Raw genomic sequence first — 55,999 nt, 5'->3', positions numbered from 1 at the left:
TTAAATGTTTCATCATATGTTCTTCTAATTTTCCCCATAAAAAAATCCCCCTTATAGTAGACAGGATATAAAGCTTTCTTTTTTCTGTCTACTATAGGGGGAGCATATCATTTGTGCGGCTTCTTTTTTCTGTATAATTACTTTTTAGACATCTGAGCAGCTCTCATTTACAATAATGAGAGAGCTTTTTAGTTCATATAGAGTTAGGAGATTGTTAATGTCCGAAAATATTCGAAAAGATATTCAAGATAAAATACAAAATGGTAATTTTAATTGTGAAAAGGAATTGACGCTTTCTATTATTAGTGGAAAGTGGAAAGTTGTGATACTGTGGCATCTTGGTGTGGAAGGGCCGCATCGTTTCAGTGAATTACAACGGTTATTCCCAAGCATTTCTCATAAAGTTTTGTCGAACCAATTAAAAGAGTTAATGGAAGATGGGATTGTTGATCGGACAGTATATCCCGAAATTCCTCCTCGCGTTGAGTATTATATGACGGAACTAGGCATGTCACTTTTACCGATCGTTGAAATGATGTATGATTGGGGAAAAATGCGAATGGAACAAATTCGTAATACGTTAGAGAAGTAGAGAACCCTCCGGAGTGCGGAGGTTTTCTTTTTAGAAAGGTAGGAGTTATATTTGGTACAAGCTGCATACATTCATATTCCGTTTTGTCAGCACATTTGTCACTATTGTGATTTTAATAAAGTGTTTATTGAACGCCAACCGGTTGATCAATATTTAGATTATTTAGAGAAGGAAATAATAAATACGGTTCAAAAAGTTCCATTTGATAGTATGAAAACGATTTTTGTGGGTGGGGGAACTCCGACAGCGTTAAATATGGAACAGACAAAAAAATTACTCGAGATTATTAATCGTCATTTGCGTCCGTTCGCCCCGAATTGTGAATTAACATTTGAAGCGAATCCAGGAGATCTACCGAAAGAGAAGCTAAATGTACTGCTAGAAGGTGGAGTAAATCGAATTAGTTTTGGTGTGCAAACGTTCCGTGATGAACTTCTTGAGAAGATCGGGCGCAAGCATACGAGGGAAGATGCATTCCTCGCGATTCGAGAGGCACAGGAAGTAGGCTTTAAAAATATTAATGTAGATATTATTTATGCTTTGCCAGGACAGACGATAGAAGATGTAAAAGAAACATTAGATATTGCTTTTACGCTTGGTGTACAACATTTCTCGGCATATTCATTAATTGTGGAGCCAAAAACAGTGTTTTATAACTTAATGAACAAAGGGAAATTACGTCTTCCGGGTGAAGACCATGAAGCGAAAATGTATGAAATAGTAATGGATGAAATGGAGAAACACGGTTATAACCAGTATGAAATTAGTAATTTCTCAAAAGGTGACAATAAAAGTAGACATAATCTCACATACTGGAATAATGAAGAGTATTATGGATTTGGAGCTGGAGCTCATAGTTATGTGAACGGAGAACGTATTCAAAATGTTGGTCCCCTGAAGCAATATTTTAATAAAATTGATGAAACAGGATTTCCGTATTTAGATGTTCACAAAGTGACGGAGAAAGAAAGAATGGAAGAAGAGCTGTTCTTAGGGCTTCGAAAAACAAAAGGTGTTTCTAAAACGGCGTTCCGCAATAAATTTAATGTAGAGATGGATCAAGTTTTCGCGAAGCAGTTACAAAGCAACCAAGAGCAGGGATTGCTTGAAGAGGAAGATGGACATGTGCGTTTAACGCGAAAAGGAAAATTATTAGGGAATGAAGTATTCCAATCATTTTTGATTGACTAATTAAATGTTCTATAGGCGTGAAAAAGTTTCATTATTTCGTGACGTTTCCGTTGACAATTGAATGTCAATTTTGGTAAGTTATTAATAGATTTAGCACTCAAAGACAAAGAGTGCTAACAGAGGTGATGATGAGATGCTTACGGAACGTCAGCTCTTAATTTTACAAACAATTATTGATGACTTTATTGGATCAGCGCAGCCTGTTGGGTCTAGAACGTTGGCTAAAAAAGATGAAATCACATTTAGTTCAGCTACTATTCGAAATGAAATGGCAGACTTAGAAGAATTAGGCTTTATTGAAAAAACGCACAGTTCTTCTGGACGTGTTCCTTCTGAGAAAGGCTACCGATTTTATGTAGACCATCTTTTAGCGCCGCAAAACTTACCGAACGCTGAAATTGTACAAATTAAAGATTTATTTGCTGAAAGAATTTTTGAAGCGGAAAAAATTGCACAGCAATCTGCTCAAATTTTATCAGAACTTACGAATTATACGGCAATTGTTCTTGGACCGAAGTTAAGTACAAATAAACTTAAAAATGTACAAATTGTGCCGCTTGATCGTCAAACTGCAGTCGCTATTATTGTAACCGATACAGGGCATGTACAAAGTAAAACGATTACCGTTCCGGAATCTGTTGATTTATCAGATTTAGAAAAAATGGTTAATATTTTAAATGAAAAGCTATCTGGCGTACCGATGGAAGAACTTCATAATAAAATCTTTAAGGAAATTGTTACAGTTTTACGTGGGTATGTTCATAATTACGATAGTGCAATAAAAATGTTGGATGGTACATTTCAAGTTCCGTTATCGGAAAAGATATACTTTGGAGGAAAAGCAAATATGCTTTCGCAGCCAGAGTTCCATGACATTCAAAAGGTTAGATCTTTACTTACCATGATTGATAATGAAGCCGAATTTTATGACATTTTGCGTCATAAACAAGTCGGGATTCAAGTGAAAATTGGTAGGGAAAACTCTTCGACGGCTATGGAGGATTGTAGTTTAATTTCTGCAACATATTCGATCGGCGAAGAGCAACTTGGAACAATTGCTATTTTAGGTCCTACGAGAATGCAATACTCTCGTGTAATTAGTTTGTTACAGTTATTTACGGGACAATTTACTGATGGGCTTAAAAAGTAAATGAGAGTAATACATTCGCTCAAGTGATGAAATTTTCATTGCTGTGTGTAATATATAATGCTTAGGTAATCATGCTATGCATGATACCTAATACCTTTTAAGGAGGTGAATATTGTGGAAGAGCGTAACGAACAAGTGGTAGAAGAAGTAAAAGAAGCGCAAGTTGAAGAAGCTGTCACGCCAGAAAACAGTGAAGAAACTGTAGAAGAAAAAAGTGAGGCTGCTCTTTTACAAGAAAAAGTAGATGAGTTACAAGCGAAACTAACGGAAACGGAAGGTCGCACATTACGTCTACAAGCTGATTTTGAAAATTATAAGCGCCGTGTCCAAATGGATAAACAGGCTGCTGAAAAATATAGAGCACAAAGTCTAGTTTCAGACATCTTGCCAGCTCTTGATAATTTTGAAAGAGCAATGCAAGTGGAAGCGACTGATGAGCAAACGAAATCCTTGTTACAAGGTATGGAAATGGTGCATCGTCAATTGTTAGAAGCGCTGACTAAAGAAGGTGTGGAAGTGATTGAAGCTGTTGGTAAACAGTTTGATCCTAATGAACACCAAGCTATTATGCAAGTGGAAGATAGTGAATTTGAATCAAACGCGGTTGTGGAAGAATTCCAAAAAGGTTATAAATTAAAAGACCGTGTGATTCGCCCATCAATGGTAAAAGTAAATCAATAATTTACATAAAACTAGGAGGATTCGCCATGAGTAAAATTATCGGTATTGACTTAGGTACAACAAACTCTTGTGTAGCTGTTATGGAAGGTGGAGAACCAAAGGTTATCCCAAATCCAGAAGGGAACCGTACAACACCTTCTGTTGTAGCTTTCAAAAATGAAGAACGTCAAGTTGGGGAAGTTGCAAAGCGCCAAGCAATTACAAACCCAAATACAATCATGTCTGTTAAACGTCATATGGGTACAGACTACAAAGTAGAAGTTGAAGGTAAAGATTATACACCTCAAGAAATTTCTGCCATCATTTTACAAAACTTAAAAGCTTCTGCTGAAGCATACTTAGGTGAAACAGTAACGAAAGCTGTTATTACAGTACCTGCATACTTCAACGATGCAGAGCGTCAAGCAACGAAAGATGCTGGTCGTATCGCTGGTTTAGAAGTTGAGCGTATCATTAACGAGCCAACAGCAGCAGCACTTGCTTACGGTTTAGAAAAACAAGACGAAGAACAAAAAATCTTAGTATATGACTTAGGTGGCGGTACATTTGACGTATCTATCCTTGAGTTAGCAGACGGCACATTCGAAGTTATTTCAACTGCTGGTGACAACCGTCTTGGTGGCGATGACTTTGACCAAGTTATCATCGATCACTTAGTAGCTGAGTTCAAAAAAGAAAATAACATTGATTTAAGCCAAGATAAAATGGCGCTTCAACGCTTGAAAGATGCAGCTGAAAAAGCGAAAAAAGATCTTTCTGGTGTAACACAAACTCAAATTTCATTACCATTCATTAGTGCTGGAGCTGCTGGTCCATTACACTTAGAATTAACGTTAACAAGAGCGAAATTCGAAGAGCTTTCAGCAGGTCTTGTTGAAAGAACATTAGAGCCAACTCGTCGTGCATTAAAAGACGCTGGTTTTGCTCCAAGCGAATTAGATAAAGTTATTCTTGTTGGTGGATCTACTCGTATCCCAGCTGTACAAGAAGCTATTAAACGTGAAACTGGTAAAGAGCCATATAAAGGTGTAAACCCTGATGAAGTTGTAGCATTAGGTGCTGCAGTTCAAGGTGGCGTACTTACTGGAGATGTAGAAGGCGTTCTATTATTAGACGTAACTCCACTTTCTTTAGGTATTGAAACTATGGGTGGCGTGTTCACGAAATTAATTGAGCGTAACACTACAATTCCAACAAGTAAGTCACAAGTATTCTCGACAGCTGCTGATAATCAACCAGCAGTAGACATTCACGTATTACAAGGTGAGCGTCCAATGTCAGCTGACAACAAAACGTTAGGTCGTTTCCAATTAACTGACCTTCCACCAGCACCACGTGGTATTCCACAAATCGAAGTAACATTCGATATTGATGCGAACGGTATCGTTAACGTACGTGCGAAAGACTTAGGAACAAGCAAAGAGCAAGCTATTACAATCCAATCTTCTTCAGGTCTTTCTGATGAAGAAGTAGAACGTATGGTACAAGAAGCGGAAGCAAATGCTGACGCTGACCAAAAACGTAAGGAAGAAGTTGAACTTCGTAACGAAGCTGACCAACTTGTATTCCAAACAGACAAAGTTGTAAAAGATTTAGAAGGTAAAGTAGATGCAGCTGAAGTTGCAAAAGCAACAGAAGCGAAAGAAGCATTACAAGCTGCAATTGAGAAAAACGAGCTTGAAGAAATTCGTGCGAAAAAAGATGCTTTACAAGAAATCGTACAACAATTAACTGTTAAATTATACGAGCAAGCTCAAGCAGCTGCTGGTCAAGCAGAAGGTGCGCAAGGTGCACAAGACGCTGGCGCGAAGAAAGACAATGTAGTTGACGCTGAGTTTGAAGAAGTAAAAGAAGACAAGTAATTCAACTGTAAACATAATAAGTAAGATGACAAAAAGTCAAAGTCAAGCGTGCCTTGACTTTGGCTTTTTTCACGAATGAGAAGCGATGTGTGAGGATCTTAAGTTTTTCGCTTTGCATACTGTAAGTGAGGAAACTTTGTTGCAAAGCACTTTCTTTCGGTGTTAAAATTACGTTTATGTGAAAGATTCGGGGGTTGTAAATTTATGAGTAAACGAGACTATTATGAGGTCCTTGGACTTAGCAAGGGCGCTTCAACAGATGAAATAAAAAAAGCGTATCGTCGTTTGGCTAAAAAATACCATCCAGACGTAAGCAAAGAAGAAAATGCAATTGAAAAGTTTAAAGAAGTACAAGAAGCATATGAAGTGTTAAGTGATGATCAAAAGCGTGCGCAGTACGATCAATTTGGTCATGCTGGTGCAAATCAAGGATTCGGTGGATTTGGCGGCGGAGGAGACTTCGGCGGTGGCTTCGGTTTTGAAGATATATTTAGTTCTTTCTTTGGCGGTGGTGGCGGCAGACGTCGTGATCCAAATGCTCCGCGCCAAGGTGCTGACTTACAATATCAAGTCACTTTAGATTTTGAAGAAGCTATTTTTGGTAAGGAATTAAATGTGGAAATTCCAGTAGAAGATCCATGTGATACTTGTAAAGGTAGTGGAGCAAAACCAGGAACTTCAAAAGAAACATGTAAACATTGTTCAGGTTCTGGTCAAGTGAGTGTTGAACAAAACACACCGTTTGGTCGTATCGTAAACCGTCAAGCTTGTGGTCATTGTTCAGGAACTGGACAAATTATTAAAGAAAAATGTACGACATGTCACGGTTCAGGTAAAGTTCGTAAACGTAAAAAAATCAATGTTAAAATTCCAGCGGGTATCGATAATGGTCAACAAATTCGAGTGTCTGGAAAAGGTGAAGCCGGCGTAAATGGCGGACCAGCAGGAGACTTATATGTTGTCGTTCATGTAAGAAATCATGAATTCTTCGAGCGTGAAGGAGATCACATTATTTGCGAAATGCCATTAACATTTGCGCAAATGGCGCTTGGTGATGAAGTGGAAGTTCCTACTGTTCATGGTAAAGTGAAGCTGAAAATTCCAGCAGGAACACAAACTGGAACAGAATTCCGCTTAAAAGGAAAAGGTGCTCCGAATGTACGTGGATACGGCCAAGGAGATCAATATGTAGTCGTTCGTGTTGTTGTACCGACGAAATTGACTTCACAGCAAAAAGATTTATTACGTGAATTTGCAGGACAAGAAGAGCAGGATGATAGTTTATTCGGAAAGCTTAAACGTGCTTTCAAAGGGGAATAATGGAAATAAAAAATGGAGTTGGTAAATTGTGAAATGGTCAGAAATTAGTATTCATACAACAGAAGAAGCAGTAGAAGCTGTCTCTCATATTTTACATGAAGCTGGTGCTAGTGGAGTTGCGATTGAGGATCCAGCGGAGTTAACGAAAGAGCGCGAGCAACAATATGGTGAAATTTATGCATTGAACCCAGATGAATATCCGGCGGAAGGTGTATTAATAAAAGCGTATTTCCCGCAAACGGATTCTTTACATGAAACGATTGCAGGTGTAAAATCATCTATTGATGTGCTTCCATCTTACGACATCGAAATTGGTACTGGAAATATTACCGTTAACGAAGTCAATGAAGAAGATTGGGCTACTGCTTGGAAAAAATATTACCATCCAGTACAAATTTCTGATACATTCACAATCGTACCGACTTGGGAAGAATATACACCATCTTCTCCTGATGAAAAAATCATTGAATTAGACCCGGGTATGGCGTTTGGTACAGGAACTCATCCAACAACAACGATGTGTATCCGTGCTTTAGAAAAAACAGTACAGCCAGGTGACAATATTATTGATGTAGGAACAGGTTCTGGTGTACTTAGTATTGCAGCAGCAAAATTAGGTGCGTCTTCTGTTCAAGCGTATGATTTAGATCCGGTTGCGGTTGAAAGTGCAGAAATGAATGTACGTTTAAATAAAACAGATGATATCGTGTCTGTTGGACAAAATAGTCTTTTAGAAGGTATTGAAGGTCCAGTTGATTTAATCGTAGCTAACTTATTAGCAGAAATTATTCTATTATTCCCTGAAGATGCAGCAAGAGTTGTGAAGTCAGGTGGATTATTTATTACATCGGGCATTATTGCTGCGAAGGAAAAAGTAATTTCTGAGGCGCTAGAAAAAGCTGGATTTACAATTGAAGAAGTGTTACGAATGGAAGATTGGGTAGCAATTATTGCACGAAATGCGTAATATAGATTTTAGTCTATAATGAAAAGGGGAGTCTCTCACTATAAGGTGAGGGACTTGCCGTTTGTTATATGAAAAATGATAACGTTTCGTTCTTTTCGTAAGTGTTGACTTACGAAAGGAACGAAACTCTACTAAGGTGATTATATGCAACGTTATTTTGTAGAAGAGAAATATGTAAATGAGACAAGTATTCGCATTGTAGGTGATGACGTACATCATATCGCAAGAGTGATGCGTATGTCAGCTGGTGATCATATTTATTGCTGTGTAAATGGAAAAACAGCAGTATGTTCAATTGATGAAATTACCAGTGAATTTATTAATACGGCTATTGTAGAATGGGTAGAGGCGTCAAGTGAACTTCCTGTTTTCGTGACGATTGCAAGTGGACTGCCAAAAGGAGACAAGCTAGAGTTAATTTTTCAAAAAGGAACTGAGCTTGGGGCAGCTGCATTCTTACCATTTCAAGCATCTCGCTCTATCGTAAAATGGGATGCGAAAAAAGCTGATAAAAAAGTTGAGCGTTTAAGAAAAATTGTGAAAGAAGCTGCGGAACAATCACATAGAAGTGAAATTCCAGAAGTACATGCTCCGGCATCATTTAAGCAATTGCTTTCAATGAGTGGTGAGTATGATACTTGTCTTGTTGCTTACGAAGAGGAAGCAAAACAAGGCGAGAAATCTAATTTTGCGAAAGCTTTAACGACAATGAAACCAGGTCAAAAGCTATTGATTGTATTTGGCCCAGAAGGCGGTTTAGCTGAGGAAGAGATTACAGCGCTTCGTGAACATAAATTTGTACCATGTAGTTTAGGACCAAGAATTTTAAGAACAGAAACGGCGCCGTTATACGCGTTAAGTGCTGCTTCGTATCATTTTGAATTGATGGGGTGATGATCAATGTCAACTGTTGCGTTCCATACGTTAGGTTGTAAAGTAAACCACTATGAAACAGAAGCCATTTGGCAATTGTTTAAACAAGGTGGTTATGAAAGAACAGAATATGAAAAGAAAGCTGATGTATATGTTATTAACACATGTACAGTAACGAATACTGGGGACAAAAAAAGCCGTCAAGTAATCAGACGTGCTGTGCGTCAAAATCCAGATGCAGTTATTTGCGTAACGGGATGTTATGCACAAACATCTCCAGCTGAAATTATGGCGATTCCAGGTGTAGATATTGTAGTTGGTACACAGGATCGTGAAAAGATGTTAGGTTACATCGAAGAATTCCGTAAAGAGCGTCAACCAATTAATGCTGTCCGCAATATTATGAAAACACGTGTGTACGAAGAACTTGATGTACCTTATTTCACGGATCGTACACGTGCGTCTTTAAAAATACAAGAGGGTTGCAATAACTTCTGTACATTCTGTATCATTCCTTGGGCGCGCGGTTTAATGCGTTCTCGTGATGGAAAAGAAGTTATTAAACAAGCGCAACAATTAGTGGATGCAGGCTATAAAGAAATCGTATTAACGGGTATTCATACAGGTGGATACGGCGAAGACATAAAAGATTATAACTTAGCTGGATTACTTCGTGATATGGAAGCGGAAGTAGGCGGATTAAAACGTCTTCGTATTTCTTCTATTGAAGCGAGTCAAATTTCAGATGAAGTAATTGAAGTGTTAGATAAATCTGAAGTAGTTGTACGTCACTTGCATATTCCGTTGCAATCTGGTTCTAATACTGTATTAAAACGTATGCGTCGTAAATATACGATGGAATTCTTCCAAGAGCGTTTAGATCGTTTGAAAGAAGCGTTACCAGGCCTTGCGATTACATCTGACGTAATCGTTGGTTTCCCAGGTGAAACAGAAGAAGAATTCATGGAAACATACAATTTCATTAAAGAGAACCGCTTCTCTGAGTTACATGTGTTCCCTTACTCAAAACGTACAGGAACACCTGCAGCACGCATGGAAGATCAAGTTCCTGAAGATGTGAAGAATGATCGTGTTCATCGTTTAATTGAGCTATCTAATCAATTAGCGAAAGAATATGCATCAGCGTTTGAAGGTGAAGTGCTTGAAATCATTCCAGAAGAGCAATTTAAAGACGGCGACCGTGAAGGGTTATATGTAGGGTATACAGATAACTACTTGAAAATTGTATTTGAAGGATCAGAAGAATTAATTGGTAAGCTAGTGAAAGTGAAAATTACGAAAGCTGGTTATCCATATAACGAAGCGCAATTTGTTCGTGTTCTTGAAGATGATGTGAAAAAAGAATCAGCAAGCGCATAAAAAAGAGCGTGCAACCGGAAACGGTTTGCATGCTTTCTTTATTTGAAGCGGTTAAGTACTAGAAGGTGGAGAGGCATTTCGTGCATCCCTGTATGAAAAAAGTTGAAATGATAAAAATATAGTTGTCTTCATGAAAGAAGGATACTAGCTATTTGTATAACTTTTGAAAAGGAAATGCTTCTATTCTTCTTTTATTCTGCCAAATAGTTGACCTGAAGTGATAAAATGTATTATAATCGTAAAAGACATGCTGAAGAAGTGTTTCTTTTTGCATGCTGAAGTTAGTATGTAAGTGTGATGTTTCGGAGGGAGGGAAAGAGAATGTCAAAAACAGTCGTTCGTAAAAACGAGTCTTTGGAGGATGCACTTCGCCGTTTTAAAAGATCGGTTTCTAAAACTGGTACACTTGCTGAAGCAAGAAAGCGCGAGTTTTATGAAAAACCAAGTGTAAAACGTAAGAAGAAATCTGAAGCGGCAAGAAAGCGTAAATTCTAAGAGAGGGTGTAAGTTATGAGTCTTCTCGGTCGTTTAAACGATGATATGAAACAAGCGATGAAGAATAAACAAAAAGAAAAATTAACCGTTATTCGTATGGTTAAGGCTGCTTTACAAAATGAAGGTATTAAACTGCAACATACTCTTACTGAAGAAGAGGAAATAACAGTTTTAGCTCGTGAAGTAAAACAGTATAAGGACTCCCTCCTTGAATTTAAAAAAGCTGGTCGTGAAGACCTTGTTAATAAACTGCAAAGTGAAATTCAGATTTTAAGCGCATATTTGCCAGAGCAATTAACTGAAGAAGAACTAGTTGATGTAATCAAGCAAGTTATTTCTGAAGTTGGTGCGACTTCTAAAGCAGATATGGGTAAGGTGATGACTGCTGTTATGCCGAAAGTAAAAGGTAAAACAGACGGATCACTTGTGAATAAGCTGGTTATCCAGCTATTAGCATAAAAAAACGTCTCATTTCGTATGAGACGTTTTTTTATTGTTCTTATTAAGGAAAAACGCTATATTGCTTAAAAAGCGTTTCTGTAAGTGATAGAAACGCCTCTGGTATGTAAAAAAAGGTAACGGCCTTAGTTATGATTAATCCCACCATAAAAAAAGCTTTTTCGTTTTCTTAATTTCTTCGACTAACTCCTCAATGCTTTCTGTTCCTTGTTCCACTATATCTGGACAAAATTCATACATTTCTTGCGCGAAAGATTGCATTTCTTCGTCTGTAGGTAACGCGCTAAAAATGGCATCAACCCAGTCATGATCTGCACCGATTATGATAAAAGGATAGCGATCATTCCATTTTCTTAGTTTAAAAATAACATCTATATTGCTAACTTCGTAATTAACGCCATTTGTTTGTTGGATTGTAAGGATATCAAATTGGTCATTTCCTTGTGTAATTGCAATTCTACACTCACTCTTACTTCCTTGACTAAAACTTCTTTCGCAAATAAAAGCTAAGTATCCAAGTTTCTGAACCTCAGATTGAAGTTTTATAACTTGCTGTTCAGCAGAATCCTCAAAGGTAACGAAAGAGACTCCGGCTATTTTAGATTTTGAATCAGTTGCATAAAAGGGCTGGATGCTGCTGTTAGTAACTTGTTTTATAACATTCAAAATTTCTTGACTAAATCCAATTTCCTTTCGTATTTCCTCGCTTATTAATTCATTTTTTTGTTTTTTAATGAATCCTAATATTTTTTTGAAATTCATATAACAACCACCTATAAAATATTCTTACTTACACCGCAAAATTCAGAGTGGAGCAATTTCCTTTTTCGGATTTTATCTCATTTGTCTAATGAATGACAACTACTTATTCTATGGTCAGTATGTCACGTCCAGAACGAATTGTAACAGGTTTTTTCAAGTTTCCAACTTCTTGCTAGGCTCAATTTCTTAATGTAACTTGTACTGATATCCTGTAGGGGCGCATATTCTTGTATTAATACTTCTATTATTAAAGGTAACATCCTCTGATCCATCATTGTCCTGACAAATATGATTTCATATAGCGACTGTTTTAATTAACATGATATGAACTCTTGCAGAATATAGTTATGTTAGTGAAGTCGTTATAACACGATAGGCACTTGTGAAGAAATACATATATGGGATGAGAGGGGGTCTTTCGAGATGAAGAAATTAGAACAAATGAAAAATTGGTTGACAAAACAAGTAGACCTACCAGTGGATGTATTAATGGATCTACCTCGGATTACTCTTGTTGGGCAAATACATATTTATATAGAAAATCATCGGGGGTTATTAGTGTTTTCAGATAAAGAAGTGCGATTGCTTTTAAAACACGGTCAATTATTAATTAAAGGACAATCCTTTGTTATTAAAACGATTCTTCCAGAAGAGCTTTTACTCGAGGGGATAATTGAGCAAGTAACATTTTTAGAAAATGAAAAAAAAGGTGATTGAAGTGAAACTTCCATTTGTGAAGTTTTTCTTCTTTATCCTGTAAAAGTTCCGTTGATAGAGACTGATTACAGTTTTACTCTGTTTTATTTTAGTACGAGCTATTTTAATGCTTCAAATAAAAAGTAGTATATCTACTTTTAGAAAGGTAGTGAAGGTGGTAAATGAAAAATAAATGGTTTATAAAGTGGCTTGGATATGTAAAAGTGCGAATTGAAGGTAGAGGAGCGGAACGGTTTGTTAATGAATGTGTACGGAGGAATTTATTAGTTTGGGATGTTAAAAAGATAGCTGATGAAACGTTAGTTTTTTGTATGTTGTTACGCGATGTGAAAAAAATAAAACCAATTTATAGAAAAAATGAATGTAAATTATATTTTATTGGACGTTATGGTTTTCCTTTTTGGAATAAACGTTTAATTAAAAACAGTGGATTTTTAATTGGTTTTTTAATTTTCTTTTTTGGTGTGATTGCAATGTCAAATATGGTTTGGAAAATTGAAATTACAGGAGCTAAACCTGAAACAGAATATATATTGATGAAAGAATTGGATAAAATGGGTATTAAAAAAGGGAAACTACAATTTCAAATGCCGAATGTAGAAGATGTGCAACGCCATTTGACAGATAATATTAATGCCATTACTTGGGCGGGACTAGAAGTAAGGGGAACGACTTATCATTTTAAAATTGTTGAAAAAAACGAACCGAAGAAAGAAAAGGAACAAAGGCCACAAAATTTAGTAGCAAAAAAAGAAGCGATTATTACAAAAACGTTTGTAGAAGTTGGAAAGCCGGTTGTACTGAAAAATGATCATGTAGAAAAAGGACAGATTCTCGTATCGGGAATATATGGTAATGAGGAAAGTCCGACGATTGTTTCAGCGAAAGGTATTGTATATGGCGAAACGTGGTATACATCTAAGGTGGATGTCCCGTTAAAGACGCAATTCCAAGTGTATACTGGTAATGTATACAATGAACATTTTCTTAAATTCGGGGATACGAAAATAAAAATATGGGGATTTCAGCATGATAAGTATAAACGCTCTCGTACTGAAAGTGTAAAGCATGATGTGAAATTATTTGGTTTTACACTGCCGATTGCATATGAAAAAGATGTTGTGAGAGAAGAAGAAGAAGCGAATCGAGAATATACAGAAAAGCAAGCGCTGAAAGTAGCGAAGGAGATGGCCGAAAAAGAACTAAAGAAAAAATTGGATGAACATGCTATGATTGTAAGTGATAAGATTTTGAGTAAAGAGGTTGAGGCGGATCAACTAAAAGTCACATTGCATTATACTGTGGTTGAAAATATTGCAGAGCCACAACCAATATCCGAATCCGATATTCAAGGAGACTGAGTAATGGCAGAACAATTAGTAGAAATGAACCAACAATTGGAAAATGCTAACGAAGCAATCGCTCTTTTTGGAGTTAATGATGCGCATTTAAAAGTAATTGAACGAGAACTGAATGTATCGATCGTAACTAGAGGAGAAACTGTTCATGTATCTGGGGCAGTTGAAACGGTGGCACTCGTAGAAAAAATCTTACAGCAATTACTTGTTGTAATTCGTAAAAGTATATCAATTTCAGAGAGAGATGTTGCGTATGCGATTCAGCTTGCACAACAAGGGAAAATTGCTCAATTTGAAGAGTTATATGAGGAAGAAATTTTCAAGACTGCAAAAGGTAAATCCATTCGTGTAAAAACAATGGGGCAAAGAAGATATATTCATGCGATGAAGAAGAATGATATTGTCTTTGGGATAGGGCCTGCAGGAACTGGAAAAACATATTTAGCTGTAGTAATGGCTGTGAGGGCTTTAAAACAAGGATATGTAAAGAAAATTATTTTAACAAGACCTGCTGTAGAAGCTGGAGAAAATTTAGGTTTTTTACCAGGGGATTTGAAAGAGAAGGTAGATCCATACTTACGCCCGTTATATGATGCTTTACATGATATTCTTGGACAAGAATATACGCAGCGTATGATGGAGCGAGGAGTAATTGAAATAGCTCCGCTTGCTTATATGAGGGGGCGTACGCTTGATGATTCATTTGTTATTTTAGATGAGGCTCAAAATACAACGGGTGCTCAAATAAAAATGTTTTTAACAAGATTAGGTTTTAGTTCTAAAATGGTTATTACAGGGGACCCTTCACAAGTAGACTTGCCAAAAGGGGTAAAATCAGGGCTATCTATAGCTGCTAATATTTTATCTGGTGTATCAGGTCTGTCATTTATTACATTAGAACAAACGGACGTTGTGAGACATCCATTGGTGCAACGTATTATTGAGGCATATGATAAAATGGAATGATCCTATTTGTCAGGATCATTTCTTTTTGTATGATAAGGTTGGCGAACGTCATATTTTTTACTATCATGAAAGATAAGGAAAATAAACTATTGGTACTAGTGTATAAAATATTGCCTCAAAGTATCGTTTGGTAGAAGAAATGAAAGCTATAAATAGTTTCACTTTATTTCTGGAGAGGAGAAGGTATTGAAATCATGTCAAGATCTCAAGAAATTTCTAAGTGGTTTCGTAATTTACAACATTCGAAAAAACTAAGTTGGATTTCTTACGTTGTGTTAGGAGCAGTGCTGTTTTTTGCGCTTATGAATAATGTAAAACCAGAACAATTAGATGTTAATATGTATTCTATTGCGAAAAAGACAATCCATTCTCCTATAAAAATTGAAGATAAAGTTACAACGGATAAAAAGAAAAAAGAAGCCGCTACAAAAGTTGAAGATCAATATACATATAAAAGTGAGTATAAACAAAACAAAGTTGATATTGTGAATGACGTCTTTGCTAAAGTGGATGAAGTGGTGCAAGAGATTAAAGCTGTTGGACCGGATGATCAAAAAAAGATGACTGATGCTGAGAAAGTGGACAAGTTAAAAAAGAAACTACCCGCTGACTTAACGAAAGAGTTATCTGATTCAAACTTACTGAATTTGATTAATGCAGATCCGAGCCAATTAGTATTAGCGAAAGATGCTGCGGTCACAGCGATTAATAGTATCATGACTGAGCATATTAAAATGGACGAATTGAAAGATGCGAAAGAACGATATGTAAGTGAGATGAATAGTGTTAATGTTGATAATGGTTTAAAAGAATCAATTAAGGCGCTAGGAAGATATGCAATTTCAGCTAACTATTTTTATGACCCAATCTTAACGAAAGAGAAGAGAAAAGCAGAGGAAGATTTAGTTCCACCTGTTTATATTCTTCAAGGACAAGTTCTTGTTAGAGAAGGTGAAACAATTTCAAGTGATGTGTATAATCAGTTGAAATTAGTTGGTTTGTTAGAAAAAGGGAACGGTTTTCAACCTTATGTTGGATTAGCGGTACTCATTGGTGTGTTACTATACTTTATGCATAAACAATTTGAATTATTTTTAAAGAGAAAAAGAGAAGATAGACCGTATGTTTTAGCGTATATTACAATTTTGTCTATCACAATCGTCTTAATGAAAATCATTAGTTTGTTTCAAAAACTTGAATACGCAGGGATTGCATATGTTGTCCCAGTTGCGATGGGAACAATACTTGTAAAACTAATGATTGGTGATCGATTTGTCTTTTTAACGAGTATGATTTTTTCTGTATGCGGAAGTATTATGTTTAATGAAGGAGTAACGAGTACATTAAATTATAGTGTAGGGATTTACGTATTGTTAAGTTCGTTATCGGTTAGTATTTTCTTGCGAGAAAAAAATCGTCGTACAATGATTTTACAAGCTGGTATACTCGTTTCTGTATTAAATGTAGTCGTATTGGCGGCGCTCTTATTATTACGTAATGGGAATTTTTCGCCTCTTGAAATTGGTACGCAATTATTAATGGCTTCACTTTCAGGGATTATATCATCCGTTTTGGCTATGGGGATTTTACCATATTTAGAAAGTGGACTTGGAATCGTATCAAGTATGAAGCTTATGGAATTATCAAGCCCAAATCATCCACTTTTACGCAGAATTTTGTTAGAAGCGCCAGGGACATATCATCATAGTGTAATGGTAGCGAATCTTTCTGAGGCTGCTTGTGAAGCAGTCGGGGCAAATGGTGTATTAGCGCGTGTAGGGGCATATTATCATGATGTAGGAAAAACAGTACAACCGCAATTCTTTATTGAAAACCAAATGGGAATTGAAAACCCGCATGATAAATTAGATCCTGTAACAAGTAAAGATATTATAATTGCTCACGTAACGGATGGAGTAAGAATGCTCGAAGAATATCATATTCCACAAGAAATTATTGATATCGCTGGGCAACATCACGGTACAACGTTACTGAAATATTTTTATTATAAAGCTATTAAAGAAGATAAAGAAAAATATACAGAAGAGATGTTCCGTTATCCAGGTTCAAAAGCAACTTCGAAAGAATCGGCAATTGTTGGTATTGCTGATAGTGTAGAAGCTGCGGTACGTTCTATGAATCACCCAACGCCAGAACAAATTAATAATTTGGTGCAAAGTATTATTAAAGATCGACTGCAAGACGGTCAATTTAGTGAATGTGATTTGACGTTTAAGGAACTACAAATCGTTGGAAAAACGTTGTGTGAAACGTTAAATGGTATTTTCCATTCGCGTATTACATATCCGGAACCTCCGGAAGAAAAGGAGAAAGAATGAGTTTGTTAATTGATTTTATTGATGAAACAGAAGAAGTAAAAGAAGAGTATATGAGTTTAATTCGTGAAGTGTTAGAAAAAGCAGCTCAAATGGAAAATATCGAGGATGGTGCGGAGGTATCGGTGACATTTGTAGATAATGAGCGCATTAGAGAAATTAATCGTGATTACCGAGATAAAGATCAACCTACAGATGTAATATCCTTTGCCATGGAAGAGATGGGAGAAGGAGAAATGGAGATTGTTGGTGCAGAGATGCCGCGCATGTTAGGGGATCTTATTATCTCTATTCCAAGGGCGAAAGAGCAAGCTGAAGAGTACGGACATTCTTTCGATCGTGAACTTGGATTTTTGGCGTTACATGGCTTTTTACATTTACTTGGTTATGATCACATGACAGAAGAAGATGAAAAAGAAATGTTCGGAAGACAAAAAGAAATTTTAGAAGCTTTTGGATTAGGACGATGAAAAAAGGAAAACTTATAGATAGTTTTGGATATGCTATAGCTGGTATATTCTTTTGTTTTCGTCATGAACGAAATATGAAAATCCATTATTTAGCCGCAGTCATTGTTATATGCTGCGGCTTTTATTTCCATATTACGAAAATAGAGTGGATGATATTACTTGTTGTAATAGGGAGTGTAATGAGTTTAGAGATGGTAAATACGGCTGTGGAAAAAACGGTAGATTTAGCGACTGCCGATATTCATCCGTTTGCAAAAATTGCAAAGGATGTTGCGGCAGGAGCGGTTTTATTGTTTGCAATTATAGCTGTTATAATTGGTGCTATTATCTTTTTACCGTATATGGTATAGTTGCATTCCGAAGCTTTTATTAAGCTTTGGAAGTGCTGTAAGGGCCTTTAATGAGAGAGTGTATCTCTTCATAGCTGTGAACAGGAAGGATGCGGGAATATGAATAGTAAACAATTAATTCTAGAAGCAATCGAAGCGCGTAAACAAGCGTACGTACCATATTCTAAATTTCAAGTAGGTGCAGCATTATTAACGCGCGGTGGAAAAGTATATCGTGGATGTAATGTTGAGAATGCATCATATGGCTTATGTAATTGTGCTGAAAGAACAGCTTTATTTAAGGCGGTTTCTGAAGGAGATAAAGAATTTGTAGCCATTGCGGTTGTAGCAGATACAAAGCGCCCAGTACCTCCTTGTGGAGCATGTCGACAAGTTATGGTAGAATTATGTAAACAGGATACGAAAGTATACTTATCAAACTTACATGGTGACGTTCAGGAGACGACAGTCGGAGAATTGTTACCAGGAGCATTTTTAGCGGAGGATTTACATGAATAGAAAAGGTTATAAATCAGGTTTTGTCTCTATTATTGGCAGACCGAATGTTGGAAAATCTACATTTTTAAACCGTATTATTGGCCAGAAAATTGCTATTATGAGTGATAAGCCACAAACGACTCGTAATAAAATTCAAGGTGTATATACAGAAAATGATGCACAAGTTATTTTCATTGATACACCAGGAATACATAAACCTAAACATAAATTAGGCGACTTCATGGTAAAGATGGCTCAAACGACATTAAAAGAAGTTGATATTGTTCTGTTTATGGTTAATGCAGTTGAAGGATTTGGTCGTGGTGAGGAATTCATCATTGAGAAATTAAAAGAAACGAAACAACCAGTATTTTTAGTCATTAATAAAATTGACCAACTTCATCCAGAGCAATTACTAGAGTTAATTGATCAATATCGTAAACTACATGAATTTGCAGAGATTGTACCAATTTCTGCGTTAGACGGTAATAATGTGGACGCTTTAATTGGAACAATTAAAAAGTATTTACCAGAAGGACCACAATACTATCCAGAGAATCAAGTAACGGATCATCCGGAGAGATTTATTATTGCAGAGCTTATTCGTGAGAAAGTACTACATTTAACACGTGAAGAAGTGCCGCATTCTGTGGCTGTTGTTATCGATGCGATTCAAAAGCGTGAGGGCGGGGCAGTTTATATAAATGCAACGATTGTTGTTGAACGTGCATCACAAAAAGGAATCATCATCGGAAAACAAGGGAAAATGTTAAAAGAAGTTGGTAAGCGAGCTCGTTTTGATATTGAAGCGCTACTTGGTTCTAAAGTATTTTTAGAAGTATGGGTAAAAGTGCAAAAAGATTGGCGTAATAAAATGTCTCAGCTTCGTGACCTAGGTTTCCGCGAGGATGAGTACTAAAATAGAGTAAAGTTGTAATCAGTGGATGGTTGGTTCATCCACTGATTATTGGTTTTTATGAACTTTGATAAATTAGGAAAAATTTTTCTCACATGAAAATGGACAAAATGGGTCAATTTAATAACAACAAAGGAAATTGGTTTATAGGCTACGCTTATTGAGAAAGGTGGATTCTTATGCTAGATTTTACCTGGAAGTTTTTCTCCAAAACAGGAAGCATTGAAACGTACTTGCTTTTGAAAGAAATGGAAAAAGACGTAAACGATGAGATGGATCAACATGAAGAGGAGCTAGCGCATCTAGACTCTCCAATTTCTTGACCCGTTTTGTTCAAACCTTGGATGGTGACGAACATGTTTCAAAAAGTTGAGGGCATCGTTATCCGTACGACAGATTACGGAGAAACGAACAAAATTGTTACAATATTCTCAAGAGAACTTGGTAAGGTAAGTGCAATGGCAAGAGGGTCAAAAAAACCGAAAAGCCGATTAGCATCTGTGTCGCAATTAATGACACATGGCCATTTTCTAATTCAAATGGGATCTGGGCTTGGAACATTGCAACAAGGCGAGATTATTTCAACTATGAAAGAAATTCGCGAGGATATATTTTTAACTGCTTATGCATCATTTATTGTTGAGTTAACTGATAAAGCAACAGAAGATAAAAAACATAATCCGTATTTATTTGAAATGTTATATCAAACGTTGCATTATATGTGTGAGGGTGTTGATCCAGAAGTATTATCATTAATTTATCAAACGAAAATGCTTCCGGTATTAGGGATGCGCCCGTACTTTGATACATGTGCGATTTGTCATCAAGAAACAGACTTTGTCGCCTTCTCCGTAAGGGAAGGCGGTTTTCTGTGCTCACGTCATGCAGAGCAAGACCCATATCGTATACCGGTAGGCGAAGCTGTTCATAAATTATTACGCCTTTTCTTCCATTTCGATTTACATAGGCTCGGAAATGTATCGGTAAAGGATAGCACAAAAAAACAAATGCGTTTAGTATTGAATACATATTATGATGAATATTGCGGAATTTATTTGAAATCAAGACGTTTTTTAGAACAACTTGATAAGTTTCAAATATAATTTTGGGCCGTATACGGTCCTTTTTACATACTTTCTTTTTCGAATAGCATATTTAGTATATAATATTTAAGAGATAGTATAACTTTTTTCGTTGTGCATTAAAGGTGGTGATTATCATAGAGCTGAATAAACGGCAAGAACATATCATTCAGATTGTAAAAGATCACGGTCCTATTACAGGGGAATCAATTGCAGCGCAATTGGGTCTAACACGTGCGACGCTAAGACCAGACTTAGCAATTTTAACGATGGCTGGTTATTTAGAAGCACGTCCACGCGTAGGTTATTTTTATACGGGTAAAACTGGGGGGCAGCTATTATCTGAAGCTGTTAAGAAAATTAAAGTACAAGATTATCAATCTAGACCGGTTGTAATTGATAAAAATGTTTCCGTATACGATGCAATTTGTACGATGTTTTTAGAGGACGTTGGTACATTGTTCGTTGTAGATCAGATGACTCTATTAGTTGGTGTTGTGTCTCGTAAAGATTTATTAAGAGCGAGCTTAGGAAAGCAGGATTTAACCTCTCTTCCGGTTAATATTATCATGACAAGGATGCCAAACATTGCGATGTGTCGTAGAGAGGATTCTTTATATGATATTGCGATGGAATTAATAGAAAGACAGATTGATGCAATGCCAGTTGTAAAAGATACGAAACAAGGTTTAGAAGTGATTGGGCGAATTACAAAAACAAATATTACACGTGCGTTTGTAAATTTAGTAAATAACGAATAAGTGTAATTTGTTTAAAGTGAGGTAATGTAATGGATAATAAAATCGTATATGTCGTATCTGACTCTGTAGGAGAAACGGCTGATTTGGTTGTTCGAGCAGCAATGGGGCAATTCCCGTTTGCTCCTGATATTAGACGTGTACCGTATGTAGAAGATACAGGGACATTAAAAGAAGTGATTTCGATTGCTAAGAGTAATCAAGCACTTATATGTTTTACGTTAGTTAAGCCTGATATGCGCCAGTATTTAGTAACAGAGGCTGCAAAAGAAGGGGTAGAGGCATACGATATTATCGGCCCTCTTATTGATCAAATTGAAGAAATTACGGGGCAAGTGCCGAGATATGAGCCAGGTGTTGTCCGTAGGTTAGATGAAGAATACTTTAAAAAGATTGAAGCGATTGAGTTTGCTGTGAAGTATGATGACGGCAGAGATGCACGAGGTATTTTAAAAGCAGATATCGTGTTGATTGGTGTTTCGCGTACATCAAAAACACCACTTTCCCAATATTTAGCTCATAACAAACGCTTGAAAGTTGCGAATGTACCACTCGTGCCAGAAGTTGACCCACCTGAAGAACTATATCAAGTGGCAAAAGAAAAATGTTTCGGTTTGAAAATTACGCCAGATAAGTTAAATCATATTCGAAAAGAACGATTAAAATCACTTGGATTAAGTGATGGAGCAACATATGCAAATATTAATCGTATTCAAGAAGAAATTGATCACTTTGAGGAAGTAATTAGTAAAATAAATTGCCAAGTAATCGATGTATCGAATAAAGCGATTGAAGAAACAGCAAATATTATTGTGAATGCAGTGCAAAACCAAAAAATGTTTTAGCACATTTACCAAAGGTGAATGTGCTTTTTTCGCTCATGTGAAATATGATACCTATGGATTTTGTAATAGATTGTAGTGTAATGGTTATACTTATACTCCTTTGTCTTTTAGTATATTCAAGGTGTGAGTTTGTCATCCTGAAATGTAAGATGAAAAAATAAAGGGATATGTAGCGTAGTTGAAGAAAATATATTATAATAAAAAATTGTGATAAAAACCTATATTTTACGTTTAGACTTTAATTTTTCAGAATAAACTAGGGATAGGATTTACGAAAAAGACATGTAATTACGTTAAATCGACAAAATCTATACAAGAAAACGCACATTATGGAAGGATTCACAGAAGGGATGTAGAATACAGAAATATGCAAAACATCAACAACATATTAGTTGGTGTAGATGTATATCCCGTGAAGGCTGAAATTGTGCAAGTTGGAGCGGAATTTCATGTCGGAATTTTGTTTGTCGCATCATATGCTCATCCTTTAAGGAAATAGCAAGGCAATTGGATCATTGTAGATACTGAACAAAATGGAGTTGATTGTTATATGGATCAACATGAAAAAGTTACAGATCTCAAGATCAAACAGTATATGTGGCTTGCTACTCTTCTTGTAAAAAGGTGTATATGTATTGTTTCTAAGAGATACATTTGTAACAGATGAGCAAATGTATACAATTTTATATAGCAAGTATGTATATGCGATTTATGCAGATAAAGGACCTATAGGAAAGGTTCAAAATCGTTTATACAATGTAATCGGCAACACTTTCTAACAAGTTTAGAAAAATATTGTCGAATTATAAAGGAATTTTTTAATTTATATCGAATACAAAATACGACACGGAGATGGAGTTATGGGGAACAGAATTCCCGAAGAAGTTGTTGAACAGATTCGGACATCATCCGATATTGTAGAAGTCATTGGTGAATACGTTCAACTTAGAAAACAGGGGCGTAACTATTTCGGCCTTTGTCCATTTCATGGTGAGAATTCTCCTTCATTCTCTGTTTCATCTGATAAGCAAATTTTTCATTGCTTCGGATGTGGAGAAGGTGGAAATGTATTTTCCTTTCTAATGAAAATGGAAGGACTGGCGTTTACCGAGGCTGTTCAAAAGCTAGGCGAAAGAAATGGAATTGCGGTTGCAGAGTACACATCAGGACAAGGACAACAAGAAGACATATCTGATGACACTGTCATCATGCAACAAGCTCATGAATTATTGAAAAAGTATTATCATCATTTATTAGTAAATACGGAAGAGGGAAATGAAGCACTTTCATATTTATTAAACCGTGGTATTACGAAAGAGATGATTGAGAAGTTTGAAATTGGTTATGCATCACCTGCTTGGGATGCAGCGACGAAAATTTTACAAAAAAGAGGTTTATCGCTGTCTACTATGGAACAAGCTGGCCTTCTAATAAGAAGTGAGAAGGATGGTAGTCATTATGATCGCTTCCGTGGAAGAGTTATGTTCCCGATCTATACGTTACAAGGTAAGGTGATAGCGTTTAGTGGAAGGGCGTTAGGAGATGACACTCCGAAATATTTAAATAGTCCTGAAACACCGATTTTTCACAAAAGTAAATTGTTGTATAACTTCCACCAAGCAAGACCATTTATTAGAAAGCGTGGGCAAGTGGTTCTTTTCGAAGGATATGCCGATGTACTAGCTGCGGTAAAAAGTGGTGTGGAAGAAGCTGTTGCGACAATGGGAACAGCTTTAACTGAAGAACAAGCAAAACTTCTGCGACGTAACGTTGAAACTGTTGTTCTTTGCTATGATGGTGATAAAGCAGGGCGAGAAGCGACGATGAAAGCAGGGCAATTATTGCTAAAAGTTGGTTGCCAAGTGAAAGTCACATCCTTGCCAGATAAGCTTGATCCTGATGAATATGTGCAACAATATGGGACTACTGCTTTTGAAAATCTTGTGAAATCAAGTGTGAGTTTTGTTGGTTTTAAAATAAATTATTTGCGTTTAGGGAAAAATTTGCAAGATGAGTCTGGCAAAGAAGAATATGTGAAAAGTGTTTTAAAAGAGTTATCGTTGTTACAAGATGCGATGCAGGCAGAGTCATATTTGAAGTCATTATCGCAAGAATTTTCGTATTCAATGGAAACACTTTTGAATCAATTGCACCAATATCGCAAAGAACAAAAGGTACAGCAAAAACAAATAAAGCAGGTTGCTAAACCGTCTCAAGTCGTTCAAACAAAACCGAAGTTAACAGGTTTTGAAAGAGCGGAAAGAGAAATTATTTACCATATGTTGCAAAGTGCAGAAGTAGCTGTTCGTATGGAATCCCATATAGAAGATTTTCATACAGAAGAACATAAAGGGATTTTATATGAACTATACGCATATTATGAAAAGGGAAATGAACCTTCAGTCGGAACATTTTTAAGTTGGCTCTCTGATGAAAAGTTGAAAAATATTATCACTGATATTTCGACGGATGAATTTATTAATCCAGAATACACAGAAGAAGTGTTACAAGGCCATTTGGAGACGCTTAGACGGCATCAGGAAAAACTTGAAAAGATGGAGATCATCTTTAAAGTGAAACAAATGGAAAAAACAGATCCTGTAGAGGCTGCTAAATATTATGTAGCATATTTACAAAATCAAAAAGCGAGAAAATAGCTTTTTTGATAAAGTTTTAGTATAATGAATGTTTGTATCTCGCGTAAGGAGGGGAACAGATGGCTGACAAACCAGCTCGTTCTAAACAAATTGAAACTGAAATGACCCTTGAGCAAGTGAAAGAACAACTCACTGAGCTCGGAAAAAAACGTGGCGTTCTTACATATGAAGAGATTGCAGAACGCATGAATGGATTTGAAATTGAATCCGATCAAATGGATGAATACTATGAATATTTGGGTGAACAAGGCATTGACTTAGTTGGTGATAATGACAACGAAGAAGGCCCTAATAATCGCCAAATTTCAAAAACAGAAGAAGAGTTTGACCTCAATGATTTAAGTGTACCACCAGGGGTTAAAATCAACGATCCTGTTCGTATGTATTTAAAAGAAATTGGTCGTGTAGACTTACTATCTGCAGAAGAAGAAATTCGACTTGCAACGCGTATTGAAGAAGGCGATGAAGAAGCGAAACGTCGTCTTGCAGAAGCAAACTTACGTCTTGTAGTAAGTATTGCAAAGCGCTATGTAGGCCGTGGTATGCTTTTCTTAGACTTAATTCAAGAAGGTAATATGGGTCTAATTAAAGCTGTTGAAAAGTTCGATTATCGTAAAGGTTTCAAATTTAGTACGTATGCAACTTGGTGGATTCGCCAAGCTATTACACGTGCCATTGCAGACCAAGCGCGAACAATTCGTATTCCAGTTCATATGGTTGAAACGATTAACAAGTTAATTCGTGTACAACGCCAATTATTACAAGATTTAGGTCGTGAACCGTCTCCTGAAGAGATTGGTGAAGAAATGGATCTTGCTCCAGAAAAAGTACGTGAAATCTTAAAAATTGCACAGGAGCCAGTTTCTCTTGAAACACCAATTGGTGAAGAAGATGACTCCCATTTAGGTGACTTTATTGAAGACCAAGAAGCAACATCGCCTGCGGACCATGCAGCCTATGAATTGCTAAAAGAACAATTAGAAGATGTGTTAGATACGCTAACAGATCGTGAAGAAAATGTTCTACGTCTTCGTTTCGGTTTAGATGATGGACGAACTCGTACGCTTGAAGAAGTTGGGAAAGTATTCGGCGTAACGAGAGAGCGTATCCGTCAAATTGAAGCAAAAGCACTTCGCAAATTAAGACATCCAAGCCGTAGTAAGCGTCTTAAGGATTTTTTAGAATAGGTTATTTTTTAAGTTTACTTCACCATTGTGAAGTAAACTTTTTTATTTTGTTAATTTTTGTTAAAATTTAGCTATCGGCAACGATTACAATTTCTTGTAATTTATTTTACAGAATTGTCTTTTGATTTGCAAATGCTCATTTTTCGATTTTTCGATTAATTTTGTTTATTCTATACAAAAATATATGTAGAAAAGCGAAAAATATGATGAGAAACGTTAATAATTATCGAAATAATAAGCGATATGACAATAAAAAACAATAAACTGAATTTATGGAATATTTTTAACAAGTGGTAGTTTACTCTTTTCTGATAGAGCGTTTTCAAGTACAATGGAAATGACTGAATCATCTAACTATTTAGGGGTATAGAAGGGGGAGAAGAGATATGAAACGTAATCCGCTGATTCCGTTCGCTCTTATTGCAGCATTGGGTATTATCGTTATGTTTGTATTTTCATTTCAGGGGCTAAATAAATCTAAAGAGTTAGCTGATGCAAAAAATGGCGGGAAGCCAGCACAAACGGCATCAAAACCAGAAGATATTGTGAAGCAAAGTTGTACGAGCTGCCATGGTGATCAGTTACAAGGGGCAGTTGGACCTAACTTGCAAAAAATTGGTGGGAAACTTTCAAAGGATGAAATTAAAGAAATTCTTTCGAAAGGAAAAGGCAATATGCCTGCCAATATAGTTCCAGCTGATCAAGCCGCTAAAGTAGCTGATTGGTTATCGAAGAAAAAATAAAGTTCCGTATGACAAGCCTTTTGCTTATGCAAAGGGCTTGTTTTTCTATATTTTCTAAAATACGATGAATGATAGAGCAGTGAATTGTTGTTATGGGCTTGCAACAACTACTATAAATTCATTATCATGGAGACAGACTGACAAGAGAAGGAGTAATGGAAATACATGAATGAAGTAAAGCTTTCAAAACGATTAGAAGAAGTTGTACGTGAAATACCAGTAGGATCTACAGTCGCTGATATTGGATCGGATCATGCGTATTTACCGTGTTATACAATTATAAATAATATTGCTACAAAAGCAGTTGCAGGAGAGGTCGTAGATGGACCATTTCGCTCTGCGCAAGCAACTGTAGCTGAAAGTGGTTTACAAGATAAAGTAGATGTGCGTAAAGGGAATGGATTAGCTGTTATCGCACCAGGAGAAGTAGATGTAATTACGGTTGCCGGAATGGGCGGAGCGTTAATTCGTGACATTTTAGAAAGTGGTAAAGAAAAATTAGAAGGTGTAACACGTTTAATTTTACAGCCTAATATTGCAGCGCATCATATTCGTGAATGGTTTATTGAGAATGGTTGGGAGCTTATCCATGAAAAAATCGTAAAAGAAGATGGGAAAATTTACGAAATTTTAGTAGGGGAGCGAGGAAATGTTGCAGCGCCTTACTCTGAAAATAAACAAGCTGAATTGTTTATGGGACCATTTTTAATAACAGAAAAAAGTGAAGCCTTCGTTGAAAAATGGGAAGGAGAATTAAAAAACTTCCAAAATATTTTAAAACAGTTAGAACGTGCAGCTGATTCTGAAGAAACAAAAGCGAAGCGTGGGGAAGTAGAAGCGAAAATGAAAATGATAGGGGAGGTTTTATCATGAGTAAAATTCCAAATGGCCATGAAATTATTTCTTTATTTGAAAGTATGTATCCGAAGCATTTGGCGATGGAAGGAGATAAGATTGGCCTGCAGATTGGAGCGCTTAATAAACCCGTGCGGCACGTATTGATTGCGTTAGATGTAACGGAAGAAGTTGTGGATGAAGCAATTCAATTAGGGGCAAATGTCATTATTGCTCATCATCCTTTAATTTTTAACCCGTTAAAAGCGATTCATACAGATAAGGCGTATGGGAAAATTATTGAAAAGTGTATTAAAAATGATATTGCAATCTATGCAGCGCATACAAATGTGGATGTTGCTAAGGGCGGGGTAAATGATTTACTTGCTGAGGCGTTAGGATTGCAAAATACAGAAGTTTTGGCACCGACATATGCAGAAGAAATGAAAAAAGTTGTTGTGTTTGTGCCAGTCACTCATGCAGAAGAAGTAAGGAATGCATTAGGAGACGCAGGTGCTGGTCATATCGGCAATTATAGCCACTGTACGTTTAGTAGCGAGGGTACAGGCGCATTTGTACCTCAAGAGGGGACAAATCCTTATATCGGGGAAACTGGACAGTTAGAACGTGTAGAAGAAGTGCGAATCGAAACGATTATTCCAGCTTCATTACAGCGGAAAGTGATTAAAGCAATGGTAACGGCGCACCCTTATGAAGAAGTAGCATACGATGTGTATCCGCTTGATAATAAAGGTGAAACGTTAGGCCTAGGAAAAATAGGATACTTACAAGAAGAAATGACGCTTGGTCAATTTGCAGAACATGTGAAACAATCATTAGACGTGAAGGGCGCAAGAGTTGTCGGTAAGTTAGACGATAAAGTGCGTAAAGTAGCTGTACTTGGTGGAGATGGTAATAAATATATAAACCAAGCGAAATTTAAAGGAGCAGATGTATATGTAACTGGTGACATGTACTATCATGTTGCTCATGATGCGATGATGCTCGGTTTAAATATAGTTGACCCAGGACATAATGTTGAAAAAGTAATGAAACAAGGTGTACAAAAGCAATTACAAGAAAAAGTGGATGCAAAGAAACTCAATGTACACATTCATGCTTCGCAGTTACATACAGATCCATTTATATTTGTATAAGAAAAATAAAAACCGTTGCTCATGCAAGCAACGGTTTTTATTATTGTTCTTTTTTCACTTTCACGCGAGGTAATATTTTTTGTAACGGTACTTTTCGAACTCTTTCCCATGTAGCGGGATTCATTGGGTTATATTGCTCTAAGAAAGCGATAACTTCTTTCGTAATTGGCGTTGGAGTAGAAGCACCTGCTGTAACAGCTACGTTTTCTACACCTTGTAGCCACTCTAATTGAATTTCGCTTACATCAGCAACTCGATATGCTTTTGTACCCGCGATTTCTTGTGATACTTGTGCTAAGCGATTTGAATTGTTACTTTTCGGATCACCAACAACAATTGTTAAGTCTGCAACATCAGCTTGTTTAGCGACAGCTTCTTGGCGAACTTGAGTTGCTAAACAAATTTCTTTATGGAATTCTGCTGTTGGGAATTTTTTTTGAATGTCCTCCATTAAATGTTGAACATCCCATTGACTCATCGTTGTTTGATTTGTTACTAAAATTTTATCTGTTGGGATTTCTAATGTTTTTAAATCATCGGCTCTTTCGATAAGGTGAACGATGTCAGGTGCAATACCAACTGCGCCTTCTGGCTCTGGATGATTTTTTTTACCGATATAAATGACATGATACCCTTCCGCTTTCTTAGCTTCGATAAGGTCATGCGTCTTGGTAACATCTGGGCAAGTAGCATCGATTGTTGTTAAACCTTTTTCTTTTGCGCGTTGTTTAACTTCTGGAGAAACACCGTGTGCAGTGAAAATAACAGTACCAGAATCAATTTTATCTAAAATTTCTAAGCGACTTGGACCGTCTAATGTGATGATTCCATCTTCTTCAAAAGCGTCTGTAACATGTTTATTGTGAACAATCATACCTAAAATATAAATGGGTCTCGGCAATGATTTATCTAATGCGGCGTTACGTGCAATTACCATTGCATCGACAACACCGTAGCAATAACCACGAGGGGAAATTTTAACAATTTTCATATGAGTAATCCTCTCCTTCTAAACAAGGGATACTTTTGTGCATAGTCTTTTACATTATAAAGGAGGAGTGGATAGAAAACAAAGGATTGTTACACATATAGTTTTGGTTTTGTTGCTGTTTGTTGAACTGGTTCTTTCGGTAACTCTTTTTCTATTACAGGTTCAATCACTATTTTCTTTCGTTTTCGTTTCTTTTTTTGAGGTGCAGGAGGCGGACTTTCTACCTCAACTGGCTCTGTTACATTTTCCGTTTGATTTTCTTCCGTGCTTTTTCCAGAGGTGAGGATTTTAACAATGCTTGGTAGACTACGCATAATAGGACCATACTGTTCGACGACAGGACCTACAGATTGAACGACTTGGGATACTTTTTCGATGTTATTTATCATATTAGTTGGATTCGAAATTAAGTTCGAAAAAAAACTGCCGATGCCACTGCTTGCTGTTGCCGCAGTTGTAGTTGCGCCGCCGCGCGTTTCATTTGATTCATACATTTGAGGCGGTATCATTTGCTCAGGATGTTGCTGCGGATATTGCTGCGGATATTGTTGCTGGTATTGCTGCGGATATTGCTGATGATATTGCGGCGGTGGTGGTTGCTGATGCATCATTGGTTGCCCTTCCATTTGTCGGTAAGGTGGAACCATTTGCATAAACGGCTCGGTTGGATCGTGTTTTTTAAAAAGCTTAGCAAGAAAACCTTTCTTTTTTTGTGCCATTGGTGGTAGTTGTGGAATTGGATATGGTGTATAAGGTTGCTGCCCTGGATTCGGATACATTTGCCTTGTAGGGGATTTCGGAAACATGTGAGAAATCCTCCTTTCTTCAGTTAGGTATATACACATACAATATGCAATAAAAGGGAAGAAGGTTAGTTTTTGAAGTGAAAACCTAAACTAAAGATGGATTTTACTTGTAGATTTCGATATAATGTAGACTTGACTGATTTGTGCGCGCAGTAGAAATTTTAGAAAGAAGGTGTAACTTATGACACAACAAACTTTTACACAGTATGATTTTAAACCATTTTTAATAGATGCAGTTCGTGAACTACGCTTTACAGAGCCGACAGGAATTCAGCAGAAAATTTTCCCAGTCGTGAAAAAAGGTGTAAGTGTAATTGGACAATCCCAAACAGGTTCTGGGAAAACACATGCATACTTACTTCCTACATTAAACAGAATTAATGCAAGTCGTGAAGAAGTACAACTTGTTATTACAGCGCCTACTCGTGAGTTAGCACAACAAATTTACGAAGAAATCGTGAAATTAACAAAGTTTTGTGCGGAAGACCAAATGATTACAGCACGTTGTTTAATTGGTGGAACTGATAAACAACGTTCAATTGAGAAATTGAAAAAACAACCTCATATCGTAGTTGGGACACCAGGACGTATTAAAGACTTAGTTGAAGAACAAGCATTATTTGTTCATAAAGCAAATACGATTATTGTCGATGAAGCAGACTTAATGCTTGATATGGGATTCATTCATGATGTAGACAAAATTGCAGCACGCATGCCTAAAAACTTGCAAATGTTAGTTTTCTCTGCAACAATTCCTCAAAAACTAAAACCGTTTCTGAAGAAATATATGGAGAATCCAGAGCATATTCATATCAATCCAAAACAAGTTGCAGCTGGAAACATTGAACACTATTTAGTGCCTTCTAAACATCGTAATAAAATTGATTTAGTGCATAAAATGCTACTTCAATTTAAACCGTATTTAGCAGTTGTTTTCACGAATACGAAAAAGATGGCAGACCAAGTTGCTGATGGATTAATGGAACGTGGCTTAAAAGTTGGACGAATTCACGGGGATTTATCACCACGTGATCGTAAAAAAATGATGAAACAAATTCGTGACCTTGAATTCCAATATATTGTTGCGACTGATTTAGCAGCACGTGGTATTGATATTGAAGGGATTAGCCATGTTATTAACTATGAGCTACCATCAGATTTAGATTTCTTCGTTCACCGCGTTGGAAGAACAGCACGTGCGGGGCATTCTGGTATTGCAGTGACGATTTATGATCCAGCAAACGAAGAAGCGTTAGATAGCTTAGAAAAACAACGTCATATCGAGTTTAAACATGTAGATTTACGTGGAGATGAGTGGGCAGATTTAGGTGAGCGTCGTCGTCGTAAGAGCCGTAAAAAACCAAATGACGAACTTGATGTTATGGCAACGAAAGTTATTAAAAAACCGAAAAAAGTAAAACCAAACTATAAACGTAAACTTGCAACAGAACGTGACAAAGTGAAGAGAAAATATAGCAATAAAAAAAGATAAGGGGTTTCCCTTATCTTTTTTTAATCCCGCTAATTTAAATGAAGAGTATAGTCTGTCTAAATAGTCATATGAATTTGTGTAGTGCGTCTTTTGTGAACAAACAATTCACTACATATTTCTACAAATTATGCTATCATTATATCTATTGTATATTGAAGAGGTGATTGTATGTTAAAGATTGGATCTCATGTTTCCATGAGTGGTAAGAAAATGTTATTAGCAGCAAGTGAAGAGGCTGTTTCATACGGTGCAACAACGTTTATGATTTATACAGGTGCACCGCAAAATACACGAAGAAAACCAATTGAAGAATTGAACATAGAAGCAGGAAGAAAACATATGGAGCTGAACGGAATTGAGGAAATTATCGTCCATGCGCCGTATATTATTAATGTTGGGAATACGACGAAGCCAGAAACATTCCAATTAGGCGTAGACTTTCTTCGCATGGAAATTGAAAGAACATCGGCATTAGGTGTAGCGAAACAAATTGTTCTTCACCCAGGAGCGCACGTTGGTGCTGGAGCAGATGCTGGTATTCAACAAATTATTAAAGGGCTTAATGAAGTATTAACGCCAGAACAGACGGTTAACATTGCGTTAGAGACGATGGCAGGAAAAGGAACAGAATGCGGTCGTAGCTTTGAAGAAATTGCAAAGATTATTGATGGTGTAAAATATAATGAAAAGCTATCTGTATGCTTTGATACGTGTCATACGCACGATGCAGGATATGATATTGTAAATGACTTTGACGGCGTATTAAACGAATTTGATAAGATCGTTGGTATAGATCGTTTACAAGTACTTCATATTAATGATAGTAAAAATGTACGCGGAGCAGGAAAAGACCGTCATGAAAACATTGGATTTGGTCACATTGGGTATAAAGCATTGCATCACATTGTACATCATCCACAGTTAATGCATGTACCAAAAATTCTTGAAACACCGTATGTAGGGGAAGATAAAAAAGATAAGAAGCCACCATACAAATTGGAAATCGAAATGCTGAAAAACGGCACTTTTGATGAAGGGCTTCTTGAAAAAATTAAAGCGCAATAAGGAGGGGGAAATCCCCTCCTTATTTTAGTAGTTGCTGAAATAATGTATTTACTTGTTGGGCAGTGGCAGGGGAAGTTACTTTTGCGATTTGTTTTAAAAGCTCTAGTCGCTCGTTGTTATCGTAAATATTAATATTTTTACCCTTCATAAGTAAAACGATTTGATCAGCTTGTGCGGCTGTAATGGGAACTTCATATTCTTTGCTATATTTTAATAGCTCTTTTGTAGAAATATGATTTAATTTTTTATTAACAATTTGTTTAATGAGGTTCATCTTATTATCCTCCTTCACGCGTTCTTCTATCGAAATATATGAGCATATAGCTTGTACATATTCGTGTGGAGTTTCTTTTTCATGAGGAAAAGAAGCGTATGTTATAATATAAGGACAAAACTACAGAAAAAGAGTAAAGGGAGGACTTATGGAGCAAAAGCAACATCGAAAAGAAAGTGTTATTCATCTCATTTATCGTTTAGTTATGATTATTTTTGGAGCAGCATGCGCGGCGGTAGCAATTGAACTATTTTTAATGCCAAATAAAATTATTGATGGTGGAATTATTGGTATTTCTCTTATATTAGATTATCTTACTCCTAACATTTGGTGGTTAAGTTTTTCTACTTTAGTCGTTGTTCTCAATATCCCATTTATGTATTCCGGTTATAAGCAAATTGGAAAAACATTTATGTTATCTTCGACATTTGGTATTGTAGCGTTAGCTTTCATTGAGTCAACGTTACATGCGGTACCGCCATTTACAACAGAACCTATTTTAGCGACAGTGTTTGGTGGTCTTATTTTAGGTCTTGGTGTAGGACTTGTAATTCGTCATGGTGGATCGCTAGATGGAACTGAAATTATGGGGATTTTATTAACGAAGAAATTACCATTCTCTGTTGGTGAATTCGTAATGTTTGTGAACTTATTTATTTTTGCATGGGCAGCATTTGTGTTTGGTGTGGAACAAGCGATGTATTCTGTTATGACGTACTATATCGCATTTAAAACGATCGATACAGTAATTCAAGGGCTAGATGAAACGAAGGCGGTTTTAATTGTATCTGATCAATATGAGGAAGTATCAAACGCGATTTTGCATCGTCTTGGCCGTGGAACTACAAAGCTTGTAGCGAAAGGTGGTTACACGGATAAAGAAAAAGAAGTTATTTATGCAGTTGTAACGCGTCTAGAAGTGACGAAGTTAAAATCAATTGTGCATGAAATTGATGAAAATGCATTTGTTACGATTATGAGCACGCAAGAGACAAATGGTGGTAAGTTTAAATCGGCTATTCACTAAAAAGTTTATAGGAATATTTTTCGGAAGCAGAGAATTTTTCTCTGCTTTTTGTTATAATAGTAAGGTTTCTTGAAAAAATAGATATATTTTAGGCAGATTGGTTTACAACTATAATAAGCTGTACTATAATTCAAATAGATATAAATCGGAATCATTCTGAATTAAAATAGGTGAGATGCTATGAATAATATATTAGAAATTGAAGGTTTAACATTCCGATATGAAGATCGGAATGTGTTAGAAAATATTAATTTGCAAGTTCCGAAGGGAGCTTTTTTAGGTTTAGTGGGACCGAATGGTTCAGGTAAATCAACTTTACTTAAGTGTTTATTAGGTGTTTTAAAGCCAAAAGAAGGAAGCATTCGCGTGTTTGGCGTTGATAGTAAGAAGTTTAAGGAATGGAACAAAGTTGGTTATGTATCCCAAAAGGCAAATAGTTTCAATTCTGGTTTTCCAGCAACTGTTTCTGAAGTTGTGTCAATGGGACTTGTTTCGAAAAAAGGGCTTTTTCGCTTTTTCACAAAAGAGGATAAGAAAAAGGTAGAAAAAGCAATTGCTGATGTAGGGATGAGTGAGTTTCAAGATCGTAACATTGGAGAGCTTTCTGGTGGACAGCAACAGCGTGTATTTATTGCTCGTGCGCTCGTTAGTGATCCTGAATTGCTTATTTTGGACGAGCCTACTGTTGGAATTGATGTAAAAAATGTGGAAAGTTTTTACGAAATATTAGAGGATTTAAACAAAAGGCTCGGGATCACATTAATTCTTGTTACTCATGATATGGGAGCTGTTACCGAAAAAGTAACACATGTTGCATGCCTAAACCAACATCTACATTTCCATGGAAATGTAGAGAAGTTCCGAGAGTTAGAAGATGCAGAAATGTCCGTCTTATATGGACATCATGTTCATCGTTTAGAACACGAACATGAGCATCACGGGAGGATATAATGATACAAGATTTTTTACAATATGACTTTTTACGTAATTCTTTATACGCTGGTATTTTAATTGGACTTGTTGCACCGCTAATTGGTGTGTTTGTTGTTATTCGTCGTTTATCTCTTATTGCGGATGCATTAAGTCACGTGACGTTATCGGGTATTGCAGCAAGTTTATTACTTGAAAAAACCATTTTTACAGGTGGATTTTTAACCCCCTTATATATGGGGATGATTTTCTCGATTGGTGGAGCGCTACTAATCGAAAAGTTACGAACTGTATATAAGCACTATCAAGAATTAGCAATTCCAATTATCCTTTCGGCAGGGATGGGGGTTGGAGTTATTTTCATTTCACTTGCAAATGGATTTAACACAGACTTATTTAGTTATTTATTTGGTAGTGTCAGTGCTGTAACAAGTACAGATTTAATTATTATTGGGATTGTAGCAATTGTTGTTGTTGCGACAATTATTTTATTATATAAAGAGCTGTTTCTATTATCATTTGATGAGGAATACGCAGTATCAACTGGTTTAAGAGCGAAATGGATTCACTTTATTTTCATTATATTAGTTGCTCTTGTCATTGCAGTATCAATGCGTGTAGTGGGGGTTCTTCTGGTATCATCATTAATGACGTTACCAGTTGCAGCAAGTATTCGTATTGCTAAAGGATTTAAACAAACAATTTTCTTTTCCATTTTATTTGGTGAAATTGCAGTAATTGGTGGAATGTTTGCTTCGTATCAACTTGATCTAGCGCCAGGTGGTACAATTGTTATGATAGCAGTTCTTATTTTAATCGGTGCGATTTTATGGAAGAAGAAAAAAACTGCATAAAGTAGGGATAGGTATGAATCTAACAGAAGCTTTACGCCTAATGAAAGAAAAAGGATATAAACATACTGGAAAAAGAGAAGAGATGCTCAGATTATTTGCAGCACATAATCGTTATTTAACTGCGAAAGACGTTTTAGAGCATATGAAGGACGATTATCCAGGGCTTAGTTTTGATACGATTTATCGTAACTTAACAGTTTTTGCTGAGATTGGTGTTTTAGAACAAACGGAATTAAATGGTGAAAAACATTTTCGTTTTACTTGTTCTATTATGGAACATCATCATCATTTTATTTGTTTGGATTGTGGGGGAACGAAAGAGATTACTTCCTGCCCAATGGATTTTATGAATAAAGATTTTACCGGTTATGAAGTAACGGGTCATAAGTTTGAAATATATGGTCGTTGTCCAAAATGTGCAAAGTAAAAGCTCGTCGGTTATATAACTGACGAGCTTTTTTACGTAGAAAAGAAGGTTGCTCACAAATATTGTGGCAACCTTCTTTTTATTGTTCTTGTGTCTCTTTTTCTTTTTCTCGTTCAGCAGCCATTTCAGCAGCAATTACGTCGATTTCTTTTTTCAGTTCTTCTACCATTGTTTCTTCTGGCACTTTACGAACGACTTGCCCTTTACGGAATAATAATCCCTCTCCACGTGCACCGGCAATACCGATATCAGCTTCACGAGCTTCACCAGGGCCATTTACAGCGCAACCAAGTACTGCAACTTTAATTGGTACTTGAAGTGTAGAGATGTATTCTTCCACTTCGTTAGCAATGCTAATTAAATCGATTTCAATACGACCACAAGTTGGACAAGAGATAAGTGTTGCTGCATTAGACGCAAGACCGAATGATTTTAATAATTCGCGAGCAACTTTTACTTCTTCAACTGGATCAGCACTTAATGAAATACGTAGTGTATTTCCGATGCCTTTATTTAAGATTGCTCCAAGACCAGCAGCACTTTTTACAGTTCCGGCAAACAATGTTCCAGATTCTGTAATACCTAAATGTAATGGATAATCAAAAGCACGAGCAGCTTTCTCGTATGCTTCGATTGCTAAGTTAACATCAGAGGCTTTCATAGATACGATAATATCGTGGAAATCTAAGTCCTCTAAAATTTTAATATGATGTAGCGCGCTCTCAACCATACCATCTGCAGTTGGGTACCCGTACTTTTCTAAAATGTGTCGCTCTAATGAACCAGCGTTTACACCGATACGGATTGGAATACCGCGCTCTTTTGCTGCATTTACAACAGCTTCTACTTTATGGCGACGACCAATATTACCTGGATTGATACGTACTTTATCGATGCCACCTTCAATTGCTTTTAAAGCAAGGCGATAATCAAAATGAATATCAGCAACAAGTGGAATGTTGATTTGTTTTTTTATATCAGCAATAGCATCTGCTGCGCGTTCATCTGGAACGGCAACGCGGACGACTTGACAGCCGGCTTCTTCTAAACGCTTGATTTCAGCAACTGTTGCTTCAACATCATGTGTTTTTGTTGTTGTCATACTTTGTATAATTAATTCATTATTACCGCCGATTGTTAAATTACCGACTTTAACTGGACGTGTTTTTGTACGATGAGTCATTTCATTCACGAATAGATCGCTCTCCTTATAAAAGAAGTTTCTTATTTAGTCCCTCATATCAATGATAGTATACGTGATATAGGGCTATAGAAACCGAAGTACTCGGTTTCACTTTTACTATTGTATCAGCGCCTTTATGTAATTGACAAGGATTAAGTGATAGCTTATTGATATAACGGGAATTTATAAGACTTTCCAATTTGTATTTTTGTAGCAGATGTACTTTTGTTTAATTGTTTAAAGTCGTCAATGACTTTTTCTATGGAAGGAATTTTTTTCTTGTTAATTTGTTCTGTAATAGAAAGAACTGTCTCACCAGTTTTTACTTCAATTGTTTTATAAGATACATCCGTTTCTTTTTCTGTTTTGTTCGCTTTATTTTGTTGACTGTCTGTGTTTTCTTTTTTAATTGTTTGAGCAGCAGTTGTTTTTTTATATGAACTTAACATCGGTAAAGTACCGATTTTTATATCGTAATAAAATATATAACCGAGAACAAGCACGAATAGGAATATACCTAATCTCTTCATATTCTTCACTCCTTTGCTAGGAATATATGCTTGTCCAAAAAAAAAATGCCTATTTAGGCATTTTTTTTCGTTCTTATTTTTCTTTCGGTTTTGGAACTTCTTTAATTGTTAAGTACAGAACAATTAAAACAACTGCGATATAGATGAATGTTGATCCAGGTACGACAATCTTGCATGCATCCATAATCATAAAGAAGATTGTTGGAATTGTGTAGCTGTATGCAGTTAGTGTCCAAACTTGTTTATAGGATAGTTTACGTTGACCGCTCATAGCAGAACCGATGAACGCAAGTAAAGTCACGCCTACAAAAGTTATGAATAATTGGAATAGGTACACTAAGAATCCAATAACAAATAATAAAATTGGATAAATATTATCGAATAAAGAAATAAATTCTTGTAGATCTTTTTTCTCAAGAGATGCACCTAACAAATCGTTATAAGAATACGTTTGTGTTTGACCATTTCCCATAGAGACTACTTTATCTTTTAAAACAAATAAACCTGTTTTATTTTGATATTTTTCTAGGTCTGTTGAATTTGGATCAAATACGAAAAGTGTATTTCCTTCTTCTTTTTCAATAGGTTGATCAATATCAGCTTTTAGTTCGCCATTTTCGATTTTAAAATCAGGTAAATCTTTATCGATGACTTGATTTACCATGCCAACACCATCCTGGATAAAACTACCGTACAAAAAAGTTCTTGGAATAGTAGTAATTAAGCAAAGTAGCATAATATACAAAATGGTTTTACCGATTTTTTGAAAACGGAATAGCGCCATATCTTTAGGCGAGTATATGCTTTTTACGAATTGGGTAAATATGGACATAGATTCACTTCCTTTATGTATGTATAAAATCATTGTAACGTAGGAATCTAGAGAATCTCAAGATATATTATATTTACATATAGTGGAGATAACTAAATTTCTTTTATTAACTTTCTTCTTTTAAATAAGAAAAATACAATTGACACTTTTCTTTTCTATATGGTAAATTTATCTTACATTTCTTAAAGAGCATATCCGATAGGAATTCCTTTATTTGATATGTTGTTACATACATAATTGTGGACCCTTAGCTCAGCTGGTTAGAGCAGACGGCTCATAACCGTCCGGTCGTAGGTTCGAGTCCTACAGGGTCCATATCCATTTCGCATGTTTATTATGTTAGCAGGAAGCTTCCTTGTAGAAGGAAGCTTTTTTTACGGAATATATGAGCATTTTAATTGAAAAGAAGTGGGAATTTTGCTACTTTAATGATAGCAAGACAATGTGATTTATTTGTTTGCACCCTATGGCAATTAGGGTAGAATGAAGTTGTATGTCACTTAAGTGGCAATACATAAACTGGGAGGAATATAACAATGGCAAAACACGAATTACCAAATTTACCTTATGCGTATGATGCTTTAGAGCCTCACTTTGACAAAGAAACAATGAACATCCATCATACAAAACATCACAACACGTACATTACAAACTTAAACGCTGCTTTAGAAGGTCATGCAGAATTAGCTGACAAAAGCGTAGAAGAATTAGTTGCAAACTTAAACGAAGTACCAGAAGCAATCCGTACAGCAGTACGTAACAATGGTGGCGGACATGCTAACCATACATTCTTCTGGACAATCCTATCTCCAAACGGCGGAGGACAACCTGTAGGTGAACTTGCAACTGCAATTGAAGCAAAATTCGGTAGCTTCGATGCATTCAAAGAAGAATTCGCAAAAGCTGGCGCAACTCGCTTCGGTTCTGGTTGGGCTTGGTTAGTAGTAAACAATGGTGAGTTAGAAGTAACAAGCACTCCAAACCAAGATTCTCCTTTAACTGAAGGTAAAACTCCAGTTATCGGTTTAGATGTTTGGGAGCATGCTTACTACTTAAACTACCAAAACCGTCGTCCAGACTACATCGGCGCATTCTGGAACGTTGTAGATTGGAACGCTGCTGAAAAACGTTACCAAGAAGCAAAATAATCGTAATAATATAGAAAAAGCTAGGGGAGAGCTCCTAGCTTTTTTCTATGCTTTCCTTTTACATAATTGGGCTTGTCTTTGGAAGACTAGAACATGAAGTAAAGGAGAGTTGTGTATGAAATGGAAACATATAATTGGTGACGTTGAAGTGAATCGGGATTTAGTGTTATTGCTCCTTATAGGAGGTTTATACACGCTCGCAATTTCTTTATCGAATACGTTTGTAAATATTTATTTATGGAAACAAACACAAAATTATGTGAATCTTGGCTTGTATAATTTAGCCAGCGTGGTATTACAGCCTCTCACATTTCTTGTAGGGGGAAAATTAGCGAAACGTATCGATCGTTCGATTTTATTACGAATAGGAGTAGGGACGCTCGCAATTTTTTTTATTGTTGTCTTAGTAGCAGGGAAAAGTGCTTCTCAGTATATTTTATTAATGGGGGCTCTTTTAGGAGTAGGATACGGTTTTTACTGGTTGGCTTTTAACTTATTGACATTTGAAATTACAGAACCAGAAACAAGAGATTTCTTTAATGGGTTTCTTGGACTTCTTACATCCTTCTCTGGAATGATTGGACCGATAGCAGCAGGATACACAATTTCACGTATGGAGAAATGGAGTGGCTATACTGTTATATTCTTTCTTTCATTAGTTCTATTTGCAATTGCTGTCGTCTTAAGCTTCTTTTTATCTAAAAGAGAATGTGAAGGGCGTTATGAAATCGTGCAAGTATTGAAAGAACGACGGATTGATAAAAATTGGGGAAAGATTACACGAGCTCATTTTTTCCAAGGATTGAGAGAAGGAACGTTTATTTTTGTCATTTCAGTATATGTTTATTTAGCAACTAATAGTGAGTTTGCATTAGGGAAATACAGTTTAGTGAACTCTGCTGTATCCTTTGTATGTTATTACTTAGTTGCTCGTATGTTAAAGAAGGAGTGGCGAAAAAAAGCAATTTTACTTGGAGGCATTATTTTATATGCTGTCGTCTTTTTAGTTATTTTCAATGTTACATACACGAAATTACTTATTTATGCGGCATGTATTGCAATTGCATATCCTATTTTACTTGTTCCGTACGGATCAATGACATATGACGTAATTGGTAGAGCGAAAAATGCGAGAGAATGGCGTGTGGAATATGTCGTTGTTCGGGAGCTGTGGTTAAACGCCGGAAGAATCTGTTCCATTTTAAGTTTTTTATGTGCTGTACTATTCTTTCCACCTGAAAAAAGTTTACCTTACTTATTATGTATTTTAGGTGCTGGACATTTTCTTATTTATTTTGCAGTTAAAAATGTCAAATATGATGAGAGAAATGCGAGTAAAGCAAGTGTTGTAACGCAAGGGAACGCGCAAAACCAAACTGAACCAGAAGGTTAACTTCTCGTTTGTTTTATGCTAGAATAGAAAAAGATGTAAGACAGCAGTGAGGACACCTGTATGAAGGTGTCCCTTTCACATTACATAGCTGTTGGTAGAGGGGGTTTGTATGAGCAAGAAACAGAAGCAAAATAAGAAAAAGACCCACGTTCCTTTTCGGTTAAACGTGCTGTTTTTCTGCGTGTTTTTAATGTTCTCCGCGGTTATTGTAAGGCTCGGATATGTACAAATTGTTCGTGGTGAAGAATATAAGAATGAAGTGGAGAAGAAAGAAAACTCAACGATAAGTAATCCTGTACCGCGTGGGAAAATATTTGACCGTTATGGGCGAGCTGTAGTAGATAATGTAGCCATTCGTACTATTACATTTACAAAAATGAAAGGATCAACTGCAGAAGATCGCTTAGAAACAGCGAAAAAGCTAGCAGATTTGATTGAAGTACCGACAGATAAATTAACGGATCGCGATAAAAAGGATTATTGGCTTGCTATGCATAAAGAGGAAGCTAAAGAAAAAATTACGAATAAAGATCGTCAAGAGTTTAAAGATAAAAAAATTGATGATAAAGAATTAGACGAGCGCCAGCGAAGTCGTGTAACAGAAGAAGAGGTTAATCAATTATCCGCAAAAGATCTAGAAATACTAGCGATTAAGAGTAAGATGGATGGCGGATATGCAATGACACCTCAAGTTATTAAAAAGGATGCTACAGAAAAGGAATATTCGATTATTAGTGAAAACTTAGCAGCATTACCAGGTGTAGATACGAATGTTGATTGGGATCGAAAATATACGTACGATGATTTATTCCGAAGTGTACTTGGTGGGGTGTCGACATCTGATGAAGGTTTACCTAGAGAAAGACTAGATTACTATCTTGTTCGTGATTATAATCGAAATGACCGAGTAGGAAAAAGTTATCTTGAGCAACAGTATGAAGATAGCCTACACGGTACGAAAGCAGAAGTTAGAAATGTTACAGATAAAAACGGTAATATTTTAGAAACGATTAATGTATCAAAAGGACAAAGTGGTAATGACCTGAACTTAACAATTGATATGGAATTACAAAAGCGCGTGGAAGATATTCTTGCGAAGAATTTAATGAGGTTTAAAGGAAGCGAACCTCTTTTAGATCGCGCATTCGTTGTAATGATGAACCCAAAAAATGGCGAAGTTTTATCTATGGCGGGGAAACAATTAGTTAACGAAGATGGTCAAACGAAAGTAAATGACTTTGCATTAGGTACCATGACAAGTTCTTATCCGATGGGATCAACTGTAAAAGGTGCAACAGTACTTACTGGATATCAAACTGGTGCGATTCAACCAGGATCGGTGCAATTGGATGAACCAATTAAATTAAAAGGTACACCTACGAAGTCGTCTTGGAAAACGATGGGATACATTAATGACCTTACAGCTTTAAAAATGTCTTCTAACGTTTATATGTTTAAAACAGCGATGAATATCGCCGGTGTTCAGTATGTGAGAGGTGGTACGTTAGATATACCTCAAAAAGCATTTGATACGATGCGTTATTATTTCGGACAGTTTGGACTTGGTGTAAAAACAGGAATTGATTTACCGAATGAATCTGCTGGTCAGATGGGTAGAAGTAGTCAACCAGGTTTCTTACTAGATTTATCAATTGGACAGTATGATACGTATACACCGCTTCAATTAGCGCAATATATTTCGACGATTGCCAATGGCGGATATCGTATGCAACCACAAGTTGTAAAAGAAATTCGTCAACCGGCAGTGAAACCGGATGAAGTTGGGAAAGTTGTTCAATCTATGGAACCGAAAGTATTAAATCGTGTTGATATGCCAGAATCGCAAATTAAACGTGTTCAAGAAGGATTTAGACAAGTTTATAATGATTCAGGTGGTACAGCTACAAAATACTTTACAGGTGCAAAATATAAAGCGGCAGGGAAGACAGGTACCGCGCAAACTGTGTATGGCGGAGATAAAGAGATTGGTAGAAAGGCAAACGGTGAACGTGTGGAAACATATAACTTAACATTAGTAGGCTATGCGCCACTTGAAGATCCAGAAGTAGCATTCTCTGTTGTCGTTCCGTGGGTACATGATGATAAGACTGGTATTAATGGATATATTGGTCGTGAAATTATGGACGCTTACTTTGATTTGAAAAACAAAGAAGTAAATGGTGAAGCTCCAAAAGATGATAAAGACAATAAAAATAAAGAGCAAGATGATGAATAAAAAAGTTGTAAAAAAGCACACTATCTGAAAAGATAGTGTGCTTTTTTTTATGGTTTATGCATATCGTGTAATAAATGTGGACAAGTATACAACATTGAAAAAAACGCGGCCGTATAAATGATACTTGTATATGGTGGGATAGGGGATAAATATTTTATAGGGAAATCGTCAGAGGAAATGAATAGCTACTACTGAATTAAAATTGTACCATATGTTGATTTATGTGGAACTTTACAAAACTTTTACAAACAATTAAAACCGAATTAATAGTTTAGCAGTATTCTTATATCTGTAATCCTGTTATTTCCGGTTACTTCTAGGAGGAAGAACACGTGAAATGGATGCGTACACCGATTAAAGTTTTCGTATTATCAATATGGTTCCTCTGTTTTGAAATGTCTACTGCATTTGCTTTAAATGATACGGGAGAAGTGAGAGTTGATGGATCCTCAACGGTTTTTCCTATTATAGAAGCAGTAGCGGAGGAATATACAAAGGTGCATCCAGACGTGAAAATTTCCATCAGTATTTCTGGAACTGGGGGAGGATTTAATCGTTTCAGTAAAGGAGAAGTAGATATAAATAATGCTTCGAGAGTAATGAAACAAGTCGAGAAAAATGAAATGAAGAAAAACTCTATTCAGTTCACACCTTTTGAGGTTGCTAACGACGGTCTTACGATTGTTGTGAATCGCCATAATACATGGGTAGACGATATGTCAGTAGACGAGTTACGACTACTTTGGAGTGAAGATGGAAGAGAGAAGCGATGGTCACAAATTCATTCAACATGGCCACGTGAACAAGTGAAGTTTTATGCACCAGGCGTAGACTCTGGTACGTATGATTATTTTCAAAATGTCATCTTACAAAATCATCGCATTGTAAAAAAAGTCTCTTTGTCTGAAGATGATCAAGTTATTATGCAAGGGGTAATGAATGATAAACATGCCATTGCTTTTGTAGGATATGCTTATTATATGGCTAATCGAGATAAGGTGAAAGCAATAAAAGTAAATGGTGTATTTCCGACGAAAGAGACCATTCAATCAGGTAAGTATAAGCCGTTATCTAGGCCGCTACTTACTTATGTGAATAATGCATCTATCCGAAATAAAATGAATGTAGCAAACTATGTTGAGTTTATGATTCAGCATGTCGGTAACCTCGCTGAAGAGGTCGGGTATGTAAAATTAAAAAAAGAAAAATACAATGAACAGCTGCGTATGTTAACAGAAATAAAAAGGTAATGTCAGGGTGGAAAGGGGTTTTCATCTTTGGCTCATAATGACAAAAGTCAAATTACATTTTCTGTACAACATTTGATTGAAAGAAATACAAAACAAAGAAAAAAAACGCAGCGAATCAATCGAATAGTACCTTTATTACTAAAAATAATTGCTAGTGTTTCTATTGTGACGACACTTGGCATTGTTTTTACGCTCTCTAATGAAACAATCATGTTTTTTCAAAAAATATCATTATACTCCTTTTTGACGGAGAAAGAATGGTTACCATTTTTTGAAGACCCTAAATTCGGTATATTACCACTTATATGTGGAACGTTCCTTGTAACAGCAATTGCTATGTTTGTAGCAATTCCTATCGGTTTAGCGTGTGCCGTATTTTTAAGCGAATATGCTTCAAATAGTGCACGGAAAATATTAAAGCCGATGTTAGAGCTATTAGCAGGTATCCCGACAATTGTATATGGTTTTTTTGCATTAACAGTTGTTACACCGCTTTTACAAAGGATTATACCAGATTTACAGTTTTTTAATGCGATTAGTCCAGGAATCGTTATCGGATTTATGATGATGCCTACAATTGCATCTCTATCTGAAGATGCGATGAGAGCTGTGGCGAAAGGGACGAAAGAAGCTTCATTAGCACTCGGAGCGACGCGGTTTGAAATGGTAAAACAAGTGGTGTTTCCGTCCGCTTTTACAGGGATTATGGCAGCAATTATATTAGCAGCTTCTCGTGCGATTGGTGAAACGATGATTGTTGTAATTGCAGCAGGATCCACACCAAATGTATCGCTTGATCCGACACATTCTATTCAAACGTTAACAGCCTATATTGTGCAAGTAAGTTTAGGTGATGCTCCGCATGGAACGATTACGTATTACAGCATGTATGCTGTAGGCGCAACGTTATTTTTGTTTACCTTTATTATGAACATCATTTCGCAGTCAATTATGCGCCGTTTTAGGAGGATGACATAATATGCGAATGTTGAATCATAAAAAAATACAAAAAAATATGGCATCACGCTTTTTAAAAGATCGAATTTACAAATTGTTATTTTATATAGCAATTTTATTTTCAATCGTAATTTTGTTTTTGTTACTGTTTCAAATTGTTGAAAAAGGTATAAGTTATCTTTCAATAGATTTCTTTACAAATTTCGCTTCACGTAATCCGAAAGAAGCTGGTATTGCTGCAGCTTTGTCAGGGACAATATTATTTATGAGTATTGTTATACCTGTTTCTTTTATATTTGGAGTTGGAACAGCACTTTATTTAGAGCAATATGCGAAGGAATCTCTATTTAAAAAAATAATAGAGATTAATAATCAAACGTTAGCAGGAGTACCATCTGTTGTATTTGGATTGCTTGGTTTAACTATTTTTGTATATGCTCTTCATTTAGGAGAGAGTATAGTTGCAGCAGCATTGACGATGAGTCTACTCGTTTTACCAACAGTTGTTGTGGCGAGTCAAGAAGCAATTCGATCAGTACCAAGTGTTTTATTAGAGGGTTCTTACGGATTAGGTGCTACGAAGTGGCAAACGATGTATCAAATTGTATTGCCATATGCTTTCCCAGGGATTATAACGGGCTGTACGTTAGCGATATCAAGAGCAATTGGAGAGGCTGCACCACTATTAGTTATTGGGGCACTTGCGTTTGCAAATTATGTTCCATTTAGTATGTTTGATAGATTTACAGTTCTACCAATTCAAATTTTTAATTGGATGAGTAGGCCACAAGAAGAATTTCAGTATGTAGCAGCAGCTGGGATGATTGTTTTGTTAGGTTTGTTGCTATTTATCAATATATTTGTTTTATGGTTACGAAATCGAAAATAAGTTGGAAGTGGATGAAAGGGGAATTCAAATGGTAGCAACAGTAGTAAATGTACAGGTGAAAAACGAAGAGAAAATCGAGACTGCGCCAAAGAAGGTAGTATTTGATACGAAAAACTTAAATTTATGGTACGGGGAAGACCATGCTTTAAAAGATATTAATTTAAGTATTCATGAGAATGAAGTTACAGCCATTATCGGTCCAAGTGGCTGTGGTAAATCAACTTACTTAAAAACATTAAATCGCATGGTAGAGTTAGTACCGATCGTTCGAACTACAGGTGTAATTGAGTATAGAGAACGCAATATATTTGATAAATCATATCCAGTTGAAGAATTAAGAACGCATGTAGGAATGGTGTTCCAAAAGCCAAATCCATTTCCAAAATCTATTTATGAGAATGTAACATACGGTCCAAAAATCCATGGTATTCGTGACAAAAAGACATTAGATGAAATTGTTGAAAAAAGTTTACGTGGAGCAGCGATTTGGGATGAGTTAAAAGATCGTTTGCACGATAATGCATACGGTTTATCTGGTGGACAGCAACAGCGTCTATGCATCGCACGCTGCTTAGCTATTGAGCCAGACGTTATTTTAATGGATGAGCCAACATCGGCATTAGACCCAATTTCAACATTAAAAGTAGAAGAATTGATTCAAGAGCTAAAGAAAGATTTTAGTATTGTTATCGTAACGCATAATATGCAACAAGCAGCGCGTATTTCAGACAAAACAGCTTTCTTCTTAAGCGGGGAAGTTGTGGAGTATACAGATACAAACAAATTATTTACGACTCCTTCAGATAAGCGTACAGAAGATTATATTACAGGTCGCTTTGGTTGATATCGTTTCAAAGCTAAGAGCAAATGCCCTCTTAACAGAGGGCATTTCTTATTTTATCTTACTGTTAATAAAGAAGTAATACTTCTCCTTATCTTAAGGTTTATTACAAGCGTAAGAGGCTATGTAGGAGATTTACCCCGCTATTTGCGGGCAGTAAGACCCCCACCTTAAAATTTAGCGAAAGCAAAGAAGTTAGGGAGGGGATCTTGCTGCCTATCAAATCCCGATTGATGAGGGTTGATTAAAGTTTCACTTTTATATAATGGCACATAATATTGAGGGGGAAGAAAAATGGTAAGAGAACAGTTTCAAGGTGATTTAAAAGCGTTACAGCAAAAGGTGATTGAGCTTGGAGAATTAGCAAATGCGGCTTTATTGATTGCTATGGAAGGTCTGCATACAAGGGATGTAGAGAAAGCGTTAGAGGTCATTGATGGTGATTACCGCATGGATAATTTAGAAGAGGAAATAAACGATCTTGCGCTTATGCTCATTACGAAGCAGCAACCTGTAGCAAGTGACTTAAGAAGGATTTTTATTTCAATTAAAACAGCGACAGATTTAGAGCGCATTGCAGATCATGCTGTTAATATTGCAAAGGCTACAATTCGTCTTGGGGAAAAAGAAGTGGCTGTTAGTTTGCACAACCTAGATGAAATGTTTGCGGTTGCAAATGAGATGTTGCATTTAGCGTTAGAAGCATATGAACAAGAAAATTTAACTTTTGCGAAACAAATTGCTGAAATGGATGATTCCGTTGATGAAATATATGGAAAAGCAATTCGTGAGTTTATATCTTCAGTTCCGGAACAACCAGAAGCAATTACGCAAATTACACAATTATCATTTGTCGCGAGATATATTGAGCGTGTAGCAGATCATATTACAAATATTGCTGAAAATGTCTTTTATTTAGTAAAAGGAAAGCATTATTTATTGAATGAGTAGGAAAAAAAGCAGGTGATGAGAAATCACCTGCTTTTTTTAGTCAAAACATGACAAAAAAAGCTCGTTGTTTCCTTTAGTTTATGATGATAAGATGTATCATAATGTAATGGAAAAATTAGTATATATGTTTGTCGTTAATAAGTATTATTTACCAATTTATAGTAAGCGCTTTCTTGTTGTTTGAAATGTACGTTTTTATAGGTTAGAAATTTAATTATATAGTCTTCTAAATGAGGATGTGTTTAACTAATCAAGTTTATGCTGCTAGTTCATGTGGGATAGGGAATATACATATGGTATATGGAGTTACTGAACATTATATAAGTGGAGGCTGAAGTATATGAAGGGGGTTATTTTAGCTGGAGGAAAAGGAAGGCGCCTTAGACCATTAACATGTAATACTCCAAAGCCGATGTTACCATTATTAGAAAAAACAGTTTTAGAATATAATATTGAGTTATTACGCCAGCATGGTATTCGTGAAATTGCAATTACTGTTCAATATATGAGTACGACCATTAAGCAATATTTTGGTGACGGTAGTAAATGGGGAGTTAACTTGTATTATTTTGAAGACTCTCCTCCGCTTGGTACAGCAGGGAGTATTAAACAAGCAGAACAATTTTTAGATGAAACATTTGTTGTGATAAGCGGGGATGCATTAACTGACTTTCAATTATCAGAAGGAATTAGGTTTCATGAACAAAAGAAAAGAATGGTAACAATGTTTGTGAAAGAAGTAGAAAATCCACTCTCATTTGGATTGGTTGTAATGAATAAAGACCAGGAGGTTACACGATATATAGAAAAGCCGGGCTGGAATGAGGTAGTATCTAATGTTGTGAATACAGGCATATATATTATGGAGCCAGAAATCTTTTCTTACATACCGCCTAGGCAATTTTTTGATTTCAGTCATGATGTGTTTCCGTTATTGGCAAACAAAAATGTGTTATTCGCATATTTGTCAGAAGGTTATTGGTTAGATATCGGCACATTTAATCAATATCGACAAGCACAATTTGATTTGTTAACGAAAAAGTTACAAGTACCTATTCCTTATACAGAAGTATTACCGATGGTATGGATGGGAGAAGGGGTGACGATTGGTAAAGGGACGAAAATTCATGGCCCCTCTTTTATTGGAGAAGGAGCAAAGATTGGTACAGGAGCTGTAATTGAGCCATATTCTATTATTGGGAAAAATAGTATCGTTTCAAATTATTCTCATCTTCAAAAAAGTATTGTTTTTGCAAATGCCCACATTGGGAAGTATTGTGAACTATTAGAAACGACAATAGGAGAGCGTACAATAGTTGAAGATGATGTTACACTGTTTCAAAAAAGTGTTGTAGCGGATCACTGTCATATCGGAAGAAGTACGGTAATTAAGCAAAAAGGAAAACTATGGCCTTATAAGGCGATTGATAGTCATTCGATAGTAGGAGCGGCTGGTATTCAAGAGAGTGAAATGAGTGCAGGGTGGTTACAAAAAAGCCGCATTGTAGGAAGAGGGAATGTTGAAATTACTCCCCAGTTTATCGTGAAGATTGCGATGGCGTATGGTTCTCTTTTTAAAAAAGGAGAAAGTATATTAATTGGAAGTCAAGAAAATATAGAAACAACCTCTTATAAAAATTTATTTTTACATGCTATTCATGGTATAGGGATTCATACGATGGAATGTAAAGAAATGAACGAGTCACTTTTTCAATATAGTGTTCACCAGTTGAAGTGTGCAGGTGGTGTTTTCATTCAAGTGGAGAATGAGAATGAGATTGTTATAAAGTTATACGGTCAAGCTGGCATGCCGTTAACGTATAAGCAGCAAAAAGAGATAGAACAAGTATATATGTCCGAATTGTTTTATTACGTGCATGAGAAAGAAATGGGGCGTAATAAGCTCGTTCATGTTTCTATGAATGAGTATATAGAAGTTATATTGGAGCATATTGATATCGAGAAAATACAGATGCAGAAGTTTCATCTTCTTATTAATAAGAGAAATGATACGTTGCAACATTTACTCATGCTCTTTCTGCAAAGACTTGGTTGTACAGTTACATGGATTTATGCAAGCGAACAAAAAGATCATGTGAAAGCTTTGATGAAATCAAGTAAAGCGAATATGGCTCTTATGTTTTCTGAGCAAGGAAATCATTTCGAGTTATACGATAAACATAGTAATATTTACCAAGGTACAGATTTGGAAGAGGTAGATATTCCAGATTTCTTACTCGAATCGACAGGAAATATTTACCCAATGTCTTTGAAGTTAGGAGAATGTTATCTTCTATTTTATACGCAGGATGAAAGAAAGTCGTTTCAAGTAAGGTGGAAGCGAGATATTTTATATCGGATTGGAAAATTATTCGAGCTAATAGCATTGCAAGGAAAAACGTTTCTCAGCATAGTAGAGCAATCACCTCCGCTCTATTTACTTTATGATGAAGTGGTATGTTCATGGAATGAAAAAGGGGAAATTATGAGGAAATTATTGGATGATATAGAAAGGAAGGGAGAAGGTATATTTGAAGGAGTACAGTTCAAATATACTGAAAAAGAGTGGTCTTATATCGTTTCTGACACAAAACAACCAAAATTTTTGGTGTATTCACATGCTAGAAACCCAGTAATAGCAAGGGAAAATATGAAAAATCTTATAGAAAAAATTAGACAATATCAAAAGGTGTAGAATTTTTATTTTAAAAGTGGTATTATAGTATAGTCTGATTTAAGTTATTAGTACTGGAGGGAAATAAGAATGCGTGTGAATATTACTCTAGCATGTACAGAATGCGGAGATCGTAACTATATCTCAAAGAAAAATAAACGTAACAACGCTGAGCGTATCGAGCTTAAAAAGTATTGCAAGCGTGACAAGAAGTCTACGTTACACCGTGAAACAAAGTAAGCAGTAGGAATATTTTCCTACTGTTTCTTTTTTTTATTCGATTCCTATGTTAAAAGTGATACACTATCAGCATAGAGTAAAGTGTCACTGTAAGGGGGAGAATGTGTGAAAGCAGAGAAAGTACGTTTACGTAAACAAATAATAGAACACATGAATTCTTTATCAGAAGAACAGTATACAACTTTATCAGAACAGATTGCATTTTCGTTGTATGCGCAAAAAGAGTGGGTTGAAGCTAAAACAATTGGAATTACTCTTTCAATGGAAAATGAAGTGAATACATATCCTATTATCGAAAAAGCTTGGGAAGAAGGAAAGAAAGTTGTAGTTCCTAAGTGTAATAAAGGAACTAGAACGATGTCCTTCCGGCAAATTAATAATTTTGATCAATTAGAAACGGTGTATATGAATTTACGTGAACCGATTCCTGGGCTTACGGAAGAAGTGAATATGGATGAAATTGATCTTCAAATTGTGCCGGGCGTAGCTTATACAGAACGAGGAGAACGAATTGGGTACGGCGGTGGCTATTATGATCGTTATCTCGTGCATTATAAAGGGAAAACGCTGTCATTAGCGTATGATTTTCAAATGGTAAAACACATTCCAGTAGAGCCATTTGATAAAAACATAGAAAAAATTATTACAGAAAAAGGAACACTGCTTATAAATAAGCTTGTATAGACAAATAAAAATTGACGAGACTTTTTCTTCTTGATTATAATAAAATATGTGAACGTTTTCTTATTATAATTTTTTATAGTAAGTGAGCATAGAGGGTGATGAAATGGTATCTATTTATGATATTCAGCAATTGCTAAAGAAATTTGGTACGATTATTTATACGGGAGATCGAATTGCAGATTTACAATTAATGCAAGATGAATTGCGTGAATTAAATCAATCACAGCTAATCGATCCACAAGACTATCAAACAGCTTTATTTTTATTGAAGCAAGAAATTCAAAAAGAGCTAAATAAGAATTAGATAAAGGTAGGTAAGCAACATGGAAGAGAAATGGTTAGTTGGTGTTGACCTTGGTGGTACAACGATTAAATTAGCATTTATTAATGTATACGGTGAAATTTTACATAAGTGGGAAATCCCTACGAATACAGGTGAGCAAGGAAAACATATTACACTTGATGTTGCGAAAGCAATTGATAAAAAGCTAGAAGAATTAGGCGAATTGAAGAGCAAATTAATTGGTATTGGTATGGGAGCTCCTGGTCCTGTACATGTGGCGTCTGGAATGATTTATGAAGCGGTTAATTTAGGATGGAAAAACTATCCGCTAAAAGATTTATTAGAAGTAGAAACAGGATTACCTGTTGTTATTGATAATGATGCAAACTTAGCAGCGCTTGGTGAAATGTGGAAAGGTGCTGGTGAAGGTGCAAAAGATTTAATCTGTATGACACTTGGTACGGGCGTTGGTGGTGGTGTGATCGCCAATGGTGAGATTGTACACGGCGTGAGTGGTGCTGCTGGTGAGATTGGACATATTACAGTCGTTACAGAAAATGCTTTCCCATGTAATTGCGGGAAGTCTGGTTGCTTAGAAACAGTAGCATCTGCGACAGGTATTGTACGTGTTGCTATGCAAAAAATACAAGAGACTAATAAAGAGAGCATGTTGCGTTCTATGTTAGCTGAAGAAGGACGTATTACATCAAAAGATGTCTTTGAAGCACTTGGACAAGGTGATGAATTAGCAGGTGAAGTAGTAGAAAAAGTAGCTTCTTATTTAGGATTAGCTGTAGCGAACCTTTCTAGTACATTGAACCCAGAGAAAATTGTTATTGGTGGAGGCGTGTCTAAAGCTGGAGATGCGTTATTAGAACCAATTCAACGCTATTTCGAGCAATACGCTTTCTCACGTGCTGTAAAGAGCACGAAGTTAGCTATTGCAACACTTGGTAATGATGCAGGTGTTATCGGAGGAGCTTGGCTTGTAAAAAAGCACAAATACGAAGCGAAGATGATATAAGTTGTGAAATATGAAAAGAGGAAGGGGGAACCCTTCCTCTTTTTGTGTAAAATCTCGATGAAGAATAAAGTGTAAACGAATTAAGCTGCTGGTGGATACCCGTTATATAGAACAGTCATGATCGTAAACCATCCGAAAACGAGTACAGTTGCAATTGCAAAGCCGCTCGCGAAAAAGTTTTTTTCACGAAGTGTTCTAAGCGTAGCAAATACAGCTAACAGAGTGACAAGTGTAAAAATAATAACAAGGCCCATACAATATCCTCCTCTGTCTACCCATTTCTTATTATGAGTTTTTGGAATATTTACTCTTTTATATTGTACATGTTTTAAAAATGATTGTCGAGATAGCATCCTTTCTTTTCCTCAGAGAAAGAAATGTTGTATCATTAAAAGTAAGTTTAATAACTGGAGGAGATTTTCATATGAAATGGATACAAATGCCGTTAGGCCCATTACAAACAAATGCTTATATTTTAATGAACGATCAAAAAGAGTGCATTATCTTTGACCCTGGTCATGAAGGTGAAAAGCTCGTTACATATTTACAAGAAAAACAATTAAAACCATTGGCTGTTTTATTAACACATGCTCACTTTGATCATATCGGTGCTGTTGATGCCGTAAGAGACGCTTTTCATATTCCTGTGTACGTACATAAAGAAGAAGCAGATTGGTTAGGAGATGCAACTGTAAACGGCTCTCAAATTTTTATGATGAACCGCAGTATTACAGCAAAACCAGCGGATCATATTATTGATGCAGAAGGTACATTAACAATTGGATCATTTAATTTTGAAATTTTTGAGACACCAGGACATTCTCCAGGAAGTGTTTCTTATTATAGTAAAGAAGCGAATGCTGTATTCTCAGGAGATGTATTGTTCCAAATGAGCATTGGAAGAACAGATTTGCCTGGTGGAAGTTTTGCTGAATTAATTGGAAGTATTGAAGAGAAATTATTTGTATTACCAGATGAAACAGCGGTGTTATGTGGACATGGTCCAGAAACAAGCATTGGCTTTGAAAAAGAAAATAATCCGTTTTTACAATAAGGAGTCATTATGGGAATGGAGCTCATTTTAAGAGAATGGATGGGGAAAGAAAAGGATTATTCAATTTCATATAGTACGTATATGAACCTTGTATTGTATACGGAGGGTCATGGATATTATATGAAAGAACGTGAAAAGATTGGAAGACAAGGGGATTTTTTTACAAGTAGCAATGTATCCTCTGTTTTTGCAAAAACTTTTGCTAAACTTTTTATTCGTCTTGTTGAAAATGGTGAAGTTGCTTCGAATATTTGTGAGGTTGGTGGGGGAACAGGGAAGTTTGCCTATGATGTTTTACAAGAATGGAAGCAATTATCTCCAAACACCTTTATTAATTTAAACTATTCAATGATTGAAGTGAGCCCTTTTCATAGGAAATTACAGCAGGAGCAACTTGGCTCATTTTCTAATGTATCGTACTATACCTCCTATAGTGAAATGGGAGATTCTTTCGAGGGAATTCTTTTTTCGAATGAGTTGTTTGATGCATTTCCTGTTGAAGTAATTGAGAAAAGAAATGGTATATTGTATGAAGTACGTATTACATATACAGAGGAAGGAAACCTTTCAGAAGTATGTAGGCCGTTAAATAAAAGAATTGGTCGCTATTTATTGAAATATAATATTCATATTGCTGAAGGGCAACGTTTTGAAGTACCAATTGTTATGGAGGAGTATATAAAAGAAATTTCGAAATGGTTTCAAAAAGGTATATGTATTACAGTTGATTACGGATACACAAAAGAAGAATGGATGCATCCAGCACACCGCGAAGGAAGTTTGCGAGGATATTATCAGCATAAGCTAATGCGTAACCCACTAGCGCATCCAGGTAAAATGGATCTTACTACTCATGTTCATTGGGACGAGCTAAAGGAGATGTTTAGTATGCAAGGAATGAGTGCAGTATGGCATAAGAAACAATCTGAGTTCTTGTTAGCTGCAGGGATATTAGAACAGCTTACGAGCCATCAAGATACGAATCCTTTTTCTGAAACGCAAAAACAAAATCGAGCAGTTCGTTCTATGATTTTAAATGGAGGAGTAGGGAGTTCGTTTGATGTTGTTATACATACAAAAGATATGCAACATTTACATTTGGATCAGTATGTAACAATATAAAAAACAAGACACAGTATATACTGTGTCTTGTTTTTTAATACGACTTATGTAGTATTATATATTTCCTCTCATGATATATATTTATATTAAAGATATGAGATAAAAAATATAGAATACGTTCTTTTTCTGCGATTATTAGTCCCTAACCCATGCCCATCAACTTAAGAGTGAGCACAACCTGAGCTTTCGACTCATCGGATCAAAACATTCCTAAAATAAAAGCATACTCTTAAAAATAAGCATCTCAAATAAACCCT

At 36.1% G+C, this 55,999-nt stretch carries 59 protein-coding genes and 1 tRNA gene; 52 read left to right on the top strand and 8 right to left on the bottom strand.

The window, feature by feature from the left end:
- Positions 1-217 precede the first annotated feature (217 nt).
- From MR168_RS11665 to MR168_RS11615, 11 genes are all read left to right on the top strand, one after another.
- Positions 218-592 (top strand): winged helix-turn-helix transcriptional regulator, encoded by a 375-nt coding sequence (locus tag MR168_RS11665; RefSeq protein WP_001293539.1) that lies wholly within the window; start codon positions 218-220, stop codon positions 590-592.
- A 51-nt stretch (positions 593-643) separates the two neighbouring features.
- Entirely contained in the window at positions 644-1,783 is a 1,140-nt protein-coding gene (hemW, locus tag MR168_RS11660; RefSeq protein ID WP_000249433.1) for a radical SAM family heme chaperone HemW, read from the top strand.
- Between the two features lie 133 nt (positions 1,784-1,916).
- Positions 1,917-2,933, top strand: coding sequence for a heat-inducible transcriptional repressor HrcA (gene hrcA / locus MR168_RS11655; protein WP_086412397.1), 1,017 nt, complete (start codon positions 1,917-1,919; stop codon positions 2,931-2,933).
- A gap of 114 nt (positions 2,934-3,047) precedes the next feature.
- On the top strand, positions 3,048-3,614 hold the full coding sequence (gene grpE / locus MR168_RS11650; RefSeq protein ID WP_000392711.1) for a nucleotide exchange factor GrpE: 567 nt from the start codon (positions 3,048-3,050) through the stop codon (positions 3,612-3,614).
- 26 nt (positions 3,615-3,640) lie between these two features.
- Positions 3,641-5,476: a chaperone protein DnaK gene (gene dnaK, locus MR168_RS11645; protein WP_000034700.1), complete on the top strand. Its 1,836-nt coding sequence runs from the start codon at positions 3,641-3,643 to the stop codon at positions 5,474-5,476.
- 204 nt (positions 5,477-5,680) lie between these two features.
- Positions 5,681-6,796, top strand: a complete 1,116-nt coding sequence (dnaJ, locus tag MR168_RS11640) for a chaperone protein DnaJ (RefSeq protein WP_000043947.1) — start codon at positions 5,681-5,683, stop codon at positions 6,794-6,796.
- 28 nt (positions 6,797-6,824) lie between these two features.
- Complete coding sequence (gene prmA / locus MR168_RS11635; RefSeq protein ID WP_000872101.1) at positions 6,825-7,763, top strand: 50S ribosomal protein L11 methyltransferase; 939 nt, start codon at positions 6,825-6,827, stop codon at positions 7,761-7,763.
- 144 nt (positions 7,764-7,907) lie between these two features.
- Positions 7,908-8,657, top strand: a complete 750-nt coding sequence (locus MR168_RS11630) for a 16S rRNA (uracil(1498)-N(3))-methyltransferase (protein ID WP_001190156.1) — start codon at positions 7,908-7,910, stop codon at positions 8,655-8,657.
- A 6-nt stretch (positions 8,658-8,663) separates the two neighbouring features.
- On the top strand, positions 8,664-10,016 hold the full coding sequence (gene mtaB, locus MR168_RS11625; protein WP_000108679.1) for a tRNA (N(6)-L-threonylcarbamoyladenosine(37)-C(2))-methylthiotransferase MtaB: 1,353 nt from the start codon (positions 8,664-8,666) through the stop codon (positions 10,014-10,016).
- 321 nt (positions 10,017-10,337) lie between these two features.
- Positions 10,338-10,511, top strand: coding sequence for a 30S ribosomal protein S21 (rpsU, locus tag MR168_RS11620; RefSeq protein ID WP_000048061.1), 174 nt, complete (start codon positions 10,338-10,340; stop codon positions 10,509-10,511).
- A 15-nt stretch (positions 10,512-10,526) separates the two neighbouring features.
- Positions 10,527-10,970 (top strand): GatB/YqeY domain-containing protein, encoded by a 444-nt coding sequence (locus tag MR168_RS11615; RefSeq protein WP_000054562.1) that lies wholly within the window; start codon positions 10,527-10,529, stop codon positions 10,968-10,970.
- Between the two features lie 135 nt (positions 10,971-11,105).
- Here the strand turns inward: MR168_RS11615 and MR168_RS11610 are convergent, their stop codons facing one another.
- Complete coding sequence (locus MR168_RS11610) at positions 11,106-11,732, bottom strand: DUF4253 domain-containing protein (RefSeq protein WP_001009615.1); 627 nt, start codon at positions 11,730-11,732, stop codon at positions 11,106-11,108.
- Between the two features lie 423 nt (positions 11,733-12,155).
- On the opposite strand from MR168_RS11610, the gene yqfC reads away from it, so the two are divergent.
- The 19 genes from yqfC (at position 12,156) to MR168_RS11520 (ending at position 28,585) form a co-directional block, all read left to right on the top strand.
- Positions 12,156-12,449, top strand: a complete 294-nt coding sequence (gene yqfC, locus MR168_RS11605) for a sporulation protein YqfC (RefSeq protein ID WP_000732269.1) — start codon at positions 12,156-12,158, stop codon at positions 12,447-12,449.
- A gap of 161 nt (positions 12,450-12,610) precedes the next feature.
- Entirely contained in the window at positions 12,611-13,810 is a 1,200-nt protein-coding gene (gene yqfD / locus MR168_RS11600) for a sporulation protein YqfD (RefSeq protein ID WP_000792498.1), read from the top strand.
- A gap of 3 nt (positions 13,811-13,813) precedes the next feature.
- Complete coding sequence (locus MR168_RS11595; RefSeq protein WP_000840501.1) at positions 13,814-14,773, top strand: PhoH family protein; 960 nt, start codon at positions 13,814-13,816, stop codon at positions 14,771-14,773.
- 194 nt (positions 14,774-14,967) lie between these two features.
- Positions 14,968-17,112, top strand: coding sequence for an HD family phosphohydrolase (locus MR168_RS11590; protein ID WP_000091509.1), 2,145 nt, complete (start codon positions 14,968-14,970; stop codon positions 17,110-17,112).
- On the top strand, positions 17,109-17,579 hold the full coding sequence (gene ybeY, locus MR168_RS11585; RefSeq protein ID WP_000054684.1) for an rRNA maturation RNase YbeY: 471 nt from the start codon (positions 17,109-17,111) through the stop codon (positions 17,577-17,579). The genes MR168_RS11590 and ybeY overlap by 4 nt, the downstream gene beginning before the upstream one ends.
- Positions 17,576-17,929 carry a diacylglycerol kinase family protein gene (locus tag MR168_RS11580; protein WP_000715466.1) on the top strand — a complete coding sequence of 118 codons (354 nt, stop codon included), beginning with the start codon at positions 17,576-17,578 and terminating at the stop codon, positions 17,927-17,929. The genes ybeY and MR168_RS11580 overlap by 4 nt, the downstream gene beginning before the upstream one ends.
- 99 nt (positions 17,930-18,028) lie before the next feature.
- The gene (locus tag MR168_RS11575; protein ID WP_001086285.1) at positions 18,029-18,427 is read left to right on the top strand and encodes a cytidine deaminase; all 399 of its coding nucleotides are present in this window, start codon (positions 18,029-18,031) and stop codon (positions 18,425-18,427) included.
- Entirely contained in the window at positions 18,420-19,325 is a 906-nt protein-coding gene (era, locus tag MR168_RS11570; protein WP_001080230.1) for a GTPase Era, read from the top strand. The genes MR168_RS11575 and era overlap by 8 nt, the downstream gene beginning before the upstream one ends.
- Positions 19,326-19,501: 176 nt before the next feature.
- Positions 19,502-19,645 carry a YqzL family protein gene (locus tag MR168_RS11565; protein ID WP_000883924.1) on the top strand — a complete coding sequence of 48 codons (144 nt, stop codon included), beginning with the start codon at positions 19,502-19,504 and terminating at the stop codon, positions 19,643-19,645.
- Between the two features lie 33 nt (positions 19,646-19,678).
- A complete protein-coding gene (gene recO, locus MR168_RS11560; RefSeq protein WP_000487015.1) occupies positions 19,679-20,425 on the top strand; it encodes a DNA repair protein RecO in 747 nt (248 codons plus the stop codon).
- 107 nt (positions 20,426-20,532) lie between these two features.
- A complete protein-coding gene (ccpN, locus tag MR168_RS11555) occupies positions 20,533-21,165 on the top strand; it encodes a transcriptional regulator CcpN (RefSeq protein ID WP_000583756.1) in 633 nt (210 codons plus the stop codon).
- Between the two features lie 29 nt (positions 21,166-21,194).
- The gene (locus MR168_RS11550; protein WP_000368944.1) at positions 21,195-22,007 is read left to right on the top strand and encodes a pyruvate, water dikinase regulatory protein; all 813 of its coding nucleotides are present in this window, start codon (positions 21,195-21,197) and stop codon (positions 22,005-22,007) included.
- 367 nt (positions 22,008-22,374) lie between these two features.
- Positions 22,375-22,506: a hypothetical protein gene (locus MR168_RS33330; protein WP_002024806.1), complete on the top strand. Its 132-nt coding sequence runs from the start codon at positions 22,375-22,377 to the stop codon at positions 22,504-22,506.
- 136 nt (positions 22,507-22,642) lie between these two features.
- Positions 22,643-22,786: a hypothetical protein gene (locus tag MR168_RS11545; protein WP_000479733.1), complete on the top strand. Its 144-nt coding sequence runs from the start codon at positions 22,643-22,645 to the stop codon at positions 22,784-22,786.
- Positions 22,787-22,867: 81 nt separating this feature from the next.
- The gene (dnaG, locus tag MR168_RS11540) at positions 22,868-24,664 is read left to right on the top strand and encodes a DNA primase (RefSeq protein ID WP_000528223.1); all 1,797 of its coding nucleotides are present in this window, start codon (positions 22,868-22,870) and stop codon (positions 24,662-24,664) included.
- A gap of 59 nt (positions 24,665-24,723) precedes the next feature.
- A complete protein-coding gene (rpoD, locus tag MR168_RS11535) occupies positions 24,724-25,851 on the top strand; it encodes an RNA polymerase sigma factor RpoD (RefSeq protein ID WP_000764065.1) in 1,128 nt (375 codons plus the stop codon).
- A 386-nt stretch (positions 25,852-26,237) separates the two neighbouring features.
- Complete coding sequence (gene cccA / locus MR168_RS11530) at positions 26,238-26,594, top strand: cytochrome c550 (protein ID WP_000828141.1); 357 nt, start codon at positions 26,238-26,240, stop codon at positions 26,592-26,594.
- Between the two features lie 165 nt (positions 26,595-26,759).
- Positions 26,760-27,467 (top strand): tRNA (adenine(22)-N(1))-methyltransferase, encoded by a 708-nt coding sequence (locus MR168_RS11525; protein ID WP_001006542.1) that lies wholly within the window; start codon positions 26,760-26,762, stop codon positions 27,465-27,467.
- Positions 27,464-28,585 carry a Nif3-like dinuclear metal center hexameric protein gene (locus tag MR168_RS11520; RefSeq protein ID WP_000036242.1) on the top strand — a complete coding sequence of 374 codons (1,122 nt, stop codon included), beginning with the start codon at positions 27,464-27,466 and terminating at the stop codon, positions 28,583-28,585. The genes MR168_RS11525 and MR168_RS11520 overlap by 4 nt, the downstream gene beginning before the upstream one ends.
- A 40-nt stretch (positions 28,586-28,625) precedes the next feature.
- Here the strand turns inward: MR168_RS11520 and MR168_RS11515 are convergent, their stop codons facing one another.
- A complete protein-coding gene (locus MR168_RS11515; protein ID WP_000706662.1) occupies positions 28,626-29,576 on the bottom strand; it encodes a 4-hydroxy-3-methylbut-2-enyl diphosphate reductase in 951 nt (316 codons plus the stop codon).
- Between the two features lie 89 nt (positions 29,577-29,665).
- On the bottom strand, positions 29,666-30,382 hold the full coding sequence (locus tag MR168_RS11510) for a YqfQ family protein (protein WP_086412400.1): 717 nt from the start codon (positions 30,380-30,382) through the stop codon (positions 29,666-29,668).
- A 181-nt stretch (positions 30,383-30,563) separates the two neighbouring features.
- Here MR168_RS11510 and MR168_RS11505 point away from each other — a divergent pair, with 181 nt between their 5' ends.
- A complete protein-coding gene (locus tag MR168_RS11505) occupies positions 30,564-31,874 on the top strand; it encodes a DEAD/DEAH box helicase (protein ID WP_000194017.1) in 1,311 nt (436 codons plus the stop codon).
- A 168-nt stretch (positions 31,875-32,042) separates the two neighbouring features.
- A complete protein-coding gene (locus MR168_RS11500) occupies positions 32,043-32,939 on the top strand; it encodes a deoxyribonuclease IV (RefSeq protein ID WP_000912460.1) in 897 nt (298 codons plus the stop codon).
- A gap of 19 nt (positions 32,940-32,958) precedes the next feature.
- Here MR168_RS11500 and MR168_RS11495 read toward each other — a convergent pair whose 3' ends face one another.
- Complete coding sequence (locus MR168_RS11495) at positions 32,959-33,213, bottom strand: DUF2624 domain-containing protein (protein WP_001048954.1); 255 nt, start codon at positions 33,211-33,213, stop codon at positions 32,959-32,961.
- 148 nt (positions 33,214-33,361) lie between these two features.
- On the opposite strand from MR168_RS11495, the gene MR168_RS11490 reads away from it, so the two are divergent.
- The 4 genes from MR168_RS11490 (at position 33,362) to MR168_RS11475 (ending at position 36,451) form a co-directional block, all read left to right on the top strand.
- Positions 33,362-34,240, top strand: coding sequence for a YitT family protein (locus MR168_RS11490; RefSeq protein WP_000435963.1), 879 nt, complete (start codon positions 33,362-33,364; stop codon positions 34,238-34,240).
- Positions 34,241-34,420: 180 nt separating this feature from the next.
- Positions 34,421-35,191, top strand: coding sequence for a metal ABC transporter ATP-binding protein (locus MR168_RS11485; RefSeq protein ID WP_001059661.1), 771 nt, complete (start codon positions 34,421-34,423; stop codon positions 35,189-35,191).
- Positions 35,191-36,024, top strand: coding sequence for a metal ABC transporter permease (locus tag MR168_RS11480; protein WP_006927042.1), 834 nt, complete (start codon positions 35,191-35,193; stop codon positions 36,022-36,024). The genes MR168_RS11485 and MR168_RS11480 overlap by 1 nt, the downstream gene beginning before the upstream one ends.
- Before the next feature lie 13 nt (positions 36,025-36,037).
- Positions 36,038-36,451, top strand: a complete 414-nt coding sequence (locus tag MR168_RS11475; protein ID WP_001054516.1) for a Fur family transcriptional regulator — start codon at positions 36,038-36,040, stop codon at positions 36,449-36,451.
- Positions 36,452-36,530: 79 nt separating this feature from the next.
- Here MR168_RS11475 and ispG read toward each other — a convergent pair whose 3' ends face one another.
- The 3 genes from ispG to yqgB form a co-directional block, all read right to left on the bottom strand.
- Positions 36,531-37,634 carry a flavodoxin-dependent (E)-4-hydroxy-3-methylbut-2-enyl-diphosphate synthase gene (gene ispG, locus MR168_RS11470; protein ID WP_153577907.1) on the bottom strand — a complete coding sequence of 368 codons (1,104 nt, stop codon included), beginning with the start codon at positions 37,632-37,634 and terminating at the stop codon, positions 36,531-36,533.
- A 164-nt stretch (positions 37,635-37,798) separates the two neighbouring features.
- The gene (gene yqfZ, locus MR168_RS11465; protein WP_000825414.1) at positions 37,799-38,164 is read right to left on the bottom strand and encodes a protein YqfZ; all 366 of its coding nucleotides are present in this window, start codon (positions 38,162-38,164) and stop codon (positions 37,799-37,801) included.
- A gap of 73 nt (positions 38,165-38,237) precedes the next feature.
- Positions 38,238-38,996 (bottom strand): protein YqgB, encoded by a 759-nt coding sequence (yqgB, locus tag MR168_RS11460; protein ID WP_000021897.1) that lies wholly within the window; start codon positions 38,994-38,996, stop codon positions 38,238-38,240.
- A gap of 241 nt (positions 38,997-39,237) precedes the next feature.
- Between yqgB and MR168_RS11455 the strand changes: the two genes are divergently transcribed.
- From MR168_RS11455 to glcK, 14 genes are all read left to right on the top strand, one after another.
- Positions 39,238-39,311: transfer RNA gene (locus MR168_RS11455), tRNA-Ile, on the top strand.
- Between the two features lie 221 nt (positions 39,312-39,532).
- Positions 39,533-40,144, top strand: coding sequence for a superoxide dismutase [Mn] (gene sodA, locus MR168_RS11450; protein ID WP_001052031.1), 612 nt, complete (start codon positions 39,533-39,535; stop codon positions 40,142-40,144).
- A gap of 115 nt (positions 40,145-40,259) precedes the next feature.
- A complete protein-coding gene (locus MR168_RS11445; protein ID WP_006927033.1) occupies positions 40,260-41,537 on the top strand; it encodes an MFS transporter in 1,278 nt (425 codons plus the stop codon).
- Between the two features lie 109 nt (positions 41,538-41,646).
- The gene (locus MR168_RS11440) at positions 41,647-43,773 is read left to right on the top strand and encodes a peptidoglycan D,D-transpeptidase FtsI family protein (protein ID WP_000038977.1); all 2,127 of its coding nucleotides are present in this window, start codon (positions 41,647-41,649) and stop codon (positions 43,771-43,773) included.
- 332 nt (positions 43,774-44,105) lie between these two features.
- Positions 44,106-45,023, top strand: a complete 918-nt coding sequence (locus MR168_RS11435; protein WP_006927031.1) for a PstS family phosphate ABC transporter substrate-binding protein — start codon at positions 44,106-44,108, stop codon at positions 45,021-45,023.
- A 27-nt stretch (positions 45,024-45,050) separates the two neighbouring features.
- Positions 45,051-46,001, top strand: a complete 951-nt coding sequence (pstC, locus tag MR168_RS11430; RefSeq protein ID WP_000940918.1) for a phosphate ABC transporter permease subunit PstC — start codon at positions 45,051-45,053, stop codon at positions 45,999-46,001.
- Between the two features lies 1 nt (position 46,002).
- Positions 46,003-46,869, top strand: a complete 867-nt coding sequence (pstA, locus tag MR168_RS11425; RefSeq protein WP_001242557.1) for a phosphate ABC transporter permease PstA — start codon at positions 46,003-46,005, stop codon at positions 46,867-46,869.
- 28 nt (positions 46,870-46,897) lie between these two features.
- Positions 46,898-47,713 carry a phosphate ABC transporter ATP-binding protein gene (pstB, locus tag MR168_RS11420; protein WP_000226686.1) on the top strand — a complete coding sequence of 272 codons (816 nt, stop codon included), beginning with the start codon at positions 46,898-46,900 and terminating at the stop codon, positions 47,711-47,713.
- A gap of 291 nt (positions 47,714-48,004) precedes the next feature.
- Entirely contained in the window at positions 48,005-48,661 is a 657-nt protein-coding gene (phoU, locus tag MR168_RS11415; protein WP_000251240.1) for a phosphate signaling complex protein PhoU, read from the top strand.
- Between the two features lie 340 nt (positions 48,662-49,001).
- Entirely contained in the window at positions 49,002-51,356 is a 2,355-nt protein-coding gene (locus MR168_RS11410) for a sugar phosphate nucleotidyltransferase (RefSeq protein WP_086412402.1), read from the top strand.
- A 69-nt stretch (positions 51,357-51,425) separates the two neighbouring features.
- On the top strand, positions 51,426-51,575 hold the full coding sequence (rpmG, locus tag MR168_RS11405; RefSeq protein ID WP_001265616.1) for a 50S ribosomal protein L33: 150 nt from the start codon (positions 51,426-51,428) through the stop codon (positions 51,573-51,575).
- A 105-nt stretch (positions 51,576-51,680) separates the two neighbouring features.
- Positions 51,681-52,259 carry a 5-formyltetrahydrofolate cyclo-ligase gene (locus tag MR168_RS11400; RefSeq protein ID WP_000642750.1) on the top strand — a complete coding sequence of 193 codons (579 nt, stop codon included), beginning with the start codon at positions 51,681-51,683 and terminating at the stop codon, positions 52,257-52,259.
- A gap of 103 nt (positions 52,260-52,362) precedes the next feature.
- Positions 52,363-52,563, top strand: a complete 201-nt coding sequence (locus MR168_RS11395) for a YqgQ family protein (protein ID WP_000253699.1) — start codon at positions 52,363-52,365, stop codon at positions 52,561-52,563.
- A 19-nt stretch (positions 52,564-52,582) separates the two neighbouring features.
- A complete protein-coding gene (glcK, locus tag MR168_RS11390) occupies positions 52,583-53,566 on the top strand; it encodes a glucokinase (protein ID WP_000391701.1) in 984 nt (327 codons plus the stop codon).
- Between the two features lie 80 nt (positions 53,567-53,646).
- On the opposite strand, the gene MR168_RS11385 is transcribed toward glcK, so the two are convergent.
- Complete coding sequence (locus tag MR168_RS11385; RefSeq protein WP_000524852.1) at positions 53,647-53,820, bottom strand: DUF2759 domain-containing protein; 174 nt, start codon at positions 53,818-53,820, stop codon at positions 53,647-53,649.
- 170 nt (positions 53,821-53,990) lie between these two features.
- Between MR168_RS11385 and MR168_RS11380 the strand changes: the two genes are divergently transcribed.
- Entirely contained in the window at positions 53,991-54,620 is a 630-nt protein-coding gene (locus MR168_RS11380) for an MBL fold metallo-hydrolase (protein ID WP_086412403.1), read from the top strand.
- A 9-nt stretch (positions 54,621-54,629) separates the two neighbouring features.
- Positions 54,630-55,742: a class I SAM-dependent methyltransferase gene (locus MR168_RS11375; protein ID WP_086412404.1), complete on the top strand. Its 1,113-nt coding sequence runs from the start codon at positions 54,630-54,632 to the stop codon at positions 55,740-55,742.
- Positions 55,743-55,999 lie beyond the last annotated feature (257 nt).

Origin of the sequence: Bacillus cereus group sp. BfR-BA-01356, assembly GCF_022663635.1 — a bacterium.
GTDB classification, from domain to species: domain Bacteria; phylum Bacillota; class Bacilli; order Bacillales; family Bacillaceae_G; genus Bacillus_A; species Bacillus_A cereus.
This window is presented reverse-complemented; position numbering and strand designations above follow the sequence as displayed.

What these genes read in the sequence shown, in the direction of transcription:
- phoU (WP_000251240.1), top strand. Translation starts at nt 48,005, where the DNA reads ATGGTAAGAGAACAGTTTCAAGGTGATTTAAAAGCGTTACAGCAAAAG.
- MR168_RS11495 (WP_001048954.1), bottom strand. Translation starts at nt 33,213, where the DNA reads ATGAACCTCATTAAACAAATTGTTAATAAAAAATTAAATCATATTTCT.
- MR168_RS11615 (WP_000054562.1), top strand. Translation starts at nt 10,527, where the DNA reads ATGAGTCTTCTCGGTCGTTTAAACGATGATATGAAACAAGCGATGAAG.
- MR168_RS11565 (WP_000883924.1), top strand. Translation starts at nt 19,502, where the DNA reads ATGCTAGATTTTACCTGGAAGTTTTTCTCCAAAACAGGAAGCATTGAA.
- MR168_RS11550 (WP_000368944.1), top strand. Translation starts at nt 21,195, where the DNA reads ATGGATAATAAAATCGTATATGTCGTATCTGACTCTGTAGGAGAAACG.
- pstA (WP_001242557.1), top strand. Translation starts at nt 46,003, where the DNA reads ATGCGAATGTTGAATCATAAAAAAATACAAAAAAATATGGCATCACGC.
- MR168_RS11590 (WP_000091509.1), top strand. Translation starts at nt 14,968, where the DNA reads ATGTCAAGATCTCAAGAAATTTCTAAGTGGTTTCGTAATTTACAACAT.
- yqfC (WP_000732269.1), top strand. Translation starts at nt 12,156, where the DNA reads ATGAAGAAATTAGAACAAATGAAAAATTGGTTGACAAAACAAGTAGAC.
- MR168_RS33330 (WP_002024806.1), top strand. Translation starts at nt 22,375, where the DNA reads ATGCAAAACATCAACAACATATTAGTTGGTGTAGATGTATATCCCGTG.
- ybeY (WP_000054684.1), top strand. Translation starts at nt 17,109, where the DNA reads ATGAGTTTGTTAATTGATTTTATTGATGAAACAGAAGAAGTAAAAGAA.
- yqfZ (WP_000825414.1), bottom strand. Translation starts at nt 38,164, where the DNA reads ATGAAGAGATTAGGTATATTCCTATTCGTGCTTGTTCTCGGTTATATA.
- yqfD (WP_000792498.1), top strand. Translation starts at nt 12,611, where the DNA reads ATGAAAAATAAATGGTTTATAAAGTGGCTTGGATATGTAAAAGTGCGA.
- rpoD (WP_000764065.1), top strand. Translation starts at nt 24,724, where the DNA reads ATGGCTGACAAACCAGCTCGTTCTAAACAAATTGAAACTGAAATGACC.
- MR168_RS11510 (WP_086412400.1), bottom strand. Translation starts at nt 30,382, where the DNA reads ATGTTTCCGAAATCCCCTACAAGGCAAATGTATCCGAATCCAGGGCAG.
- MR168_RS11440 (WP_000038977.1), top strand. Translation starts at nt 41,647, where the DNA reads ATGAGCAAGAAACAGAAGCAAAATAAGAAAAAGACCCACGTTCCTTTT.
- dnaJ (WP_000043947.1), top strand. Translation starts at nt 5,681, where the DNA reads ATGAGTAAACGAGACTATTATGAGGTCCTTGGACTTAGCAAGGGCGCT.
- MR168_RS11505 (WP_000194017.1), top strand. Translation starts at nt 30,564, where the DNA reads ATGACACAACAAACTTTTACACAGTATGATTTTAAACCATTTTTAATA.
- MR168_RS11475 (WP_001054516.1), top strand. Translation starts at nt 36,038, where the DNA reads ATGAATCTAACAGAAGCTTTACGCCTAATGAAAGAAAAAGGATATAAA.
- MR168_RS11525 (WP_001006542.1), top strand. Translation starts at nt 26,760, where the DNA reads ATGAATGAAGTAAAGCTTTCAAAACGATTAGAAGAAGTTGTACGTGAA.
- yqgB (WP_000021897.1), bottom strand. Translation starts at nt 38,996, where the DNA reads ATGTCCATATTTACCCAATTCGTAAAAAGCATATACTCGCCTAAAGAT.
- MR168_RS11395 (WP_000253699.1), top strand. Translation starts at nt 52,363, where the DNA reads ATGGTATCTATTTATGATATTCAGCAATTGCTAAAGAAATTTGGTACG.
- MR168_RS11520 (WP_000036242.1), top strand. Translation starts at nt 27,464, where the DNA reads ATGAGTAAAATTCCAAATGGCCATGAAATTATTTCTTTATTTGAAAGT.
- MR168_RS11485 (WP_001059661.1), top strand. Translation starts at nt 34,421, where the DNA reads ATGAATAATATATTAGAAATTGAAGGTTTAACATTCCGATATGAAGAT.
- MR168_RS11580 (WP_000715466.1), top strand. Translation starts at nt 17,576, where the DNA reads ATGAAAAAAGGAAAACTTATAGATAGTTTTGGATATGCTATAGCTGGT.
- MR168_RS11665 (WP_001293539.1), top strand. Translation starts at nt 218, where the DNA reads ATGTCCGAAAATATTCGAAAAGATATTCAAGATAAAATACAAAATGGT.
- MR168_RS11375 (WP_086412404.1), top strand. Translation starts at nt 54,630, where the DNA reads ATGGGAATGGAGCTCATTTTAAGAGAATGGATGGGGAAAGAAAAGGAT.
- MR168_RS11380 (WP_086412403.1), top strand. Translation starts at nt 53,991, where the DNA reads ATGAAATGGATACAAATGCCGTTAGGCCCATTACAAACAAATGCTTAT.
- MR168_RS11490 (WP_000435963.1), top strand. Translation starts at nt 33,362, where the DNA reads ATGGAGCAAAAGCAACATCGAAAAGAAAGTGTTATTCATCTCATTTAT.
- dnaG (WP_000528223.1), top strand. Translation starts at nt 22,868, where the DNA reads ATGGGGAACAGAATTCCCGAAGAAGTTGTTGAACAGATTCGGACATCA.
- recO (WP_000487015.1), top strand. Translation starts at nt 19,679, where the DNA reads ATGTTTCAAAAAGTTGAGGGCATCGTTATCCGTACGACAGATTACGGA.
- era (WP_001080230.1), top strand. Translation starts at nt 18,420, where the DNA reads ATGAATAGAAAAGGTTATAAATCAGGTTTTGTCTCTATTATTGGCAGA.
- glcK (WP_000391701.1), top strand. Translation starts at nt 52,583, where the DNA reads ATGGAAGAGAAATGGTTAGTTGGTGTTGACCTTGGTGGTACAACGATT.
- dnaK (WP_000034700.1), top strand. Translation starts at nt 3,641, where the DNA reads ATGAGTAAAATTATCGGTATTGACTTAGGTACAACAAACTCTTGTGTA.
- pstB (WP_000226686.1), top strand. Translation starts at nt 46,898, where the DNA reads ATGGTAGCAACAGTAGTAAATGTACAGGTGAAAAACGAAGAGAAAATC.
- hrcA (WP_086412397.1), top strand. Translation starts at nt 1,917, where the DNA reads ATGCTTACGGAACGTCAGCTCTTAATTTTACAAACAATTATTGATGAC.
- MR168_RS11500 (WP_000912460.1), top strand. Translation starts at nt 32,043, where the DNA reads ATGTTAAAGATTGGATCTCATGTTTCCATGAGTGGTAAGAAAATGTTA.
- MR168_RS11575 (WP_001086285.1), top strand. Translation starts at nt 18,029, where the DNA reads ATGAATAGTAAACAATTAATTCTAGAAGCAATCGAAGCGCGTAAACAA.
- mtaB (WP_000108679.1), top strand. Translation starts at nt 8,664, where the DNA reads ATGTCAACTGTTGCGTTCCATACGTTAGGTTGTAAAGTAAACCACTAT.
- MR168_RS11595 (WP_000840501.1), top strand. Translation starts at nt 13,814, where the DNA reads ATGGCAGAACAATTAGTAGAAATGAACCAACAATTGGAAAATGCTAAC.
- ispG (WP_153577907.1), bottom strand. Translation starts at nt 37,634, where the DNA reads ATGACTCATCGTACAAAAACACGTCCAGTTAAAGTCGGTAATTTAACA.
- MR168_RS11385 (WP_000524852.1), bottom strand. Translation starts at nt 53,820, where the DNA reads ATGGGCCTTGTTATTATTTTTACACTTGTCACTCTGTTAGCTGTATTT.
- MR168_RS11630 (WP_001190156.1), top strand. Translation starts at nt 7,908, where the DNA reads ATGCAACGTTATTTTGTAGAAGAGAAATATGTAAATGAGACAAGTATT.
- rpmG (WP_001265616.1), top strand. Translation starts at nt 51,426, where the DNA reads ATGCGTGTGAATATTACTCTAGCATGTACAGAATGCGGAGATCGTAAC.
- cccA (WP_000828141.1), top strand. Translation starts at nt 26,238, where the DNA reads ATGAAACGTAATCCGCTGATTCCGTTCGCTCTTATTGCAGCATTGGGT.
- MR168_RS11480 (WP_006927042.1), top strand. Translation starts at nt 35,191, where the DNA reads ATGATACAAGATTTTTTACAATATGACTTTTTACGTAATTCTTTATAC.
- sodA (WP_001052031.1), top strand. Translation starts at nt 39,533, where the DNA reads ATGGCAAAACACGAATTACCAAATTTACCTTATGCGTATGATGCTTTA.
- rpsU (WP_000048061.1), top strand. Translation starts at nt 10,338, where the DNA reads ATGTCAAAAACAGTCGTTCGTAAAAACGAGTCTTTGGAGGATGCACTT.
- MR168_RS11410 (WP_086412402.1), top strand. Translation starts at nt 49,002, where the DNA reads ATGAAGGGGGTTATTTTAGCTGGAGGAAAAGGAAGGCGCCTTAGACCA.
- MR168_RS11445 (WP_006927033.1), top strand. Translation starts at nt 40,260, where the DNA reads ATGAAATGGAAACATATAATTGGTGACGTTGAAGTGAATCGGGATTTA.
- MR168_RS11515 (WP_000706662.1), bottom strand. Translation starts at nt 29,576, where the DNA reads ATGAAAATTGTTAAAATTTCCCCTCGTGGTTATTGCTACGGTGTTGTC.
- MR168_RS11610 (WP_001009615.1), bottom strand. Translation starts at nt 11,732, where the DNA reads ATGAATTTCAAAAAAATATTAGGATTCATTAAAAAACAAAAAAATGAA.